This is a genomic window from Streptomyces sp. CBMA123 (genome assembly GCF_014596465.1).
In the GTDB taxonomy this organism is placed as follows: Bacteria; Actinomycetota; Actinomycetes; order Streptomycetales; family Streptomycetaceae; genus Kitasatospora.
Genome location: NZ_MECK01000013.1, coordinates 1 through 57,516 on the forward strand (window position 1 = coordinate 1; position 57,516 = coordinate 57,516).

The 57,516-nt window shown below is 70.6% G+C and carries 49 protein-coding genes and 5 pseudogenes; 24 read left to right on the plus strand and 30 right to left on the minus strand.

Annotation, left to right across the window (positions count from 1 at the left end; translation table 11 throughout):
- Positions 1-265 precede the first annotated feature (265 nt).
- Positions 266-610 carry a hypothetical protein gene (locus BG452_RS03285; protein WP_188302606.1) on the minus strand — a complete coding sequence of 115 codons (345 nt, stop codon included), beginning with the start codon at positions 608-610 and terminating at the stop codon, positions 266-268.
- 289 nt (positions 611-899) lie between these two features.
- On the opposite strand from BG452_RS03285, the pseudogene BG452_RS03290 reads away from it, so the two are divergent.
- Positions 900-1,144: pseudogene (locus BG452_RS03290) on the plus strand (IS982 family transposase); the annotation flags it as partial.
- 22 nt (positions 1,145-1,166) lie between these two features.
- Positions 1,167-1,508 carry an ATP-binding protein gene (locus tag BG452_RS03295; RefSeq protein WP_317620880.1) on the plus strand — a complete coding sequence of 114 codons (342 nt, stop codon included), beginning with the start codon at positions 1,167-1,169 and terminating at the stop codon, positions 1,506-1,508.
- Positions 1,509-1,517: 9 nt separating this feature from the next.
- Here BG452_RS03295 and BG452_RS03300 read toward each other — a convergent pair whose 3' ends face one another.
- Entirely contained in the window at positions 1,518-2,018 is a 501-nt protein-coding gene (locus BG452_RS03300; protein ID WP_223241691.1) for a DUF6228 family protein, read from the minus strand.
- Positions 2,015-2,167: a hypothetical protein gene (locus BG452_RS45245; RefSeq protein WP_223241692.1), complete on the minus strand. Its 153-nt coding sequence runs from the start codon at positions 2,165-2,167 to the stop codon at positions 2,015-2,017. Before BG452_RS45245 ends, BG452_RS03300 begins: the two co-directional genes overlap by 4 nt.
- 319 nt (positions 2,168-2,486) lie before the next feature.
- Here BG452_RS45245 and BG452_RS03310 point away from each other — a divergent pair, with 319 nt between their 5' ends.
- Together BG452_RS03310 and BG452_RS03315 are read left to right on the plus strand one after the other, a co-directional pair.
- The gene (locus BG452_RS03310) at positions 2,487-2,858 is read left to right on the plus strand and encodes a hypothetical protein (RefSeq protein ID WP_188302607.1); all 372 of its coding nucleotides are present in this window, start codon (positions 2,487-2,489) and stop codon (positions 2,856-2,858) included.
- Between the two features lie 166 nt (positions 2,859-3,024).
- Positions 3,025-3,546 (plus strand): hypothetical protein, encoded by a 522-nt coding sequence (locus BG452_RS03315; protein WP_223241693.1) that lies wholly within the window; start codon positions 3,025-3,027, stop codon positions 3,544-3,546.
- A 414-nt stretch (positions 3,547-3,960) separates the two neighbouring features.
- Here the strand turns inward: BG452_RS03315 and BG452_RS03320 are convergent, their stop codons facing one another.
- Complete coding sequence (locus BG452_RS03320) at positions 3,961-4,425, minus strand: hypothetical protein (protein WP_188302608.1); 465 nt, start codon at positions 4,423-4,425, stop codon at positions 3,961-3,963.
- A gap of 393 nt (positions 4,426-4,818) precedes the next feature.
- Between BG452_RS03320 and BG452_RS03325 the strand changes: the two genes are divergently transcribed.
- Entirely contained in the window at positions 4,819-5,115 is a 297-nt protein-coding gene (locus BG452_RS03325) for a hypothetical protein (protein ID WP_188302609.1), read from the plus strand.
- A 10-nt stretch (positions 5,116-5,125) separates the two neighbouring features.
- Here the strand turns inward: BG452_RS03325 and istB are convergent.
- Both istB and BG452_RS03335 read right to left on the minus strand, forming a co-directional pair.
- Positions 5,126-5,912, minus strand: a pseudogene (gene istB, locus BG452_RS03330) (IS21-like element helper ATPase IstB).
- A gap of 297 nt (positions 5,913-6,209) precedes the next feature.
- Positions 6,210-6,404 carry a hypothetical protein gene (locus tag BG452_RS03335; RefSeq protein WP_188302610.1) on the minus strand — a complete coding sequence of 65 codons (195 nt, stop codon included), beginning with the start codon at positions 6,402-6,404 and terminating at the stop codon, positions 6,210-6,212.
- A gap of 610 nt (positions 6,405-7,014) precedes the next feature.
- On the opposite strand from BG452_RS03335, the gene BG452_RS03340 reads away from it, so the two are divergent.
- A complete protein-coding gene (locus BG452_RS03340) occupies positions 7,015-9,837 on the plus strand; it encodes an AfsR/SARP family transcriptional regulator (protein ID WP_188302611.1) in 2,823 nt (940 codons plus the stop codon).
- Between the two features lie 63 nt (positions 9,838-9,900).
- Here the strand turns inward: BG452_RS03340 and BG452_RS03345 are convergent, their stop codons facing one another.
- Together BG452_RS03345 and BG452_RS03350 are read right to left on the minus strand one after the other, a co-directional pair.
- Entirely contained in the window at positions 9,901-11,460 is a 1,560-nt protein-coding gene (locus BG452_RS03345; RefSeq protein WP_223241694.1) for an FG-GAP-like repeat-containing protein, read from the minus strand.
- 89 nt (positions 11,461-11,549) lie between these two features.
- Positions 11,550-12,812, minus strand: coding sequence for an FG-GAP-like repeat-containing protein (locus BG452_RS03350; protein WP_223241695.1), 1,263 nt, complete (start codon positions 12,810-12,812; stop codon positions 11,550-11,552).
- 558 nt (positions 12,813-13,370) lie between these two features.
- Between BG452_RS03350 and BG452_RS03355 the strand changes: the two genes are divergently transcribed.
- A complete protein-coding gene (locus BG452_RS03355) occupies positions 13,371-13,634 on the plus strand; it encodes a hypothetical protein (protein WP_188302613.1) in 264 nt (87 codons plus the stop codon).
- A complete protein-coding gene (locus BG452_RS03360) occupies positions 13,609-14,124 on the plus strand; it encodes a DUF6879 family protein (RefSeq protein ID WP_188302614.1) in 516 nt (171 codons plus the stop codon). The genes BG452_RS03355 and BG452_RS03360 overlap by 26 nt, the downstream gene beginning before the upstream one ends.
- Before the next feature lie 150 nt (positions 14,125-14,274).
- Here BG452_RS03360 and BG452_RS03365 read toward each other — a convergent pair whose 3' ends face one another.
- From BG452_RS03365 to BG452_RS03390, 6 genes are all read right to left on the minus strand, one after another.
- A complete protein-coding gene (locus BG452_RS03365; RefSeq protein ID WP_188302615.1) occupies positions 14,275-15,222 on the minus strand; it encodes a hypothetical protein in 948 nt (315 codons plus the stop codon).
- Positions 15,219-16,361 (minus strand): Mu transposase domain-containing protein, encoded by a 1,143-nt coding sequence (locus BG452_RS03370; RefSeq protein ID WP_188302616.1) that lies wholly within the window; start codon positions 16,359-16,361, stop codon positions 15,219-15,221. Before BG452_RS03370 ends, BG452_RS03365 begins: the two co-directional genes overlap by 4 nt.
- A gap of 376 nt (positions 16,362-16,737) precedes the next feature.
- The gene (locus tag BG452_RS03375; RefSeq protein ID WP_188302617.1) at positions 16,738-17,151 is read right to left on the minus strand and encodes an ATP-binding protein; all 414 of its coding nucleotides are present in this window, start codon (positions 17,149-17,151) and stop codon (positions 16,738-16,740) included.
- A 90-nt stretch (positions 17,152-17,241) separates the two neighbouring features.
- The gene (locus BG452_RS03380; protein ID WP_188302618.1) at positions 17,242-23,751 is read right to left on the minus strand and encodes a type I polyketide synthase; all 6,510 of its coding nucleotides are present in this window, start codon (positions 23,749-23,751) and stop codon (positions 17,242-17,244) included.
- 79 nt (positions 23,752-23,830) lie between these two features.
- Positions 23,831-25,105 carry a beta-ketoacyl synthase N-terminal-like domain-containing protein gene (locus tag BG452_RS03385; protein WP_188302661.1) on the minus strand — a complete coding sequence of 425 codons (1,275 nt, stop codon included), beginning with the start codon at positions 25,103-25,105 and terminating at the stop codon, positions 23,831-23,833.
- Between the two features lie 239 nt (positions 25,106-25,344).
- Positions 25,345-25,554, minus strand: a complete 210-nt coding sequence (locus BG452_RS03390; RefSeq protein ID WP_188302619.1) for a DUF5988 family protein — start codon at positions 25,552-25,554, stop codon at positions 25,345-25,347.
- 633 nt (positions 25,555-26,187) lie between these two features.
- On the opposite strand from BG452_RS03390, the gene BG452_RS03395 reads away from it, so the two are divergent.
- The gene (locus BG452_RS03395; RefSeq protein ID WP_188302620.1) at positions 26,188-26,688 is read left to right on the plus strand and encodes an IPT/TIG domain-containing protein; all 501 of its coding nucleotides are present in this window, start codon (positions 26,188-26,190) and stop codon (positions 26,686-26,688) included.
- A 192-nt stretch (positions 26,689-26,880) separates the two neighbouring features.
- On the opposite strand, the gene BG452_RS03400 is transcribed toward BG452_RS03395, so the two are convergent.
- From BG452_RS03400 to BG452_RS03415, 5 genes and pseudogenes are all read right to left on the minus strand, one after another.
- On the minus strand, positions 26,881-27,294 hold the full coding sequence (locus tag BG452_RS03400; RefSeq protein WP_317620881.1) for a helix-turn-helix domain-containing protein: 414 nt from the start codon (positions 27,292-27,294) through the stop codon (positions 26,881-26,883).
- Between the two features lie 164 nt (positions 27,295-27,458).
- Complete coding sequence (locus tag BG452_RS03405) at positions 27,459-28,754, minus strand: IPT/TIG domain-containing protein (RefSeq protein ID WP_317620885.1); 1,296 nt, start codon at positions 28,752-28,754, stop codon at positions 27,459-27,461.
- A 9-nt stretch (positions 28,755-28,763) separates the two neighbouring features.
- Positions 28,764-29,444, minus strand: a pseudogene (locus BG452_RS45250) (IPT/TIG domain-containing protein); the annotation flags it as partial.
- Between the two features lie 1,097 nt (positions 29,445-30,541).
- The gene (locus BG452_RS03410; protein WP_188302621.1) at positions 30,542-31,417 is read right to left on the minus strand and encodes a DnaB-like helicase C-terminal domain-containing protein; all 876 of its coding nucleotides are present in this window, start codon (positions 31,415-31,417) and stop codon (positions 30,542-30,544) included.
- Between the two features lie 903 nt (positions 31,418-32,320).
- Complete coding sequence (locus BG452_RS03415) at positions 32,321-33,064, minus strand: IPT/TIG domain-containing protein (RefSeq protein ID WP_188302622.1); 744 nt, start codon at positions 33,062-33,064, stop codon at positions 32,321-32,323.
- A 1,137-nt stretch (positions 33,065-34,201) separates the two neighbouring features.
- Here BG452_RS03415 and BG452_RS03420 point away from each other — a divergent pair.
- Both BG452_RS03420 and BG452_RS03425 read left to right on the plus strand, forming a co-directional pair.
- Positions 34,202-35,596: a Mu transposase domain-containing protein gene (locus BG452_RS03420; RefSeq protein ID WP_188302623.1), complete on the plus strand. Its 1,395-nt coding sequence runs from the start codon at positions 34,202-34,204 to the stop codon at positions 35,594-35,596.
- Positions 35,597-36,010: 414 nt separating this feature from the next.
- Entirely contained in the window at positions 36,011-36,433 is a 423-nt protein-coding gene (locus BG452_RS03425; protein ID WP_188302624.1) for a hypothetical protein, read from the plus strand.
- Positions 36,434-36,973: 540 nt separating this feature from the next.
- On the opposite strand, the gene BG452_RS03430 is transcribed toward BG452_RS03425, so the two are convergent.
- The 3 genes from BG452_RS03430 to BG452_RS03440 all read right to left on the minus strand — a co-directional run bounded on the left by BG452_RS03430 (position 36,974) and on the right by BG452_RS03440 (position 39,007).
- Positions 36,974-37,471 (minus strand): hypothetical protein, encoded by a 498-nt coding sequence (locus BG452_RS03430; RefSeq protein WP_188302625.1) that lies wholly within the window; start codon positions 37,469-37,471, stop codon positions 36,974-36,976.
- Positions 37,472-38,077: 606 nt separating this feature from the next.
- On the minus strand, positions 38,078-38,389 hold the full coding sequence (locus tag BG452_RS03435) for a hypothetical protein (protein WP_188302626.1): 312 nt from the start codon (positions 38,387-38,389) through the stop codon (positions 38,078-38,080).
- Between the two features lie 90 nt (positions 38,390-38,479).
- Positions 38,480-39,007 (minus strand): ATP-binding protein, encoded by a 528-nt coding sequence (locus BG452_RS03440; RefSeq protein WP_188302627.1) that lies wholly within the window; start codon positions 39,005-39,007, stop codon positions 38,480-38,482.
- A 767-nt stretch (positions 39,008-39,774) separates the two neighbouring features.
- Between BG452_RS03440 and BG452_RS03445 the strand changes: the two are divergent.
- Positions 39,775-40,062 (plus strand): annotated as a pseudogene (locus BG452_RS03445) (transposase); the annotation flags it as partial.
- 324 nt (positions 40,063-40,386) lie between these two features.
- Here the strand turns inward: BG452_RS03445 and BG452_RS03450 are convergent.
- Entirely contained in the window at positions 40,387-42,381 is a 1,995-nt protein-coding gene (locus BG452_RS03450; protein ID WP_188302628.1) for a MarR family transcriptional regulator, read from the minus strand.
- 1,468 nt (positions 42,382-43,849) lie between these two features.
- On the opposite strand from BG452_RS03450, the gene BG452_RS03455 reads away from it, so the two are divergent.
- Positions 43,850-44,143: a hypothetical protein gene (locus BG452_RS03455; protein ID WP_188302629.1), complete on the plus strand. Its 294-nt coding sequence runs from the start codon at positions 43,850-43,852 to the stop codon at positions 44,141-44,143.
- A gap of 57 nt (positions 44,144-44,200) precedes the next feature.
- Positions 44,201-44,911: a DUF2637 domain-containing protein gene (locus tag BG452_RS03460; RefSeq protein WP_188302630.1), complete on the plus strand. Its 711-nt coding sequence runs from the start codon at positions 44,201-44,203 to the stop codon at positions 44,909-44,911.
- An 807-nt stretch (positions 44,912-45,718) separates the two neighbouring features.
- On the opposite strand, the gene BG452_RS03465 is transcribed toward BG452_RS03460, so the two are convergent.
- Positions 45,719-45,964, minus strand: a complete 246-nt coding sequence (locus tag BG452_RS03465) for a hypothetical protein (RefSeq protein ID WP_188302631.1) — start codon at positions 45,962-45,964, stop codon at positions 45,719-45,721.
- 34 nt (positions 45,965-45,998) lie between these two features.
- Here BG452_RS03465 and BG452_RS03470 point away from each other — a divergent pair, with 34 nt between their 5' ends.
- Together BG452_RS03470 and BG452_RS03475 are read left to right on the plus strand one after the other, a co-directional pair.
- Positions 45,999-46,445 (plus strand): YncE family protein, encoded by a 447-nt coding sequence (locus BG452_RS03470; RefSeq protein WP_188302632.1) that lies wholly within the window; start codon positions 45,999-46,001, stop codon positions 46,443-46,445.
- 26 nt (positions 46,446-46,471) lie between these two features.
- Positions 46,472-46,711 (plus strand): IPT/TIG domain-containing protein, encoded by a 240-nt coding sequence (locus BG452_RS03475; protein WP_188302633.1) that lies wholly within the window; start codon positions 46,472-46,474, stop codon positions 46,709-46,711.
- A 423-nt stretch (positions 46,712-47,134) separates the two neighbouring features.
- Here BG452_RS03475 and BG452_RS03480 read toward each other — a convergent pair whose 3' ends face one another.
- The gene (locus BG452_RS03480; protein WP_317620882.1) at positions 47,135-47,350 is read right to left on the minus strand and encodes a type I-E CRISPR-associated protein Cas6/Cse3/CasE; all 216 of its coding nucleotides are present in this window, start codon (positions 47,348-47,350) and stop codon (positions 47,135-47,137) included.
- A gap of 933 nt (positions 47,351-48,283) precedes the next feature.
- On the opposite strand from BG452_RS03480, the gene BG452_RS03485 reads away from it, so the two are divergent.
- Together BG452_RS03485 and BG452_RS03490 are read left to right on the plus strand one after the other, a co-directional pair.
- A complete protein-coding gene (locus BG452_RS03485) occupies positions 48,284-48,745 on the plus strand; it encodes a MarR family transcriptional regulator (protein WP_317620883.1) in 462 nt (153 codons plus the stop codon).
- A complete protein-coding gene (locus tag BG452_RS03490; protein WP_188302636.1) occupies positions 48,742-49,071 on the plus strand; it encodes a replication initiation protein, RepL2 in 330 nt (109 codons plus the stop codon). The genes BG452_RS03485 and BG452_RS03490 overlap by 4 nt, the downstream gene beginning before the upstream one ends.
- A 306-nt stretch (positions 49,072-49,377) precedes the next feature.
- Here BG452_RS03490 and BG452_RS03495 read toward each other — a convergent pair whose 3' ends face one another.
- Positions 49,378-49,569, minus strand: a complete 192-nt coding sequence (locus tag BG452_RS03495) for a hypothetical protein (protein ID WP_188302664.1) — start codon at positions 49,567-49,569, stop codon at positions 49,378-49,380.
- Positions 49,570-49,606: 37 nt separating this feature from the next.
- On the opposite strand from BG452_RS03495, the gene BG452_RS03500 reads away from it, so the two are divergent.
- Positions 49,607-50,191, plus strand: coding sequence for a group II intron maturase-specific domain-containing protein (locus tag BG452_RS03500; RefSeq protein ID WP_188302637.1), 585 nt, complete (start codon positions 49,607-49,609; stop codon positions 50,189-50,191).
- A gap of 88 nt (positions 50,192-50,279) precedes the next feature.
- Here the strand turns inward: BG452_RS03500 and BG452_RS03505 are convergent.
- Positions 50,280-51,011, minus strand: a pseudogene (locus tag BG452_RS03505) (IS5 family transposase); the annotation flags it as partial.
- 1,062 nt (positions 51,012-52,073) lie between these two features.
- On the opposite strand from BG452_RS03505, the gene BG452_RS03510 reads away from it, so the two are divergent.
- On the plus strand, positions 52,074-52,952 hold the full coding sequence (locus tag BG452_RS03510) for a hypothetical protein (protein WP_188302638.1): 879 nt from the start codon (positions 52,074-52,076) through the stop codon (positions 52,950-52,952).
- A gap of 338 nt (positions 52,953-53,290) precedes the next feature.
- On the plus strand, positions 53,291-54,184 hold the full coding sequence (locus tag BG452_RS03515) for an endo alpha-1,4 polygalactosaminidase (protein WP_188302639.1): 894 nt from the start codon (positions 53,291-53,293) through the stop codon (positions 54,182-54,184).
- A gap of 66 nt (positions 54,185-54,250) precedes the next feature.
- Here BG452_RS03515 and BG452_RS03520 read toward each other — a convergent pair whose 3' ends face one another.
- Complete coding sequence (locus BG452_RS03520) at positions 54,251-54,658, minus strand: hypothetical protein (RefSeq protein WP_188302640.1); 408 nt, start codon at positions 54,656-54,658, stop codon at positions 54,251-54,253.
- A 324-nt stretch (positions 54,659-54,982) separates the two neighbouring features.
- Here BG452_RS03520 and BG452_RS03525 point away from each other — a divergent pair, with 324 nt between their 5' ends.
- Together BG452_RS03525 and BG452_RS03530 are read left to right on the plus strand one after the other, a co-directional pair.
- Positions 54,983-55,177, plus strand: coding sequence for a hypothetical protein (locus tag BG452_RS03525; protein ID WP_411292875.1), 195 nt, complete (start codon positions 54,983-54,985; stop codon positions 55,175-55,177).
- Between the two features lie 80 nt (positions 55,178-55,257).
- Entirely contained in the window at positions 55,258-55,446 is a 189-nt protein-coding gene (locus BG452_RS03530; protein WP_188302641.1) for a hypothetical protein, read from the plus strand.
- A 154-nt stretch (positions 55,447-55,600) separates the two neighbouring features.
- On the opposite strand, the gene BG452_RS03535 is transcribed toward BG452_RS03530, so the two are convergent.
- Positions 55,601-55,858: an amphi-Trp domain-containing protein gene (locus tag BG452_RS03535; RefSeq protein ID WP_188302642.1), complete on the minus strand. Its 258-nt coding sequence runs from the start codon at positions 55,856-55,858 to the stop codon at positions 55,601-55,603.
- A 428-nt stretch (positions 55,859-56,286) separates the two neighbouring features.
- On the opposite strand from BG452_RS03535, the gene BG452_RS03540 reads away from it, so the two are divergent.
- The gene (locus tag BG452_RS03540) at positions 56,287-56,496 is read left to right on the plus strand and encodes an STAS domain-containing protein (RefSeq protein WP_188302663.1); all 210 of its coding nucleotides are present in this window, start codon (positions 56,287-56,289) and stop codon (positions 56,494-56,496) included.
- Positions 56,497-56,723: 227 nt separating this feature from the next.
- Here the strand turns inward: BG452_RS03540 and BG452_RS03545 are convergent, their stop codons facing one another.
- Positions 56,724-57,380: a GPP34 family phosphoprotein gene (locus tag BG452_RS03545; RefSeq protein WP_188302643.1), complete on the minus strand. Its 657-nt coding sequence runs from the start codon at positions 57,378-57,380 to the stop codon at positions 56,724-56,726.
- Between the last annotated feature and the right edge of the window lie 136 nt (positions 57,381-57,516).

A 57,516-nucleotide genomic window follows, 5' to 3' on the forward strand; every position in this document is an offset into this window, starting at 1 on the left:
GACGACAAATGCCAAGTTGCCAGACCGGATCGGCGGTCGCCAAGACCCCCTCTTACGATCCGCAGTCGTAGTCGAAGAGAGCCGGCACCGATTCGACCGGCGGTCCGCCCCGAGCGCGCCGATCCTCACGGACCCTTCTGGCCTGCGCAAACACTCGTCAGCCCACCATCAAATAACCTCAAAGTCACGCAAAACGGACATCACTATCCGCCGTCGTGCACCGCATTCACGTGTGAGGGCACTCACCCATCAGGCGCCCTCCACATCACCGACCGACCCACCGCCACCACGCTGGGTCAACACCAGGTGACCGCCATTGAGACCGCCACCACACCCGGCCGAAGATCGCGGACATACCCTCATGGAGGCGATACGCGACGGCGATGCGGTCGCCGGAGTCGGAGGCCGGATCGGTGCGGGCGGTGTAGTCGTCGACCCCGGGGTCTGTGCCGCCGGGGACCGGGATGCCAAGCCGGGGGAAGACCGCCAGGCGCTCGACGAGCTTCTCGACCGCGTCCAGCTCGCCGGGGCGCAGCGCGGCGAGGGCGTGCTCGGCGGCGTCGGAGAGGAAGACGTGCAGCGGGGCCGGGTGTTCGGGCTGGTCGGTCACCGGTCGCCGCCGGCGGCGCGGAGCCGGGCGGCGAAGGTCTCGGTGGCCGGGGTCCACTGCTGGCCGCCGATGGGCGCGGCGAGGGAGGCCATGGCCTGCTCGTTGGCGCGCAGGTCGAGGCGGTGGCGGTAGGTGGCGATGACCTCGGCGACGGCGGTCAGGTCGCCGATCGGGGAGGTGTCGAGGGCGGCGGCCAGGTTCCGCTCGAACAGGTCGCGGTCGCCGGGCAGGCCGTAGCGGGACAGGGCGGTGCGCAGCTCGTGCAGGGTGGCCGGCCGGGGTGTGGCCGCGACCGGCCCGCAAGGGCGAAGCCGAGCGGGCGGATCACAGCTGTTCAAACCCTTGCGGCAGGTCATCAAGTCGATCAACGAAACCTTCAAGGGACAACTCGACCTCGAACGCCACCGCGGCCGCACACCCGGCGGTCGCACGGTCCGCGTCCTCCAACGGATCCTCGCGCTCACCGCCGCCATCTGGCACAACGATCACACCGGCCAGCCGGTCATGCGGGCACTGACCGCCTACGACCACTAAACCCCTTGGAATCGATCATCTAGTGCTGATCGGCGATTCCGGCACCGGCAAGTCCCGCCTGCTGATCGGCATCGGCACTGCGATCACCGGGACCGGCCTGTCGGTGCGCTACACCACCACCAGCGCGCTGGTGAACGAACTTGCCGAAGCCGACGCGGCCCGCCGCCTGTCCTCCGTGATCGCCCGCTACAGCAAGATCGATCTTTTGTGCCTGGACGAGTTCGGCTACCTCAACCTGGACCGCAAGGGCGTCAAGCCGCTGTTCCAGATCTTCACCGAGCGCGAGGAGCGAAGGGCCACGGCCGTCACGACGAACTCACCCTTCACCAAAGCGCACATGTTCCGGCGAACCTGTGCGAGCTGACGGCGAGATTCAACGGGTTCCAGCTGGATTGCCGCGGTCGAGAAACCGACGGACGTCTACGGCAAGGGCGGTCATCTGTTCCCCACCCTCCAGCCAGGTGGTGACCGAGGCTTCCCAGGAGTCTTCCCGGGTGGTCCATGGCCGGAGAGTCCAGGTGAGGCCGACGTGGCCACCGGACCGGAAGACGGCCCGCAGGGCGAGGTGGTGGGTGCTCCAGGTGCGCTCGCCCTCCCAGCCGCGGAAGTCGGCGGCGAGCTTGTCGAGGAAGTCAGCCAGGTACTCGGGCCCCCAGACCCAGGTGATGACCGAGTCGAGCCGGGCTTGGAGGCCTTCAGCGTGCAGTTCCACCGCGAAGCCGGTCCCGTACTCGTCGGGGAAGTAGCGGTCGGAGAGCCTGACCTGGGTGGTCGGGTCGTCCTGGCTGCGGACGATGACGGCCGACGTATCGGTGAGCTCGGTGTCCTTGGCGTTCATCCGCTGGACAGTAGACGGCTTCGCGTCGGAAGTCATCGCGATTCTGCTCGACTGGGCAGGCGGGAGGCGTCGACGTGATCGGCGAGATAGATCAGGGTGGCTTGCGGGTCCATCCCGAAGGCGGCGGCCACGAGCTTGGGGTCCATGGTGTTCGCCAGGTCGACAAGCCGGGTGCTTCGAATCATCCGGGGCGGGTATCCGCAGTCGTCAAGGACATGGGAGAGATAGGCAGTTGACGCCGGACGCCTCCCGGCCTTTGTCCCTTTGGTGACCATCACGTGAGGGTCGGCCGTCGGCCACGCCGCACGTGAGCGAGACAGCGGTGCAACACCGTCCAGGAGGCCGGGTCCAGAGGGACGGGGTGGGGCCGCTTTCCGAGCCGGACCGTCTGGGCCACCGGGTCGACGTGGGTGGTCTGCAGCATCCGGACCTCCGACAGCCGCGGGCGCCGCGACCCTCGCGGTCACCACCCTCCATGAGGTCGCCGAACGGAAGCTCGCGGCGATGGACACCACCGCGCTCACCCGCCTCGACCCGCACCTGGAGACGATTGTGCTGAATCCTCGGACCGTCGGCGTCCAGGCGCGTGCCCACAGTCCCGTCCGGGACTACGCCAAGGACGGCGTCCGCATCGCCTACGTCTCCGAGCTGCTCAGCACGGTCGTCCTCGTCGCCTACGTCGAGGTCGACCGACACGGATCTTCTCCCCGGGGCCTTACCAGCTGGGCCCCGGACCCCGGGAAGCCCTCTCGACCCACCGTCGCCCACCGGAGACCTGCCGGGCAGGCGGGGTGCGGGATCGCGTTCTGCCGTACCGTGCCCCGACGCCGGAGGATGGATTTTCACCGTTTCGGTGGCGCCACGACCAGCTGCTGAGGGATCGTCGATCCCGCCGCCCGCAGCGCGGGCGCGCGTCAGGCTGACGCCGGAGAACGGGTACCGCTGTGCAGGAGACGTGGACGACGGACGAGTTCGGGGCGTCGCACCAAGGCCGGGTCGGTGTGCTGCTGGCAGACGGCACCGTTCCCCGCCCGTCACCTACATGACGGCGAATGGCGGCGGCGGACCGACGACCTCGTTCTGGACCGCCTACACCGGAGGGCACTTCGGCCTCGCCCCCAAGGCTCACGCGCTGCGCGCGGTGTGCTCCTGCGGATGGAGCGGTCCCGCTCAGCCCGCCGATGTGGACGAACCCGAAGGGGAAGAGCCGGAGTTCGGCAACCAGGCCTACGATGTCGCGGACACCTGCCAGGAGCAGTGGGACGAGCACATCACCGAGGTGGAGCGTGCAACGGTGCCATTGCCGGAGGGGGTCACCGACCTGCTTCGCCGACTGGGGGAGGAGATCGAGAAGCTGGGCAGCACCTCCCCGGTGGCGGCGCTGCGGGCGGCCCGGAAGCTGGAGCTGGTAGCCGGTCAGGTCGGCCACTGGCCGGCCCGCGCGGTCAGGAACGAGATGACCCCGCAAGCTGCAGGCGCCGCTCTCGGTCTCGACGACGACGGCGTCCGGCGCCTGCTGACCCGGTTCGGATCCACAGCCACCTACGCCGAGTTCCGTCTTTAGCCCGACGTCAGCGGGAGCAGTGCACCCGCTGGGCACGGCTTGCTGCGGTGGGTAGCAGATGGTATTTCCGGGGGCAGGCCGATCATGTCCTGCTACTCCTCGGCGATGCCGCCGCCACCGATGGCGCGGCTCACGACACAGAGGCCCGCCCGTGACCACCACCACCCAGGGCGAAGATGGCCGGCTGACGCGCGCAGTAAGAGAGGGCGCCCGGCCAAATCTGGTGGTCGGGCGCCCGCTTGCGTACGCACGGCACCCTGCCCGAGTCCCTAAGACAGCCGGGCTCCAGCGGCCCGCCGGGGCGACCGCGGGCGAGGCGTGGACCGGAACACCAGCGAGCTCGGCGGCGCGCGGCGACTTGCTCGCTGGACAGCGCACGGCGGGCGCCAGCGCTGTCGGGGGTGTAGCCGACGGTCAGCCCGGCGCCGTCCAGGGTGGGCCCGGCCCCGTTCCACACCGCGCCGTCCTCTTCCACACCGCGCCGTCCTCACCGCGTTCGGCGGCTGCGACGAGCCGGTCCCGCGCCTCACGCAGCCGTCCCAGGGAGTAGGGCGCCTGGCGGACGGTCGCGGCGATCCCCGCCGGTGCGTGGGCCAGCAGGTCGGTCACGTGCTCGGGGACATCGCCGTGCCAGTACAGCGTCAGGTGCCCCAGCTCCGGGTCGATGGCGTGCCCGGCGTAGCCGGGCACGTACGCGCGCTGGCCCTCGCTCACCCCGAGGACCGCGTCGGCCAACTGCTCCAGCTCGCCCTGACGCCGCAGCACCCCGGGATCTACGACACCGGCCCGGCGGTGGCCGGTGCCCGCCGTCGACGACGAGTCCGCGTGGGCAGGGGCCGCAGGGAGCAGGGCGAGCACGGCGGCCCAGGCAAGCAGCACCCTCCTGCTGGTACGCGTCCGCCCAGTACCGCACGGCATGCACCGCCGCGGCCAGCGCGCATCCGTCCTGTCACCCGCACGGGCGACGACACGAAGGCGGTCCGGTGCCGGACTGGTTGCCGATGGCGTTAACGGTCTGAAGTGGCCCCACTTTTCCGGGGCGAACTGGCTCCACCCTGCGACTACGGTGAGGATCGTTCCGGCCTCAGCCGGCCCCGTCTTCCGGCGCGAAACGGCCCCAGCTCGGTTCGGCCGGGGTGGGAGAATGCTCTGCGTCACTAGGTGGAGGGCGCGGTCGGTGCTGACGCGCGGGAGGGGGAGGACATGACTCTGAGAGCACTGGGTTTCTGGAGGTCTGAGCGTGCACCGGAGCTGCCGGATCCGGTGCCACTGGTGGACGATGAATGGGACGAAGAAGAGCGATGGCTGGTCGCGATGTACCTCGATCAGGGCCAGCTAGGACGCGAGTTCATGGGTTTTTCCCGGTGCCGCATCTGCCACTGCGTCAACGGCAATGCCGAGCGGATGGACGACGAGTTCCTATGGCCCAGCGGACTCAGCCACTATGTGAGCGACCACTCGGTCAAGCTCCCCGCAGAGTTCATCAGCCATGTTCTGCATCGACTCGATGCGATGGAAGAAGGTGACTTCGACTTCACCTGGTGGAAGGAGCAGGCCTACCAGGCCTGAGCCGGTGGGCCTACTTCGGGTTCCGCTGCTGTTTGGCCTTGGTCTGGGCGAGGCGGTAGGACTCGGTGCCGGTCTCGATGATGGTGCCGTTGAAGAGGAGGCGGTCGACGATGGCCGCGCAGAGCCTGGGGTCGGTGAAGGTCCTGGTCCAGCCTCCGAACGATTCGTTCGAGGCGATGGCCACGCTGTTCTTTTCCTCACGTTCCGTCAGAACCTGGAACAGCATCTCGGCGTCGCGGCGGTCCAGTTCGAGGTATCCCAGCTCGTCGATGCAGAGGAGGTCGACGCGGCCGTATCGGGCGATGGTCTTGGTCAGCTGCTTCTCGTCGGCGGCTCGACGAGTTCGTTGACCAGCTTGGCAGCGAGCGCGTATCGGACCCGGAACCCGGCCATGGCGGCGGCCGCCCCCAGGCCGATCAGCAGGTGGGACTTGCCGGTGCCGGAGTCGCCGATCAGGCAGAGCGGCTCGCCTTTCCTGATCCACTCGCAGGTGGCCAGATTGTGGATCTGAGCCGGGGTGACGTTCGGGTGGCGTTGTAGTCGAAATCCGAGAGCCACTTCGAGCGTGGGAAGCCGGCCGCGCGGATGCGGCGCTCGGACCGGCGCCGGTCGCGGTCCTCACACTCGGCCATCAGCAGCTCGGCAAGAAAGCCGCGGTAGGACAGATGCTCGCGTTCGGCGCGGGAGGCGGTATCGGCGAACTGGGCCCGCATCGTCGGCAGCCGCAGGACGCGACAGGCAGTGTCGATGGCGGCATCTGCAGCACGCTCGGTCAGGGTGTGGTGCGGGCCATTCATCAGGAGTCCCTTCCGGGTCGGTGGTGCAGGAGTTGGTCCGCGACGTGCGCTCGCCGGCCAGGTCACCCAGGCCTCGCCGAAGTCGACCTCCGCGTCCATGCCGGGCTGGTTGTGCCGGATCACGAACCCTGCGGCTGGAGCTGCCCCGGCGGCCTCGGCGATTTCCTGACGTCGCTGGTGGACGTAGTCCCACACTGTCGAGTACGCGATCTCGGCACCGCACTCCTGCCGAAGCCGGGTCAGGATCCGCTGCACGGTGTGACGCTGCTTCGGTGGAGCCTCCAGGTCGTCCAGCAGCTATTGGTCGATCGTCTTCTTGAACACCTCCAGCCTGGGCGAATGCCGCCGGGGCGTGCGCCGCGGAGTCGGCACCGGCGAGGACAGGGCCTCACGCACCAGTCGCCGATGGACCCGGTACGTGCGCGCCAGCGCGCGAACCGACGACCCCTGCCGCCAGGAGTCTCGGCGGATCTGCAGGAACAGCTCTTCCATCGAGGACGCCACCCGGCATCGCCCCCTCACGGCGACCTGCACCGAGCGTCCCAGCCAACCGGCCGGGGTGGGGCCAACTCAAGCCGGAACAACCCCCGAACGCTCCCGTACGCCCCACCGGTGGGGCCAACTCGGACCGGAAGAGTGCGGCCAACTCGAGCCGTTAATGCCATGCCGAAGCGCGCGTCGGTCAGGACGCCTTTCGCCGCGGCCGGCCTTGGCGGCGGTGCTCTCCTTGGCGCCGGCTGGCTTGGGGGAGTGGCCGGTGCGGGCGCCCTGGGTCCGGCCGGCGCTGGTCCTGCCCTGTTTCTCGGCGTGTTCGCCCTTGCGGGCGCTCTCCAGGCTCTGGCGCAGGGCGTCCATGAGGTCGATGACGTTGGTAGCCTCGGGGGCGGGGCCTGTTGCTCGTGTTCACCATCGGGACGAGCCCACCCCTGACCGGCGCCGCACCGCGGACGGCTCGGAGCGCCGGCCGGCGCTCCGAGCTGATCCCGGTCCGAGCCCGGTCCGTGAGAAATCCCCTTGAACACCGGGCCGCCCCTTCCCCTACGGTGGTCTTGATCATCTCGCTCGGATGAATGGCGCGAGATGTCGGATCGGGGGATCAACCATGTACTTCGGCCTACTCGGCCCGCTCGTCGTCCGCCCCGGGAACACCGATCGCGACCAGCGGGCGGTCGGCGGCCCCAAGGTGCGCACCCTGCTCGCCACACTGCTGCTGGAGGCCAACCGGCCGGTCCCGCCGGACCGGCTCAAGGCCGCACTCTGGGGCGACCGGCCGCCGGCCTCGGCGAACGCCTCGCTCCACAACATGCTGGCCAGGTTGCGGACGCAGCTCGATGACGCACCCGGCGACCGCTTGCGCTCCACACCGCTCGGCTACCTGCTGAGGGTCGCCGACGGTGAACTGGACGCCCAGCTCTTCGACCTGGGCGTCCGGCGTGCCCGTGACGCGCTGATGCGCGAGGACTGGGCCTCGGTGCGACGGGAGTCGACGGCGGCGCTCGCGCTGTGGCGCGGCGTACCGCTGCTCGAGTTTCCGGACCTGCCGCAGGCGCAGGTGCCACGCCAGCAGTGGCAGGGCACCCGACTACAGGCGCTGGAGTGGCGGATCGAGGCGGAGCTTCACCTCGGTCAGGTGCGGGGCCTGGTGCCCGAGCTGACCGGGTTGACCGGCGAGCACCCGCTGCACGAGGCCTTCCACGCCCAGCTGATGCTGGTCCTGCACCGGCTCGGGCAGCGCTCCGAGGCTCTGGCGGCCCACCAGCGCCTGCGCCGCACACTGGTGGAGGAGCTCGGCACCGAGCCCGGAGTCGGTGTGCAGAACGTCCTCGAACTGGTGCTCAGGGATGGCCCCGCTGCGCCCGAGCCAGTCACGACGACCCCGTCCGTGCTCGACGTGCAGGCCCAACTTCCCTCCAGAATCGCCGACTTCACCGGCCGCCGAGCCGAGTTGGCGGCTCTGACCGGCCTGCTCGAGGCCCCTCCCGCCGCCGACGTGCCCCGGGTGGCGGTCGTCTCGGGAATGGGCGGCATCGGCAAGACCGCTCTTGCCGTCAACGCCGCCCACGCCGTGAAGCACCACTACCCGGACGGCCAGCTGTACGCGGACCTCCGGGGCTTCGGAGCCGCCCCCGCACGTGATCCGCACGAGCTGCTCGCCGTCCTGCTCACGGCCCTGGACGACCGGTCGGCCGGGCCCGGCCGACCGGGTCGGCCGCTTCCCGAGCACACCGACGACCGGGCCGCGCTGCTGCGCACCGCCCTGGCCGACCGCCGGGTCCTGCTGGTGCTCGACAACGCCCGAGACGCAGCCCAGGTCACTCCGTTGTTGCCGGGAGGCTCCCGGAGCGCCGTGATCGTCACCACCCGCAACACCCTCACGGACCTGCCGGCGAGCGTCCGGTTCTCCCTGGCGCCGCTCGACGTCGAGGAACAGCGTTCCCTCCTCTCCCGGCTCTGCGGGCCGGAGCGGATCCAGCGGGATCCCGACGGTGCGCTCCGTCTGCTGGCCGCCTGCGCGGGCCTGCCCCTCGCCCTGCGGATCACCGGCGCCCGGCTGTCGTCCAGGCCGGCCTGGTCCCTGGGTACCCTGGCCGAGCGCGTGGAGGACAGCCGGGGCCGGCTGCGCGCCCTGTCCGTGGGGAGCCTGGCCGTCGACGCCACCTTTGCCACCAGCTACCTCGCGATCCGCGACAGCGACGACCCTGCGGAGCGCGAGGCTGCGCGGGCGTTTCGGCTGCTGGGCCTGTGGGCGGGCCATACGTTGGGGGTGGACGCCGCGGCCGCCCTGCTGGACCGTCCGCGGGAGCACGCGGCCGACTTGCTCGAACGGCTGGCGGACGTCCACCTGGTGCAGACGCCGGAGCCGTGGCGGTACCGGTTTCACGACCTGTTGGGGGAGTTCGCGGCGGAGCGGGTCCGTGCGGAGGAACCGGCCGAGGCGCGCGACGCGGCCGCCCTGCGGCTGGGCATCTGGTACGCGGTCGCCCTGGAGTCGGCCGGCACGGCCGTCGATCCGTCCAGAGCGCCACGTCTCGCCGAACCCCCTGCCGTACCGGCGCCCGCCTTCACCGACCCCCAGCACGCGCTGGACTGGTGCCTTAAGGAGTTGCCCGTCATCAAGGAGGTGATCCGCAGGGCCGCGGACTCCTCTCGCCCCGATCTCACCTGGCGACTCGCGGTCTGGCTGATGGCGTACGCGCACACCTTCTGGTGGACCGGCGAGTGGGACGCGTGCCTGACCCTGGCGCTGAAGTCCGCCCAGGAGCACGGCGACCTGCTCGGCCAGGCCTGGACACTGCGCCGGCTCGGCGCGTCCCACGGTATGGCCTACCGCAACGACGAGGCGATCGAGGCCCTCGAAGCCGCACTGGCCCTCTTCGAGAACCACGGTGACGACGTCTGCAAGGCGGTCATCCTGGGGAACCTGTCCATGGCCTACAACCAGCAGGGCAGGTACGGGGCTGCCCTGGCGTACGCGGAGGTGGCCTGGGGACTCCAGCAGCAGGGCGGAGGGGAGGAGGGCGGGATCGGAGTGCTCGCCGCCCTGGCCCAGGCGTACCTGCAGATCGAGGACTTCGACGCCGCGCTCACGCACTTCCGGGCGCTCCTCGAACGCTGCCGGAGCCGGGGCAACCTGACCTACACCGCCGTGGCCCTGGCCAACCTCGGTGACTGCCTGCGCGGACTCGACCGGCAGGAGGAGGCCTTCGCGGCACTCGACGAGTCCCTGACGATCCGCCGGCGGCTGGGGGACATGAGCGGCATCGCCGACACCCTGGTCATCAGCGGCCGCGCCCACGCCCACTTCGGCCGGCAGTCCGAGGCCCGCGCCTGCTATGAACAGGCGGCCGAGATCGGCCACGCCCACGGCATCCCCGCCCTGCTCCGGCAGGGCCTCGACGGCCTGGAGCGGCTCGGGAACCTCTAGCGGTGAACGCGCCGGTGCCGCCCGGGGGTCGAGGCCCTCGGGCGGCGCCGGCGGGGGTGGCCGTCAGCTGGTGGGTATGCCGGTGGCTACCTGACCGAGGCCGTTCCAGCTCCCGTGGCCGTCGCCGCCGTTCCAGGTGTAGACGGTGGCTGCGTTGGACGGCGGGTCGGTGCGGATGTAGTCCGCGTTGCCGCCGCCGTCGAAGTCGGCGAACTGGACGCGGTCCTGGTCGGTGGTGAGGCCGGTGGCGACCTGGCCCAGGGCCACCCAGCCTCCGCCGGTGTCGCCGCCGCGGTTCAGCCAGACCCGTACGGCGCCGCTGGGGTCGATGACGGCGTAGTCGGCCCGGCCGTCGCCGTCGAAGTCCGCGAGCCGCACCCGGCCGGCGTCGGTCGTCAGCCCGGTGGCGACCTGGCCCCGGTCCTGCCAGCCGCCGCGCCCGTCGCCGCCCTTGTTGAGGAACACGCGCACCGAGCCGTCCGGGTTGACCACCGCGTAGTCGGCCCGGCCGTCGCCGTCGAAGTCCGCGAGCTTCACGCGGTCGGCGTCGGTCGTGAGGCCGGTGGCGACCTGGCCGAGCTCCTGCCAGCCGCCGTGGCCGTCGCCGCCGCGGTTCAGCCAGACCCGTACGGCTCCGTCGGGGTCGATGACCTCGTAGTCGGCCCGGCCGTCGCCGTCGAAGTCGGCGAAGCGCACGCGGCTCGGGTCGGTGGTGGCGCCGGTGGCGACCTGGCCGTAGTCCTGCCAGCCGCCGTGGCCGTCGCCGCCCTTGTTCAGCCAGACGTGCACCGAGCCGTCCGGGTTGAGGGTGATGTAGTCGGCCTTGCCGTCGCCGTCGAAGTCCGCGTACCGGACCCGGCCCAGCCCGCCCGATTCGCTGCCGGTGTTCGACGTTACGGAGGCCCGGGCGGCGCCAGCGGAGTACGCCTGGTCCAGCCCGGTGTAGAAGGCCTGCGCCATCCGGTTGTAGCCGCGGTCGTTGGGGTGGAGGCGGTCGGTCATCTCGGCGGGCGTCAGGGCCGGCGGCTCCACGTACCGGAAGCTGTTCCCTGCCTGGGCCTCGATCGCCTGCAACTGCCGGGCCCGGTCGTTGTAGCCGGACGGCGGGGCCTGGAGGCCCTGGGTGGTGGGGATCACGCCCTCCATGACCACCGCGATCCCGGGCCGGTCCGCGTAGATCCGGTCCACCAGTGCCTTGAGGCGGTCGGGCGCGTGGGTCGGGTCGGTGCTGCGGTCGAGGTCGTTGACGCCGATGTGCAGCAGGACCACGTCCGGGTGGGCCTCGGCGAGCCACTGGTCGATCCCGGCCCGGATGTCGTCGACCATGTAGCCGGAGTGGCCCTCGTGGGCGAGGTCGGACAGCTGGCCGCCGGCCTGGGAGCCCACGAACCGTACGGTGTAGCGGGACTGGCCGGCGACGAGCTTCCACAAGGGAGCCCGGTAGGAGGAGGCGGTGGCGCTGCCGGCGCCCGCGGTGATCGAGTCGCCGAGCGGCATGACGCGCAGCGACGGTACGGCGCCGGAGGTGGCGGCGGCCGGGGTCGCGGCGTGTGCGGCCGGGAGGGCGGTGGTGCCGGCCGCGCCCAGCAGGGCGGTCAGGCCGAGGGCCAAGGTGCGTTTCAAGGTTCCCCCCATGATGTGAAGCGGGTTTAGGGCAGGAGGTGGGGGCTTCGGCTGACGGACCGAAGCCCCCACGTGACAGGTGGCGAGAATCAGGCGCCGGTGGCGACCTGGCCGAGGTTGGTCCAGCCGCCGTGGCCGTCGCCACCATCGTTGCGGTAGACGTTGACCGAACCGTTCGGGTTGGTGGTGACGTAGTCACTACGGCCGTCGCCGGTGAAGTCGGCGAGGGTCACGGCGTTCTGGTCGCTGGTGGTGCCGGTGGCGATCTGCCCGTAGTTGGTCCAGCCGCCGTGGCCGTCGCCGCCGCGGTTGAGGTAGGTGACGACCGAGCCGTTGCCGCCGATGGCGGAGTAGTCGGCCCTGCCGTCGCCGTCGATGTCAGCGAGGCGAACGCGGCTGGGGTCGGTGGTGAGGCCGCTGGCGATCTGCCCGTAGTTGACCCAGCCGGCGCCGGTGTCGCCGCCGCGGTTGAGGTAGGTGACGACCGAGCCGTTCGGGTTGATGACGTTGTAGTCCGCCCGGCCGTCGCCGTCGATGTCGGCGAACCGCACCCGACTGGCGTCGGTCGTCAGGCCGGTGGCGACGATGCCGAGGTCCTGCCAGCCGCCGTGGCCATCGCCGCCGCGGTTGAGGTAGACGTGCACCGAGCCGTCCGGGTTGATGCAGATGTAGTCGGCCCTGCCGTCGCCGTCGAAGTCGGCGAAGCGCACGCGGCTGGTGTCCGAGGTGAGGCCGGTGGCGACCTGGCCGAAGGACGTCCAGCCGCCGCCGGTGTCGCCGCCGTTGTTCAGCCAGACGTTGACCGCGCCGGTGGAGCCGATGGTGATGTAGTCGGCCCTGCCGTCACCGTCGAAGTCCGCCCACTTCACCCGGCCGGTGCCCGCCTCCGTACCGTTGTGGTGGTTCGGCTGGGTCCTGATCATGCGCCACTGGGCGTTGCTGCCCTGGAAGCCCGGCATGCAGGTGAGGGTCTGGCCGTTGAGGAGCTTGAGGAAGCAGCCGTTGGGGCTGCTGATGGTCGTCCAGTCGCCCGTGGTGGAGCCGAACATCCAGGCAGTGTTGTAGTCGTGGGTCCCGCAGGCCACGGACAGGGCGTTGGCGTGGGTGTCCGTGGCAAGGCAGGAACCGCCGGCGGAGAGGTCCTTGAGCTGGTTCTGGGCCTGGACCCCGAACCACTGGTCGGGGCTGCTGCCACAAGGGGCGATCTCCAACTGCGCGACCTCCCAAGTGGGCGAGCCCTGAAGACACAGGCCGGTCGCCTGGTTCTGGATCTCGAACGCGTAGTAGGGCTGTGCGGTCGCCTGCCCCACGGAGAACGACAGACCGGTCGGCAGCATGACGACGACAGTCAAGGCGGCTCTGATGCGGCGGAGTCGGAGGAATCCGGGTTTCACGTGTCCTGCCTCTGGCGTTGGGTGTGCGTGCCCCGCCCCGGGCCTCGCTGCCGGGGCGGTCACGCGGGAACGGCACGAGGCTGGCGGCGACCTCCAACCGCGGCCCAACAATCGACCAACCGCCCGAGGCAGCACCCGGATCAGCGAACCCGGGCCGTACGCCCGACCCGTCGGCGCCCGGGTCCCACGCGTTCGCGCGGACCTCGCCGTCGGTGGGACAGGTGGTGACCCGGAGCGGCAAGAACACCAGCGGCACGGAGAAGGTTCCGTACAGCGCGTTCCGACCAGGCGCCTCGTGGTACCCGCAAAACCTGAGCCAGTGGGTGTGCCCCCGATGCGCCACTGTACTGCGGTCGGCCTGACCGCTTCTTCTTTGGCCCGAGGTAAGAAATCCGCACCTCGGGCTCACTCATTCCTGCGCACCGCCTGACTGCGCCTGCGCGCTCTTGACGTGCCGTCACCGGCGGCTGGAACGTCGTGCAAAACCGCGCAACCGACGTGGTACGGGAGGCCGTCATGACGCTACGGTTCGCCGGGGTGGACCCCAACACCGGCAAGGACGAGAGCCCGATGGTGTGGGTGGACGACGCCAAGAGGGAGCTGGTCTTCCAGGGCATCAAGCCCGATGAGGCGCTGCTGACGGAGATCGGTACGACCGAGTGGGTGGCCGGCCACGCCGTCGGCACTCCCGACCACGAGAATGTGACCCGCATCCCGCTGCGCATGGCGGCGATCATCAGGAAGGCATTGGACGATGCCGAACGTGACGGCCTTCTCTGAGCTGCTGGCCGGCGCCGAGCACTCTGCGGTGCACCTGGAGATGCGCGACTCCTATGGAATCGCCGGCGAGGCCGCGGAGTTCGAGCAGTTCCAGCGAACCGGCGTGCACCCGGACCTCGATCCCGAGGGCGAGGGATGGTCCGGCTGGGTGTCGATGATCCGGGCCGCCGTCGCCCGCGGTGTCGTGGTGCGCCGGGCCCGGATCGTCTCCGAGCCGGTCACCGCGTACATCCGCTACGAGCACGCCGGGACCGTGGTCAACCTCGCGGCCGGCGAACAGGTCCGCTGGCTGCCGCGCCGCCGGGCCTCCGACCTCGCGCTGCCGGGCAACGACTTCTGGCTGTTCGACGGCAGGATCGTCCGGTTCAACCACTTCACCGGCGACGGAGTCTCGGCCGGACCGGAGATGTGCGAGGGCCCAGCCGTCGCGAAGCTCTGCGCGGGCCTCGAGCTGCGCTACCCGGCGCTGCGTACGGAGCCGCGGGGCTGAAACCGGGAACGGCACCCGCTCCACCCGCACGGCACACCCCCGCCCCTTGGAGCAGCGACAGCCGATGCGCGGAACGCGACCGCCGCTGCCGAGCGGATCGGGTCTCCCGCTCCGTCCCCTTCGGCTTCTCCTGCCCGACCGCCGACGGCGTCACCGCTGCCCCCAGTCCCACGGGGCCAGCTGGGCGCCGCGCAGGCACGCCACTTGGTGGACCGCCAGGTCGCGGGTCCGGGAGTCGAGGCGGGCGCGGCGCACGGTGTCCATCACGGCGGTGAGCACGACGACGTCGCGCACGACCTGGTAGCCCGACCACGCGCCGATGCGGTCGCAGGGCATCGCGGCGTCGGTCCGGCCGTGCGCGGTGTAGGTGCGGTGATAGGCCTGCAAGTCGTCGCGGCGGCCGCGCAGCAGCTCGTTGCTCCAGCGCGCGGCGACCAGGTCCCACTCCCGGTGGCCGCGCCACAGCGGTCCGCGCAGCGCCAGCCGCGGGTGCGTCCCGCCGCCGTGGCAGCGAGCGAGTCGTCGGGCGCCGAGGATGACGGTGGGCGGGGTCGGCCAGTCGATGCCTGCCCACTCCGCGCGCAGCCAGGTGGTGCACTCGAACAGGAACCGGCGGGCGGACTCGCTCAGCGGGGTGTCGTCCAGGCCGTCCAGCAGGCCGGCGAACGGGTCGTGGTCCTCCAGCCACAGCGCGGACCCGGGATGGATCCGGTGCACCGCGGCGGTCACCCGGGCGCTCAGTGACTCGTCCCGGCGTCGTTCCCCGGGGTCGTGCCAGAAGGTGACGGCCCGGCCGGCAGCCGTGCGCACGCCGCCGTAGTACGGGGTGACGACGGCCACCCGGTGCTGTTCCAGCAGCTCCGCGCCCCGCACCAGCGCCCATGCCTCGTCCTGACCCGTGTGCACCAGGGCGATCGCGCGCGAGGCGGGCAGCGACCAGACGTCGTGGGGGTGGTCGCTGACCAGCTCGGCGTGGCGGGCGTCGTCGCCGGTGGCCGCGCAGGCCTGGGCCAGGGCCACGTAGGACGCTGTGACGTCCTGTCTGCGGGTGCGGCCGGTGGTCTTGAGTAGCGCGCTGGTGCTCGGTCCGATGCTCACGGAGCAGTCCTTGGGTGCGGAGTCGACGGACACGGTGTCCTGCGGGCTCGCGCCCCGGCGCCGGTGGTCCGGCCGGGCCGGTCCAGGGCGATCGGGCCGTCGTGCGCGGCGACCGTCCGGCCCGCCCCCCTCGGCGCCCTCCGGAAGCAGGCGATGACCGCCCCGCGGGTGGTGGTGACCGACAGGTGGGGTTGGTCCAGCCGTCGGCGGATCCTCACCTCGTTGCCGACGAGACCCGCGGGGAGCAGGTAGGAGTTGCCCTCGAACGGCACGACTCCGCCGGGGTCGACCCTGCGCTGGACGCAGATACGCGCCGGGAACGGCTTCGAGGGCAGGGGCAGCAGGGCTCGGCTGCGGCAGCCCGACCGCCGGTTCCGGCTGCCCAAGCGCTCGGTCAGGCGGTCGAGGCTGTCCTGGGCCGCCTGCACGCCGGGTTCGCCGGCCGCGGTGTCCCACCAGTGGAGGACGACGGAGCGGTGGGCGCGGACGACGGGGTTGGGCGCTCCCGTCCGCGGGCGGATCGCGATGGAGGCACCGTAGTGGATCGCGATCTCGTGGAAGACGGCGGTTACCTTGCCGCCCGTCGAGCAGACCGGCGCGGTCCGGTCGAATAACCAGCGCTCGCCGGTGCCGCCGAGGCGGCGCAGCACCTGGTCCAGGGCTTCCACGTAGTGCGGGAGATCGCTGGTGCCGGCCAGGGCGGCCCGCCAGTGGCCGGATCGCGTGAGCGAGCCCATGAGCAGGTACATCTCTTGCCCGCAGTCCCATTCGACTGGTGGGGCCGGGAGCCGTACCCAGTCGAACTGCACGTCCTCCAGGGGGCCTCGGCCGGGGCTGGCCCTCCCGCGGTGGCGCGGTCCGCGACGCGGCCACATCAGATGCCTGCGCAGGGCGCGGGTGAAGGTCGAGTAGGCGCGGTTGTAGCCCAGCTCGACGATCTCGCGGTGGAGCATTCTCGCCTGCAGGTGCGGATCGTCGTCGAGGCGCTGCCGGCAGTACGGGACGAACTGCAGGAACTCGTCCCGGGTCTCCGCCCGGACCCCTACGGTCCGCTCCCCGTTGAGGTAGGCCGTGACCGTCTTGCGGTCACGGCCCATACACCGGGCGATCGCCGAGATGGACCAGCCCTGGTGGCGCATGGCGCAAATCTCTCGGTATTCCTCTGCACTCAGCATCCAGACCCCCGGGTATCGGAATTTCGTCGCAAAGCGCCTTGAATTATCGGCGGCCGCCAGGCATGGTCGAAAATACAGCATGCGACCGAACCACTCAAGGAGCGGAAACGTTTCTTTCCGGATATGTCATGGGCAATTTCAGGGAGCGAGTTTACCGCCACCCCGACCGGGAATTCCACCCCGGCTTCGCAATACAATCACGTACACTTATCGGGGAATTCTGCCGAGCGGCGCGGGAATTGCATTGAAGGACGCTCGAATCGCGCGCGCCGTGAGGACCGGTGCCGAACCGTTCGTGCGGCGGGCACGGCCGGCGGGGTCCGGGACGGCGCGCGCGGCCTCACAGCGGCAGTCGGCAGGAAACCGTCTTGGTTCCGTCGAGATGGAAACGGTACCCCCACGAGCCGGCGATGCTCTCCACCAGGAGCAGCCCGCGCCCGCCTTCTTGGGAGGCGGTTGCCCGGTGCGCCCGGGGAGCAATCCCGGAGCGGTCCCGGATCCCGATCGACAGCCACCGCTGCTCGAGCGCGATGGTCACCCTGATCCGGTGCTCGCTATCGGTGTACCGGATTGCGTTCGTCAGGAGCTCTGAGGTCAGGAGTTCGGCGTCCTCGGTGAGGTGTGCTATATCCCAGAGTCTGAGGATGGCGTTCACGGCACGGCGCACGGGTCCCACGCAGTGGGTCTCCGGCAGGACGAACATGGTGACGCGCCGTCCCTGCGTGTCGTGCGGGCCCGAGCGTGGCGAGGTCATGGTCGTTCCCCGATTCCCTTCCCCGGGCAAGGCCGGGATCCCGTGCTTGGCGGTCCGGCAGTGGCCTGGCGCCGGCGGCCCGGAGTGAGCTCATGGGTTCTTCCTCGGCGGTTCGGTGCCGGCGGCGGCGTCCGGCGGCCGGGCCGACCGCGGCGAGCGGGGAGCGATGATGTCGGCGGCCCGGGGCGTGGTCCGGCCGGGGGGATCCGGTGGAGCGTCGGCGGTCAGGCTGATGCCGATGTGCTGCGCGAGGCCGTCTGCGAGAGCTGCCAGCGTGGGGTGGCCCGCGACGAAGTCGCCGGCGAGCCTGACGCCGAGGGAGGCCTCCAGGCGGGTGCGCAGTTCGATGCGGAGCAGGGAGTCGAACCCGAGCGCGTTCAGCGGGGTCTGCGGGTCCAGGGTGCTGGCCCCCAGCCGGAGCACGGTGCGGATGTGTCCGGCCAGGTGGTCCTCGAGGACCGTGCGGCGGGCGAGGCCGGGTTCTGCGGCCCGCAGCTCGCCCCGGATGTCGCGTGCCGCATCCTGCCCGGACGCCTGTACGGGGGTGCCGGGCGCCTCGGGCGTGAAGAGGGCGAACAGCGAGGACGCCCGCCCGGCCGGGGGGATCCAGGTGTCCGGCGGGCCCGGGATCACGCCGGTGCGTACACGGCCGTGGGTCAGGAGCGCTGCCAGGGCCTCGAGTCCTTCTGCGGTGGGAATGGTCTGGTAGCCGCGGGCCGCGAAGCCGGTGGCGACTCCGGTTTCGCCCCAGGGCCCCCAGTTCACGGCCAATGTGGGCAGGTCCAGGGCGGTGCGCCAGGTGGCGAACGCGTCGAGCCACGCGTTGGCGGCCGAGTAGGCGCCCTGGCCCGGGTTGCCGAGCAGGGAGGCCATGGAGGAGTACAGGACGAACCAGTCGAGCGGCAGTCCGGTGGTGGCCTCGTGGAGGCGCCAGGCGCCGGTGACCTTGGGATGCCAGACGCGTTCGAGCTGGTCGTCGGTGATGTTGGACACCGCGGCGTCGTCGAGGACCATCGCGGCGTGGACCACGCCGCGCAGTGTCCCGCCGCCCGCGGTGGCCTCGGCCACCAGCTGCTCGGCGACACCGGGCTGCGCGATGTCTCCGAGCACGACGCTGACGCGGGTCCCCTGTTCGCACAGTCCGGCGAGGATCCGTTCGGTCTCGGCCGAGGGGGACGTGCGTCCGTTGAGGACGAGGTGGGCGGCGCCACGGCCCGCCAGCCAGAGGGCCGTGGCGAGGCCGACGCCGCGCAGGCCGCCCGTGACGACGTAGGCGCCGTCCGCCCGTACCGGCGAGGGCGGGTCGCGCAGTACGGCGGTGGCGTGGCCTTCGCCGGGCACCGTCAGGACCAGTTTGCCGATGTGCCCGGCGCCGGCCATGAGGCGGAAGGCGTCGGAGGCCTGCGCGAGCGGATAGGTCCGGCACGGCAGCGGGGCGAGGGCGCCCTGGCGGAGTTCGGCGAGGACCTCGCCCAGCAGCTCGGCGAAGGTGTCCGGGCGGGTGTCCTGGAGCTCGACGAGGTCGACTGTGCTCAGGGTGATGTTGTGCCGTAGCGGTGCGAGACCCAGCGGGGTGTCGGCGAGGATGTCGCGCACACCCAGCTCGATGAACCTGCCGAAGGGGCGCAGCGTTTCCAGTCCGGCCCTGATGGCGGGCCCGGAGAGGGAGTTGAGGACCACGTCGACGCCCTCTCCGGCGGTGGCGTCGCGGGTCTGCTCGGCAAAGTCCAGCGAGCGGGAGTCCATGACGTGCCGGATGCCCATCGCGCGCAGGTACTGGCGCCTGTCCTCGCTGCCGGCGGTGGCGAGCACCTCGGCGCCCAGGCGCCGCGCGACCGCGATCGCGGCCAGTCCGGTCCCGCCGGTGGCGCTGTGGATCAGGACGCGCTCGCCGCCGGCGAGCCTGGCGAGGCGACGCAGTGCGTACCAGGCGGTGAGGTAGGCGACGGGCAGCCCGGCGGCCGTCTCCGCGGGCAGGCCCGCCGGGACGGGGGCGACGGCGGCGGCGGGCAGGGTGGCGAAGGTCGTGAAGAGTCCGCCTCGCACGTCGGCGGCGAGGACGCTGTCGCCGACGCACACGTTCCTGACGCCTGGTCCGACTGCGGTGACCACGCCGGTGGCTTCGAAGCCGATGCGGTAGCCCGCCTCGTCGTCGGTCGCCAGCATGCCCATCGCGGTGAGCACGTCGCGGAAGTTCACGCCCGCGGCGTGGAGGCGCAGTTCGACCTCACCGGGGCCGGGGGCACGCCGTGGTGAGGTGGTCAGGCGCAGGGCGTCGAGGTCGCCGAGCCGCCCCGCGTGGAGCTGGAAGCGGTCGGCGCCGTAGCGCACGGTGCGGGTGACGGCGGTGGCGCGTTCGGTCTCCGACAGGGGGGTGTAGGACAGCCGGGCGATGTGCCGGGTGTCACCGCGCAGGGCGATCTCGTCCTCGGGGGGGTCCGCGAGGAGTTCGGCCGCGAGCTGGTGCAGGCCGGTGTCGGCACGGTCGGCGTCGATGAGGGTCGCCCGCAGCTCCGGGTGTTCGTGCGTCAGGACGCGCACGAGTCCTCGCAGGGCGCTCTGGGCGGGGTCTGCGGGCTGCCCCGGCTCCGGAGCGTGGGCGGACCGGGTGACGGCGAACAGGCGTGCGGGTGTGCCGCGCGCGATCGCGCTCTGTGCGGCGGCGAGCAGGCGGCGGGTGCGGCGCAGTGCGATCGCGGCGGCGTCGTCCTCGGGCGCGGACGGCGCGGACAGGAGGACCACGGCGCACGGTGCGGGTGAGGAGTCCCAGTGCCCGGCGATGCTCTGCTTGAGCGGCTGGAGGGCGGCACTGTCGACGGGGACGTCGAGGACGTCGGTGCGGGCTCCGGCGAGCTCGAGGGCGTCCGCCAGTGCCCGGGCGGATCCGTCCGCCTCGCCGATGACGAGCCAGGGGCCCGGGGCGGGCGGTTCAAGGCCCTCCCGGCGCGGCACCGGCTGCCAGCAGGTCTCGAGGAACCACCGGTCGACGGTTTCATCGGCCCCCGCGCCCCTGCGTACGAAGCGCAGCGCGTCGATCTCGACGAGGGGGTTTCCCGCCTCGTCCAGCAGCCGCACGTCCCCGACGATGGCGTCCGCAGCGGTGTGGGTGAGCCGGGCGTGCGCGTAGCAGGCATCCTCGGGGGCTGCGAGGATCCGCACGGCGCGCATCCCGACTGGCAGTACCAGGCCGTGGCCCGGTTCGTCGATCAGGCCGGCGACGACGAGCTGGGCGCACAGGTCCAGGAGCACCGGGTGGATCCGCAGGCCGTGGCGGGCGGTGCGTGCCGGGTCCGGCAGCGTCACGCGGGCCCAGAAGCTGTCGCCCTGGGCGCAGGCGCGCAGCTCGGTGATGCCGCTGAAGGCGGGTCCGTGCTCCAGGCCCCGTGTGCGCAGGCTCGCGTAGAGGGCGTGCGGATCCAGGACGACGGGGTGGTCGGCGGCCAGTGCGGCTGCGGGGAGCACCGGTGTCCGGGGGGAGGCGTCGATGCGGCGCAGGACCGCGGTGGCCTGCCGTACCCAGGTCCCGTCCTTGTCGCGGCCGAAGACTTCGCAGTCGGCGCGGTCGGCGCCGGTCAGGGTGACGGTCGTGCCGACGGGCGTGCGGGCGTCAAGGTGCAGCAGCTCGCGGAAGCGGATGTCGGTCGCTTCGACATCGTGCGCGGCGCCGCGGAACACCTCGCCGGCCGCGGTCAGGGCCAGGGCGCAGTAGGCGGCGCCGGGCAGGACCGGCCGGCCGTGGACGCGGTGGTCGGCCATCCAGGGCAGGACGTCGGTGCCGGTGTCGGCGTGCCAGGTGTGGCGGGGCTGGTCGCCGGGCACCTCCGTGTGCGCTCCCGGCAGGGCGGCGGGAGCGCTCTCGATGTGCGGGGAGGCCGCTGCGGGCGGGGTGGTGTCGGTCCAGTGGGGTCGGCGGTCGAAGGTCAGCGCGGGTACGTCGGCCAGGCGGCCGCCTGCGTAGAGACGGGACCAGTCGACGCCGACTCCCGCGCAGTGCAGGGCGGCGAGCTGGGTGCGGAAGGTGGTGCGGTCGTCTTCCCCCTTGCGCAGTGTCGGCAGGATCACGGGCTCGTGGAGCAGGCCGATCAGGCTCTGGGCGAGGGGGCGGGTGACGACGGCGTGCGGCGAGATCTCGAGGTACACCTGGTGGCGGTCGGCGGCGGCCGCGGCCACGGCGGCGCCGAAGCGTACGGGTCGGCGCAGGTTGGCGCACCAGTAGGCGGCGTCGAAGACCGGGGTGTCGAGGGGGTCGTCCAGGACGGTGGTGTAGAAGGGGACGGTCGGCCGGCTGGGGGTGAGCTCGGCGAGCTCGGCGGCGAGGTCCGCGAGCAGCGGGTCGACCTGGGGGCAGTGCGAGGCGACGTCGACGTCGATCAGACGTGCCACGAGTCCGCGGGCCTGCCAGGCGGTGGTCAGGTGCCGGACGGCGTCTGCGGTGCCGGCGACGACGGTCGAGTCGGGGGCGGCGACGACGGCCACCGACACCGTGCCGTCGCCGATGGCGGCGAGGTCGTTCTCGACGGTCGCGCTGTCGAGGCCGACGCTCGCCATGGCGCCGGCTCCGGCGATGCGGGTGAGGAGGGCGGACCGCCGGCAGATGACGCGGACGCCGTCGGCCAGGGTGAGCGCTCCGGCGGTGACGGCGGCCGCGACCTCGCCCATGGAATGGCCGATGACGGCGGCCGGTTCGACCCCGTGGTCGCGCCAGGCGGCGGCCAGGGCGACCTGCAGGGCGAACAGCGCGGGTTGCACGCGGCCGCAGCCGCTGACGTGTTCGCGGTCGCGGACGGCCCGCAGGACGGAAAACCCGGTCTCGGCGTCGATCAGCGCATCCGCTTCGGCCAGGGTCTCGGCGAAGGCCGGCTCGTGGTGGAGCAGGCCGTGCCCCATGCCCTGCCACTGCGAGCCCTGGCCGGAGAACACCCAGACGGGACGGCGGGTGACGCCCGCGCCCACGTGGCCGCGTACGACGCCGGGGTGGGCCCGGCCGGCTTCGAAGGACTGCAGGGCGTGCGCCAGGTCGCGGTGGGAGTCGGCCACCACGCCGAGCCGGCCGCGCCCGGGGGAGCGGCGCAGGGCGAGGGTGTGGGCGATGTCGCGCAGGGGGGTGGCGGTTCCCTCGGCCTCCAGCCAGTGGGCCAGGCGCGCGGCGGCGGCGGGCAGTGCGTCCGGGGAGCCGGCGGCGAGGAGGAAGACGTGGGGTGGGGCGTCCTGCGGCCGTGACGGCGGGGCGCCGGCGGTGCCGGCGGCCGCGTGTGCGGCGGTGCCGGGGGTGGGAGTGCCGGGGAGGACGACGGTGTGGCGGCGGGCCGGGGCCTGTTCGAGGACCACGTGTGCGTTGGTCCCGGAGAAGCCGAAGGAGGACACCGCGGCCAGTCGCGAGGCCGTCCGGGTGGGCCAGGCGGACAGGCCGGTGGGGACGAACAGGCGGGTGCCCTCGGCGCTGATGGCCGGGTTCCACCGGGTGAAGTGCAGGTTGGGCGGGACGACCCCGCGCCGGAGGCAGAGCACCGCCTTGATCAGGCCGATGACGCCGGCCGCCGGTTCCAGGTGGCCCACGTTCGTCTTCACCGAACCCAGCGCGCAGCGCCCCTGTCCGGTGCCGTAGACCGCGGCCAGGCTGGAGAACTCGACGGGGTCGCCGACGGGCGTGCCGGTGCCGTGCGTCTCCACCAGGCCCACGTCGCGCGGGTCGGTTCCGGCTCGGGCGAGGGCCTGGCGGTAGAGGGCCTGCTGGGCCTCGGCGGAGGGTGAGGCCAGGACGTCGGAGCGGCCGTCCTGGTTGACGGCCGAGCCGCGGACCAGGGCCAGGACGCGGTCGTCGTCCCGTAGCGCGTCCTCGAGGCGCTTGAGGACGACGACGCCGCAGCCTTCGCCGCGGACGAAGCCGTCCGCGGCCGCGTCGAAGGTCCGGCACCGGCCGGTGGGCGAGAGCATCCCCATGCGGGCGAAGGACATCGTCGTCCTGGCCCCGAGTATGAGGGTGACGCCGCCGGCCAGCGCGAGATCGCACTCGCCGTCGCGCAGGGCCTGGCAGGCCAGGTGGACCGCCACGAGCGAGGACGAGCACGCGGTGTCCAGTGCCACGCAGGGGCCCTGCAGACCCAGCAGGTAGGAGATGCGCCCCGGGGCGACACAGTGCCCGTTGGTCAGGACCGCGCCCTCGAGTTCCCGGGGGTGGCCGGCGAGGGACTCCATGTAGTCGGTGTAGCTCAGGCCCGAGAACAGTCCCGTGGAGGTCCCTGCCAGCCGCTCCGGGGGGAGTCCGGCGTGTTCGAGTGCCTCCCACGTCACTTCCAGGAGCAGCCGGTGCTGGGGGTCCAGGACGTCGGCCTCCTTGCCCGAGACCCCGAAGAAGTCGGCGTCGAAGCCGGCGACGTCGCCGAGGTATCCGCCCCACGGCGGCATCGGCCCGGCGGCGTGGGCCGGGGCCGCGGCCACGTGCCCCGCGCGGCCGGTCGGCGGGTGGCCGACCGCGTCCCGGCCGGCTTCGAGCAGCCGCCACAACGCGGCGGGCGAGTCGATGCCGTGGGGAAGCCGGCATCCCATGCCGACGACGGCGATGTGCGCGTCAGCGGCTCTCAGGTTCTCTGTGTGGCCCATCACATGCTCTCCTACGCGCTTGCGCGGACGGGGGTGGGGAGCGCTCGCCGTCCGGCGGTGCGGTCGGCGGATGCCGGGGTCAGTCGACGTCTGAGCTGCCCAGCAGGATCGCGCTCTTGACGCCACCGATCTGGTAGTTGCAGGTGAGCGCGTAGTCGAACTCCAGGTGCCGGGTGCGCAGCCCGGGGACGGGGTCGAAGCAGATGTTGTCGGCCGGCTCCTCGCAGTTCGCGGTGGGGCACACCTCCCCCCGCCCCAGCATCAGGAGGGTCAGGGCGACGCCCAGGGCTCCTGCCGGAGCGCCGTTGTGGCCGAAGCAGGCTTCCTGGGAGGTCATCAGGAGGTCTCCGACGGCGTCGCCGTAGAGCTGTCGGGCGGCGTTCGCCTCGAACGCGGTCACGACGACGTCGCCGTCGCTTCCGCCGTGGATGTAGGGGATCTGGCCGATGGCCCACCGGTCGCCGAGGCACTTGCGGATGGCGGCGACCAGCGAGGCGCCGTTCTCGTCGCTGGCGAGCGGGTTGGACAGGCCGTCGCGGGTCATGCCGTGCGACAGGACCTGGCCGTAGGTGAACGCCCCGCGCTGCTGGGCGTGGTCGCGGCTCTCCAGCACCAGGGTCACCGACCCCTCCCCGTGGTTCACGCAGTCGGCCCGCCGATCGTAGGGCCTCATGACCCGGTCGAAGGCCGGGAGGAGATCGGGCATGCCGTCGACGCGGATCGTGTCGTAGGCGCGCTGGGCGCCGTGCAGCAGACGCTGGACGTTCTGGATCACGTCCAGGCTGAACACGTCCACGCCGGTGACGACGGCGAGGTCGGTCTCGCCGTCCGCGATCATGCGGCGGGCGTTGCCGATCTGGACGGCGGAGGACGCGCAACCGCACGACACGGTGAAGCAGGGGCCGCTCGTACGCATCAGCGCGCCTTGGACCAGCGCCACGTCGGAAGGGGTGAGTCCCTGCTGGGCCCTGACGAACAGCTCCATCGCCTGGTGCGGCGAGATGGTGCCCGCGTCGGCGTGCAGGACCTCGAGGTAGCTGGCGACGTTGGCGTCGATGCCCCCGCGCCCGACCAGGACGGCGGCGTTGGTGAGGTCGCCGTCCCCGATGCTCAGTTGGGCGTCCGAGCAGGCTTCCACGAGGGACACCAGCCCGTAGCGGTGCGCGTTGGTGTAGTGCTGGGAGAAGATGCCCGGCAGTCCGGGCAGGCGCTCCGCGAACGCCGCGTCCGGCAGATCGACGGAGCCGTAGTAGACACCGTGGTGCTTGAGGCACGAGCGGCCGTTGGAGGCCACGTCCCAGACCTCGCCCGCGGTGAACAGCGGCTGCTCCTCGCCCGGCAGGCAGAACCCCATGCCGGTGACCACGGTGTCCCGCCCGCCGCTGCCGCCTCGCGGGCGCCGGCTGGAGGGCCCGCTCACGACGCGTCCTCACGGGTGCGGGGCTGACGCTCTGTCCGTACTCGTACGGGACGGTCGCTGGTCATTGCTCACCTCGGAGAGTGGGGGGGTGGGGCGGGGCGGCGCCGCGTCGGTGCGCGGCTCCCGGGGCCCGGCGCCGGTGTCGGATGCCGGGCAGGCGGTGGCGGGCGCACCTACTCGGCGATGGCGGTCCGGTACGACCACTGGTAGACGGGCATCAGTACGCCGCCGACGTCCTTGAAGTCCTGCGTGATCTCGAAGTGCTCATAGCCGTTCCCGCGGGGGATCCTCAACCGGATCTCGGCGCCCCCGGATTTCACTTCCCGAATCTCAGGAATGTCGCCAGGGCCGCCCTTGAGGAAGACAAGCAGACCGTTGGGCATACACTCATCCTCCCATTCGAGAACGCAGAAGAATTCTTCGAGACGATCAGCCGACCGGTTGACGGCGCACATCCGGAATACCCCCATGGAAAGCCGTTCAACCTAGGAACACCAACAGCGCATGAAGTGAGCCGGGGGCGCACTCGCGCCGCAGTCACCAGATCACGGGGACGCCCCGGAAGCCGTGATGCCGCCCGAACAAAGCCCCGATCCCGAATCACCGGCAAGAATAAGTATGAAAACTGCGCCACGCTCCCCGAGGCGTGCCGCGCCATGAGCATAACAGCAGGCCAGGGGGCTGTGCTTGCCGACTTTCGAATACGATCTCCCCAGTTTGTTGGCGCTCCCACCGTGATTACCTCCCGAATTCTCAAGAACTCCTCTACGGGACGTCCAGGAAGACCCTTGCCGGCGCTCACCTAAAATACCCAGTGGCAAGCCTTCGGTCGCTTTCGACTCCGCTCGGTGAGGCGTCAAAAAAGTTGTGCGCCCCCGATCCGACCTCATGCTCCCACCCTTATCGAGTTCCCTATTGCCACCCGATGGAGCCCGAACCTACCGTGAGGAAAACGCCTCCCCGACTTGGCCGCAACGGTCTTGTCAGGCGTTCGGAAGACGGAAAAGAGGAATCCTATGTCCCCGATTCTCCTCGCACTCGTCCCCTCGCAGGGTCCGGCGACCGGGGGTAGCCCCGTGCTCCTCGTCGGCACCGGACTGACCGGGGCCACGGCGGTCCTGTTCGGCGCCACCCCCGCGCTCAGCTACACCGTCCAGTTCGACGGCGCCATCTCGGCCGTCGCCCCGCCCGGGACCGGGACCGTCCCGGTCACGGTGGTCACGCCCTCCGGCACCAGCAACAACCTCAGCTACACCTACCAGCCGCCGACCCCGCCGACCATCCTCGCGCTCGTGCCGCCCATCGGCCTGGCCACGGGCGGTCTGCCCGTCCTCATCGTGGGCCACGGCCTGTCCGGTGCGACGTCGGTCCTGTTCGGCGCCACCCCGGCCTCGAACTTCACCGCGCTGGGCGACGGAGCCATCCTGGCCGTCTCGCCGGCCGGAAGCGGAACCGTCCCCGTCACGGTGACCACGCCCGCCGGCACAAGCAACGGCGCCTCCTACACCTACCTGTAGGACGGCGGCCGAACCGCCGGTCCGCGCGCGAACATGATCCGGCGGGATGAGAACAGTGAGCTCCGACAGCAGGCGCTGTCGGAGCTCACTGTTCGTCGGACGCTCGGCCATGGGCGGGGTTCCGATGCCCGCGCCGCTCCCGAGAGGGGCGGCGGCCCTAGGGTGATGCGCCACAAATCGCGAGGGTAATTTCTACTCTGCTGGCGGATTGATCTTGGTGAGGAAGTCTGCGAGGGACGCGCTCGACCTGGTTGATCCAGGAGGAGTCGGTCGGGGTGAAGTGGACGTGGAAGCGCAGGTGCCTGGCCATTTGAAGGCGTCCTGCAGATGGGGCCTGAGATCGGACTTCTTCCAGATCCGCCCGATGGTCGACTTCGACAGGCCGGTCCGCTTGGCCTTCGAGGTCCGCGACCAGTGCGAATCCTTGCCCGGCGTCGACTCCAACGTCGCCACCACGACATTTTCGACCTGGTCGAGCAGGATCGACGACGGTCGGCCGGGCCTCGGCTCGTCCTGCAGCCCATCCAGCCGCTTGGCAACGAAGCGGGCCCGCCAGCGCTCCAAGCCGCCCCACTGCGATATCCGACATACCGTCAGCGCACGCAAGGATGATCCGGGCCCGCTCGGCAGCTCTCCGGTCCCACGGCCCCGCCTGACACACCAACTCGGCACGCTCGTCCTCAGACAGCGTGATCACCACGGCAGAAGGCCCAGGATGCGACACCCAAATAGGATCGCAACTTACCCTCGCGATTTTGTGGCGCATCACACTAGATCACCGGTGCGGCGATGTAGGTGTAGGTGAGGCCGTTGCTGGTGCCGCCGGGGGTGGTCACGGTCACCTGCACCGTGCCCGAGCCCGCGGGCGCCGTGGCGACCAGGTTGCTGTCCGACACGGCGGTGAAGGCGGCCGGCGCGGACCCGAAGGCGACCGCGGTGGCAGCGCCCAGCCCGCTGCCCGTCAGCGTGACCGTGTTCCCGCCCGAGGTCGGCCCCGCTGCGGGAACCACGCTCACCAGCTGGGGAACGGGAACGTAGGTGAACGCCACACCGTTGCTGGTGCCGCCGGGCGTCGTCACGGTCACCTGTACCGTGCCCGACCCCGCCGGAACCGTCGCGGTGATCTGCGTCGCCGACACCACCGTGAACGACGAGGCGTTGACGGCACCGAACCGCACCGCCGTCACCCCCAGCAGATTGCTTCCGGTGACGGTGACGGTGGTTCCGCCGAGGACGGGGCCTTCGCCGGGGACCACAGCGGTGAGCTGGGGGTTGCTCAGGTAGAAGTAGGGCACGGGGAGGCTGGTTCCGCCGGCCGTGGTCACGGTGACGCCGGACGGCCCCGGCCCCCCGGCCGGCACGGTCGCGGTGATCTGCGTCGCCGACACCACCGTGAACGACGAGGCGTTGACGGCACCGAACCGCACCGCCGTCACCCCCGTGAACCCGCTCCCCATCAGCATGACCGTGTTGCCACCAGACGCCGGCCCCTGGGCCGGGACGATCGTGGCCACCACCGGTGCGGCGGTGTAGGTGTAGGTGAGGCCGTTGCTGGTGCCGGCGGGGGTGGTCACGGTCACCTGCACCGTGCCCGAGCCCGCGGGCGCCGTGGCGACCAGGCTGCTGTCCGACACGGCGGTGAAGGCGGCCGGCGCGGACCCGAAGGCGACCGCGGTGGCAGCGCCCAGCCCGCTGCCCGTCAGCGTGACCGTGTTCCCGCCCGAGGTCGGCCCCGCTGCGGGAACCACGCTCACCAGCTGGGGAACGGGAACGTAGGTGAACGCCACACCGTTGCTGGTACCGGCGGGGGTGGTCACGGTCACCTGTACCGTGCCCGACCCCGCCGGAACCGTCGCGGTGATCTGGGTGTCTGACACCACTGTGAACGACGAGGCGTTGACGGCACCGAACCGTACCGCCGTCACCCCCGTGAACCCGCTCCCCGTCAGCGTCACCACCGACCCCGCCGCCCCCGACGCCGGACTGACCGAACCGATCACCGGAGCAGCGACCGCGTACGTGAACGCCACCCCGTTGCTGGTACCGGCGGGGGTGGTCACGGTCACCTGTACCGTGCCCGACCCCGCCGGAACCGTCGCGGTGATCTGCGTCGCCGACACCACTGTGAACGACGAGGCGTTGACGGCACCGAACCGTACCGCCGTCACCCCCGTGAACCCGCTCCCCGTCAGCGTCACCACCGACCCCGCCGCCCCCGACGCCGGACTGACCGAACCGATCACCGGAGCAGCGACCGCGTACGTGAACGCCACCCCGTTGCTGGTACCGGCGGGGGTGGTCACGGTCACCTGTACCGTGCCCGACCCCGCCGGAACCGTCGCGGTGATCTGCGTCGCCGACACCACTGTGAACGACGAGGCGTTGACGGCACCGAACCGTACCGCCGTCACCCCCGTGAACCCGCTCCCCGTCAGCGTCACCACCGACCCCGCCGCCCCCGACGCCGGACTGACCGAACCGATCACCGGAGCAGCGACCGCGTACGTGAACGCCACCCCGTTGCTGGTCGCCCCCCACCACCACGCCACCACGGTTACCTGTACCGTGCCCGACCCCGCCGGAACCGTCGCGGTGATCTGGGTGTCTGACAGCACCGTGAACGACGAGGCGTTGACGGCACCGAACCGCACCGCCGTCACCCCCTCGAACCCGCTGCCCGTCAGCGTCACCACCGACCCCGCCGCCCCCGACGCCGGACTGACCGAACCGATCACCGGTATGTTGTGATCAACCATGACATACCTCCATAGGGTTGTGCAGTCTCCGAGTTGACGGATGTCGTGCGTGCGCAAGCGGCTTCAGAGAGTCGGTTGTTCGCCTGGGGATGCGCGACGACGGGCGCCGAGGCGGGGAGCCCCGGTCGACGGAGGAACATCGACCGGGGCTCGTCAGGGGTGCGTCGCTGGGCGGGTCAGGCGGAACAGACCGGCTCGTCCCAGCGAAGGAGATCGCCGCCATCCGCCCGGTCGCCGTTGTCGGAAGCCTCCCCGGGACGGCCAAGACGCCGTCCTCGGCCGATCCGCCCCCGGCGCCGCCGGTGCTTGCCGCGGACGGACTCGGTCGAGCGCATCACGGAGGAGTTCCGTTCGAAGGTGTGGCCGTTCTCGGCCGCGGTCGCGCGCTCCGTCCTCGACGGTCCACCCGCAGGTTGACGGCTCACCAGCACCGTCGGCACGTACCACCCCAGCAGATGACCCCAGCACCACAGCGCTGAAGTCGTCCGTCGGCGGTCCGGGGGAGGGGGGCCAGCAGACCACCTGTCCGCCGCACGGGCCAGCACACCTCGGAGCCTTTGGATCGCTTGCATGACGCCTCCTGGCGTATGTAAGCCGCCGCATCCGCCGGCACCGCTGAGACGGTGCCGGCAGATGGATCCACGTCCTCCACGGGGGTGCCCATCGCCAGCCGTACGTCCCCCCGCCGCCTGAAGCAACAGCGGGCGCCGACTGCGCGCTTCCCCCGGGAGGGATGGGCGGCCCGCCGGTTGGATACGGAAAAGTAATCCAGAGCCGTGAAATCGGTGACAAGCCTTCCGACCTTCTTTCACTCGCTTGGCGCAGCGCCCGGCCGTCTCCCGAAATCCGGGAAACGGCCGATTCCGTAGCGCGCGACCCGACGCCGATCGGCGAAAACGGACCCCCTTTGGGGAATTTTCACGCTGATTCCCCACCCGGCGGGATCGCGACTTCCCGACCCGGGGTTGCGCCGCGGGATCGAGCCGGGCGGGACCTGCGCGAGGACGTCGAAGATTCACAGCGGGCCGGGGCGACCGGCCTCACAGCCGTGTCATCCCCGGCACGCCCGGCACCGTCCAAGTCGCTGACCTGAGAAGTCACGCCAGTGACCCCGGGTCGGCCGTCCGCCGGAGGATCCGGCCACAAAGCCGGGACCCCGGGGACGTCATGTGACGTTGCGGGTGATGTCGACGAAACGCGAGTAGAGGCCCTGGAACGCGACCGTCGCCGTGAATGTGCCGTCCATGCGGTTCTTGGCCACGATCAGGTTCGCCTCGCCGGCGCGCGGAGAATCCTTCGCGTAGGCGGCCTCCCGGTGGAGCAGGATGGATTGCGTTGGCATTGGCCTCGATGCCACCGGATTCCCGCAGGTCGGCCATGGCGGGTTTCTTGTCCGCGCGCTGCTCGACGCACCGGTTGAGTTGAGCGGCCACGACCACCGGAATGTTGAAGGACTTCGCGAGTATCTTGAGGCCGCGGGCAAGTTCGTCCACTTCGGTCGTGCAACTGGTGGCCTGGCCGGTCTCGGGGGTCATCAACTGCAGGTAGTCGACCAGGAGGCGGCCGGGAGCCGTCCCTGGGACTGCAGGCGGCGCAAGCAGGGAACGCAGCCGGGGGACGGTGACCTCCTCGCTCGTGTCGACGGCCAGCGGAGGGACGCCGGCCAGGGCGATGGCCCGCAGCCGCCGTGCCTCCTGCTCCTCGTTCAGCGTGCGGTCGCGGATGCCGTGCAGGGGGACAGGGGCTTCGGCAGCGACCAGGCGCTGGATCACCTGCGTATGCGTCATCTCCAAGCTGTTCAGGTAGACCGGGATGGCATCCGGGCAGAGCAGCATGCTGCCCAGCACGGACTGCTCGGCCGAGAGGTCCTGTGGGGGCCGGCGTTCCGCCTCCCGTTCCTCTTCCCCCCGGTGGCGCCGGCGGCCCGGGTCCGTCGGTGGCAGGCGCGGGGAGGCTTGCGGAGGGATCGTCATGGCGGTCTCCTGTCATGGCGAGGGGCGGGCCGGCAGGGTCACGGGCGCCGCCTTCCTGCTCTCCGGCGCGCGGGACCGGCCGGTCAGGTGCTGCTGGGAACCAGTTGCGCGGCGGACGTGCAGGCACAGCGATCCGCGGTCTCCATGCCCGTTGACGCGGCTGAAGACCCAGCCTTCGTCGCAGTCTCCGCAGAACGACCGGAGGGTCGGCGGCCAGGTGCTTCGGAAGCCCGGCTCGGCCGGAGCACCGGCGTACTGGGCTTTGGTGGCCTCACCCAGGCCCACCCAGGACAGCTGCTAGGTTCCCATCCATGTCGCGACCGCGACCAGCCAGTTCACCGGCCGGCCCTGCCGCACCAACGTGGTCGCTGCCGCGGTGAAGTCGCGCAGCGCTGTCGCCCGGCGGTGCGGGCCGAAGCCCGCGGCCTTGCGTGCGTTGATCCAGGGCGCGACGACCGCTGTACCCGGGCGTCCTCGCGGCGGTTTCGCCGTTGTCCCCGAACCGTCCGGGAGCGGTTCCCGGATCGGCCGTGCCGGTCTTCTTCCGCCTCCCCACCGCCGGCTGCGCTGCGGACGGACCAGAAGAGGAGTGGACTGAGTTAGAGGACAGAGTTGGGGTGCTTGAAGCACCCGGGTCGAAGGCGTCGTTCACTGGCGAATGCTCGAGGACCCAGTCCACGGCCAGAAAACCCATCGCGGCACTCGGCCTCCGCCCGATCGCGGCGCCCACGGCCGCCGGCCCGTGTGCGATCGGGCGGCCGGCTCCGTTCCCCGGGGGCCGGCGGGGAACCGGGCGGCGGGTACGACGGGACGAGGCTGCCCGGGCGCGGCCGATGACGGTCCCGCCCGGGCAGCCGGCCTCGTCGGCCGTGCGGTCCGTTGGCCAGTGGCCTGACTTCCGGATCAGATCCCCGGGCCGGCGAGGTACGTGAACGCGCCCACGGCGGTCGCGCTGCCGCCCGCGCTGGTGACCGTGACGTCGACGGCCCCGGCGGTGCCGGGCGGCGTGACGGCGGTGACGACGGTGTCGCTGACGACGACGAACGGGGCCGGCGTGCCGCCGAAGGTGACCGACTGGGTGCTGCTCAGGGAGGTGCCGGTGATGGTCACCGGGGTGCCGCCGGAGGTCGGGCCCACGCCGGGAACGACAGTGGCCACGGTGGGCGCGTCCACGTAGGTGTAGGTGAAACCGTTGTTGGTTCCGCCCGCAGTGGTCACGCTCACCCCGACCGATCCGGCGGCCGTGCCCGCGGGCACGGTGACGGTGATGAGGCCGTCGCTGACGACGGTCGGTGTCGCGGTGTTGGCCCCGAAGTTCACGGCGGTGGCGGTCGACAACCCCGTGCCGGTGATGGTGACGGCGTTGCCGCCGGCCAGCGGCCCGGAGGTGTCGCTGAGCGCGGCCTTGAACGGCGCGCCGACGTAGTAGAAGGTGAGCGGGTTGCTGGTGCCGCCCGGGGTGGTCACGGTCACCTGGACCGTCCCGCTGCCCGACGGCGCGATGACGGTGACCGAGGTGGCGGTGTTGGCGGTGATGGTGGCCCGCTTGGAGCCGAAGTGCACGGCCGTGGCCCCGGCGAGGTTGACGCCGGTGATGGTGACGATGGTTCCGCCGCCGGTCGATCCCTGGTTGGGGGAGATGGGCATGACTGCCTCCTTGAACGAGGTGGGTGAAGGCCGCGACGGCGGGTCCAGGAGGATCGCAGGTTACGCACGGTGCGGGTCGGACCAGGCCCCGGCGGGGACGCAACGGACGGCCGAGGCGGTGAACCGGGCGCCGGTTGCGGGCCGGTCCACGGGTGTGGCCGGGCCGCTTTCCGGGCGTGAGGACGAGACCGTCCTGGATGGATGTCGCCGGTCGCGGTGGCGGGCGGATCGTTCACGCCCCTGCCAGGGGAGCCCATGGCGCCACGGTAGTGACCGGCCGCACGGCAGGCCGACGCCCCACTCCCCCGGAGAGGATGGGCGACCCACCGGATTGGAGCTTCCAGTAACCCATTGAGGTGACAAGCAGGCAAGGCACTTGACGTGACATCACCCGATTGGCGGCACGTTGCGGCTGGGAGTACGGCCCGCCCGGCGTGAACGCCCGGCCGCGCCGGACGCGCGGACCTTCCCGGCCGCACCGGCGGGGCCGTCCGTGGGTCGGTCCCATGGCGGCCGGGTGCGCTTCCGGTGTGCGGCGCGCAGGTCCAGGACGTGTCAACTGCCGTTGACGCCCGGCCCGGCCGACGTCCGGGCACGGTAGCGGACGGGGGGCGTGCGGGTGCGCGCGCACATCCGCATATGCCACTGACCTTTTCTCCGAGCGGCGGTGCCGGCCGTGCGACCGTCCGGGATCGCTGCCGTGCGCGCCACGGCACGCCGGGCAGTGGCGCGACGGGCGGCCGGATGCGTGCCCGGCCCGGAATTCAGGGGAGGACCGCGAGCGCCGGCGCGCCCGCAGAGGTCTATTCCAGTCGACCCTCCTCGTGTGCTTGCGAAGATTGTCAAGCATTCGACAGTCGAGATCCAGCCACTCTTTGGCTGACCTTCGCGTGCGGCTTGACATGACATGCGCGAGGCCTTTGCCAATTGAGTGCAGCGCGATTCGCTCACTCAAATTACACAGCAATCGGCGACGTCTTGAAAAATCCTTTCTGCTCCCACCTCGGGATTTCGTGTATATTTCCTGGCTTCCAATGGGCCCCACGAGGGGGCCGTAATCCGTATCGAATCCCTACAGGAGCAAAATTGCTGACCGGAGAGGAATACATCAACATCTGTGCCCTGCGATCCCGAGGATTGTCCATCGCCGCAATCGCCCGTCTCCTCGGCCGCGACCGCAAGACGGTGAGCTCCTATCTGAGCGGGAAGCGCACGGTCGGGGTCCGCAGCTCCGGCTGGGGCGAGTTCGAGCGGTTCATCCCCTACTGCCGCCAGCGACTGCAGGACGATGCCCACTTCGAGGCGTCGGCACTGTTCGCCGAACTCGTCGAGCTCGGCTACAGTGGCGGCTACTCGACCTTCACCCGCGCCCTGCGGACCCATCAGCTGCGTCCCAGGTGCCCGCTGTGCCAGCGTCCGCCCCGCACCCGCCCCGCTCGGCAGGACGACGCGGAGGAAGTGCACTTCCGCTGGTTCGTCTTCTGCGACCCCCCTGCGGACTGGGGTAGCACCCACGCCTGCGTCCTGGTGGGACGCCTGACCCGCTCCCAGGGCTGGAGCGCGGCGCTCGCGGAGCAGATCGATTTCGGCCACCTGGTCGGCTCCGTCGACCGGATCCTGCGCCAGTTCGGCGGGACCGGCTGGCGCTGGCGCTTCGACCGGACGCAGCCGATCCACTGCCCGGGAGGCGGAAAGTTGACCACGGCGCTGGGCAGGGTCGCGAAGCACTACGGTGTCGTCTCGGATCTGGGTCTGGCGCGGCAGGACGCCGACGACGAGGCGATCGGGCAAGCGCTCGCCCTGTGGTGGCGGACCCGCGGTGCGGACACCGGCCCGCTGGAGGCGCAGGAGAGCCTCGACAGGTTGGCCAGGCTCATGCACACCCGCCAGGTCTCGGCACGGGGCGGCCACGACGGAAGCACCGTGCCGCCCACGCCGGTCCTGCTCGACCTCCCCCGCGACCCGTACCCCGCCAGGATCAGCGTGACCCGCACGGTCTCGGCCAACAGCATGGTGTCGTACCGGGGAAATCTCTACGCGGTTCCGCGGCATCTGCACGGCCACACCGTGGAAGTGCGCCGAAGGCTCGGTGACCCCCTCCTGGCGATCGCGGCCCCTCGTGGACGGGTGATCGCCCAGCATTCACTGGCGCCCGACGGTGCCAGCCTGTCGGTCATCGGCCATCGGCACGGGATCGGTCTCGAGCGCCCGCTCCCGGTGCCGAGGCCGGCCTGCACCAGCAGGATGTACAGTCCGCCGTCCGCCGAAGCGCTCGCGGCGGCCGAAGCGCTCCGACAGGACGCCCGCCAGGAGGACGGATTAGAGCCCGGTCGACAGGCCGGCGGTTCGTCGGCGCGCCGGTCCTGGCGGTGGACGGGCGTTCTCGACCGGATCCGGAAGGAGCCCACCGAGGACGAGGAGCACGTCCGTTCCGAAGCCGTGATCCACCTCGCCGCGCATCGGCAGCACGACCCGACGCCGTACCGGCGAAGCCACACCGGCTCGGTGAGGCACCCGGACCGGACGAGATAGCGCGTACGACGGCCCTAAGCCTGCCGGACCCTGCACCGGACGTGATCACGTCCGGTGCAGGGTCCGGCAGGCCGCGCCCGAGGATGCGTGCGGTCGCGGCCCCCGTCCTGCGCGCGGCCGACCGGCGCCGGGTAATTTCACAGACCGGCGGCAAGTAAAACGCCGGGAATTGCTAACCGAATTCCCCATCCCGCCCTTCCGGGTCCCGGACGCCGACCTTCCTGATAGTGACCCGGATGGAGTAGCGCAACTTTTGTATGAAGACTACGGAATTCGCCTTGGATTGCCGGAACATCAATTCTTCGCACCACCCTGCCCGTCCACACGCCCTGCCATCCGCGCTCGGCGGTGCATTACGTTCCGTCCATGCCGGCGCCCGTCGGCATGAAACGCTTCTTTTCGGAGGGGATTCGGATGGCCCGTTCTCGTCTCGCCGCTGGCATCGTCGCCGTCGTCATCGCAACCGGCGCTGCACTCGCCATCGCCCCAGCGGCCCAGGCCGCGGAAGCCCCCGTGCCCCAGGTGTCGGCCTGTGCCGCCGATCTCGCGGCCGCGCTCGCCAGCAACGCGGCGGCCATCGACGCCGACGTCGCCGGTGACACCGCCGGCGCCAGCGCCTACAACCTCCACACCCTCGTCATCCTGGCCGGAGCGAGGCACGACTGCTCCTGCCAGCACGCCCAAGTCCGCGCGGACATCATCGCTGCGGCGACCGACAGCGTCCACGCGGCGGTGTCCAACTCGGTCGGCGACTCCGCTGCTGCACTGGACAGCGAGGACGCCGTGACGGCCGAGTTGACGGAGGCCCTGGAGATCGTCGAGTACTCCGAGGTGTGAGGTCTCGCGGCGTACGGGTACCCGTTGTCGACCTGCTCGGGTGCAGGGCCCCGGCGGTCGGGCCGCGTCGTGGAGCCGTCCGCTTCACAGGCGCGGCACGACGGCGCCGACGCCGGTCGACAAGGCCTCGGCCTTCGAGGCGGCCGCCGAATTCGGCCCGCCCTTCGGAGACCGCCGTTGCCCGCATGGTCCGCGAAGGCCCGCCGGCGACCGGCGAGGTGGGTGCCGTCCCCACCTCGCCGCACGGCCTCACGACACCGTGCGGACGCGAGGAGTCCCCGGTGAAACCCGGGCTTCGCAGGTGGGGTTCCAGGTCTCCAGCCGGCGTGGGCGGCTTTCGTCGATGCCGAGTAACGCGAGCAGATCGGCCTGGATGCCGCAGATGATGAGGATTGTGGGTGGGTCGGTGGCGGTGCCGTCCGCAGTCGAAGGCTGGAGAGGTGGTAGAAGATCATTCGGCCGGTGGGGCGTACAGCCCGGTTGTCGGGGTAGAGGCCGCGCATCTTCTGGTTGTCCCCGTGGACTTGGCGGACTTGGCGTTCAATCAGGCAGAAAACCGGCAGGGCCACGCAGATCACGGTGATCAGGGCAGTGTGCAGGAACCTGGGGGGCCACAGCGAGGTGGCCCTTGAACTCGCCGAGCGCGAGTGGGTTTGCGCTCCCGCGCGGTGCGCTGCGCGGTGGCGTTGGCGGTGGAGTGCGCCAGGATCCGGCGCAAGACCACCGGCGGCGTAGACATCGTTGGGCTGCAGGGCACGGCGCGACGAACCGGACGCCGGCGGCCAGCAGGGCGGTCACGTTCGGGTAGGAGATCAGTTCGGAGTCGCCGACCATCAGCAGGTCGCGTTGCGCAGACAACTTCCGCAGAGCGGTCATCGCGCCGACCACCTGGGCGACCTCGGCCGCCCCGCCGCTGTAGGCGCGGTGGAACACCGGGATGCCACCCTCGCCGGTGACCGCCGGCCCGGCCTGGATCTGCTTGAGATCCGGGCGCCCGTCCTTCGGGTGCCCGTGCCTGGCCTGCGGATACCCCTCCACCTGCGCCTCGTAATCCCCGTACCCTCGTAATCCCCGTACAGGGAGAGCGAGGTCATGTCCCAGCGCAACTGGGCGCAGTCGATGCCGAACTCGGCGATCGCCTGACCCCCGACCGTGCCGATGATCTGCTCGACGTGCGGCGCGATGGCGTCCAGCGCCCGGCCGAGGTCCAGGCCGCGAAGAAACTCGGCAGAGGCAGGCAGAGCGCCCAGACGCCTCTCCACCACGGGGGCAATGGAGACCTCCATCCGAGGAGGCGCCGCACCCGTGACCGCTCAGAACTGGAACGCGATATCGACACGCCCCATCAACCCCACCCCGGGTACCGGCCAGACCACCACGTCATTACAAAGAAGCATGCGCAGAGGACGGGGTGAAACGGGACCGGCCCGCCCACCGAGTGCGCGGTCGTGGAGCCGCGCGACTGCGGGCGTGACCCGGTGCACGGCCCGCCGATGCATCGGCGTCCTGCTCGTCTCCCGGGGCTTCGCACCCTTGAACCGCGCTGCCGCCCGGGCCCCGCGCCCTTGCCCCGGCCGGTCGACCGGCCACGGACGCCGGCATCCTCCCGCAGACACCCCGGGCACCTGCCTCCGGAGGTGCCTGTCACTGCTGGGGCTGGCGGAACAGGTCCTGCTGCGTGACGCCGTCCGCGAACATGGCGTTCTCACTCAAGCTCGCGAGCAGGTCGAGGACAGCGGCGAGCGGCTGGTATTCCGTGCGGACGGCCGGGCGCTCACCGCACTCCTTCAAGTGCTCCCAGAGCGCGTGGAAGTAGTCCTCCAGCTCCAGACGCGCGTTGAACTGCGCGCTGAGCCCTTCGGAATCGAGGCGACGCAGGCCGTCGCGGTCGAGCCGGGCCACCGAGTTGATGACGCTGTTGACGATCTCACGGCTCTCGATGCCTGAGCTGGACATGGGTTCTCCTCACGATGTGCGCGGTGGAAGACCGGGGCTGACGCTCGATGCGCCGCCCGGCCCGGCTGGATCGCGACCGTCCCGCAACGGTCAGCACGCTGCGGCGCTCTGACCGGACAGCGGGACGGCGGCCCACACCGAGCAGCTGCCGTCCGTACTGAGCCGCACCCCCCAGTCCTGCGAGTAGTCCGCGACGAGCGCCAGACCCCTGCCGTGGTTCTCGTCCGGCGTGGCTCGGCGCAGCTGCGGCAGCGCGGAGGTCTTTCCCTGGTCACGGACCTCCAACAGGAGCTGGTCCGCGGTCCGGCGCAACCAGGCGGTGATGTGCGCGCTGTTGGAGTGTTCGAGGGCATTGGTGACCAGTTCGGAGATCACCAGCAGGACGGCGTCCCGGGTATGGCCGGCCCGAACGCCCTCGGCGTCCAGCCACAGCCCTGCCAGCCGCCGGGAGATCGGTACCGCGCGGACCAGGGACGGCAACCTGAAGGACAGCGGACGGCCTCTGACCAAGTGTCGCAGGACATCTTCGGCGAGAGCTCCTGCCAGCCGTCCATCGATCTCTGCGGTGGTCAGTGGAATCTCCTCCTCGGTGAACGGCGGGACCGCTTCTCGGCTCACGAGCCGAATGCGGCTGCCGGTGCGGTTGCTCGTGGCTTTCGCGTCCCGGTCCACGCCCGGGGCCCGGGGCTCATTCCCTTCGGCGCGCAGCCGGCCGAGTGGAAGTAAATCAGAAATAGATTATTCGCGGGGAGCTATCCGCCGCAAGAAAAGGGGGCGCATTTATGCAATGCAGCGCCTAGTGTGAAGGTAGGAATAGCTCACGCCGTCGATGATCCGGCGAAATGAAACGGCTTGTTTCGTCCCCTCGGGCCCGGATTTGACGGCGAATGGCGGCGGGCCATTGGTCCCGGCAATCAGTGGAGCCTTTTGGGGCAAACTTCCTCCGGGTGCACAAGGGTGGCCGGCGACTCGCTCACGGAAATTCCGCACCGACCTGGCCGAAATCAGCCGTTCCGCATGTGCGCGTCGCGGCCGGGGAAAGCGTCCTGGTGGGGATTGCGCTGCAGGACCGGCCAACCTCGGCCGGAGGACCGGCGCGCCGACGCACGGGCGACGTCGCGAGGCGAAGCCCGCCCCGGCCGTGCGCCGGTCAACCCGACGTCGCACCGACGTTGGAGGCACCGTCGACGAGGGGCGGCCTCCAGTGGCACCGTCACCGCGAGGAGCTGCGCCGCAGGCGCATCCCCGAGAACGATCTCGCCTGAGGAAGTGTTGGGTGATTGATCAACTTCATGGCGTGATCCGCTGGTGGTGATCTTTGCGTCGGGCTGACCGCGAAGATCACCGTCATGTGTGTCGCCTGAAAGCCTTTCTATGACTCGTCGTTGACGGATTCTCAGTGGGCGGTGATCGAGCCGCTGCTGCCGATGCGGGATCCGCGCCGGGCGGGTCGCCGGCTGAAGTTCCCTCGTCGGCTGATAGTCGACACGGTCTTGTCTGTGCTGGTCAGTGGCTGCGCCTGGCGGCTGGTGCCGCACGACCTGGCCCCCTGGGACGCGGCTTGCCGGTGGTTTCGCGTGTGGGCGGCGAACGGCATCTGGGACCGGGTCCACGACGCGCTGCGCGACCGGGCCCGGGTCGCGGACGGCCGGGGCCCGCAGCCCTCGGCGGCGGAGTGCTTCTGCCGGCTCTTGCGGAGACGACCCGACGCGGGCCGGTGCGATGAGACTCGCACCGGCCCGCGGATCCAATTTCCTCGAACGGGGTACGGCAGCGCGCCACTTCAGCGACTAGGCGCAAGCCGGAAGCGCTGGCAGACACCGCAGCTGCTTACCCCCGGAGAGGATGGGTGACCCACCCGGTTCGGATGCACCCAGTTACTCATCAGGCCGAAATAGCCGCAATCCCCCGACCGGTCGATTCACCCGTACGGTCGAGCGCGCCGGAAGTACAAAACGCTTGTGCGACCGGACCGGAAGCCCTTCCGTAGGAACTTTTCATATCCCGATCCGTCCGCTCGGAAATTTGGACACCATATCCGGAGGCGACTGCCCGTTGATCGCGGAATACCACGTGCGGGAACCGGCCGGGATCAAACGGCGGCGATCACGGCACAATGACCGCAGGCTCGATCGGAATGGCAGGAGCCGGACCCGGGGTGAGGATCCCGTCGGGCTGTCCCCGCCCCCGCGTCGGCCTCTGGCGCCGACGGGCAACCGGCGGACCATCGGAGAGGTGGACCCGGCGGGGGGTTCCGCGGTGGCGTCTCGCAGGCACGGCCGCGCTGCGGCGGCCGTGCCGGTCTTCCCCGCATCGGGTCGGCCGTCCCCCCGCGGAGCGGGATCGGACGCCGCTACGGCTTCCGGGGGCGCGTCACGGGGCCCGGTCCCATGTCCGGGCACCTGGCCGACGTTTCTCCGACCGGCGGCCTCGTGAGTGGAGGCCCCGGTGGCGCCCCGCCGGTGGCGAGCGGCGTCGGCGGGGCGGGCCGTCGGCAGAGCCTCGCCACCCTGGGCACAGGTCCGCTCCCGCTCGAGCCGGCGAGCAACGAGCCGCCGGCGAAGGATTGTTCCTTCCGACTCGTCACCCCCTGCCGCCGACCGGTCGGCGGGTCCGCTCGCACCGGGCGCGACCCGCATCGTGAGCGGGTCTGTCGAGGGTGGCGCGTGGCCGGACGGCTCCCACTGTTCCCGAAGCCGGCGGCAGGCGGCAGCGGCGGCGGCGGGACCGCAGGAACGGCAGGTTTCGGGATCGTCGGCGTCGCGGGCGACCAGGGGCCCGCGGCAGAGCGCGCACTCAGGGCTTCGGACCGGCCTGCTCCCGGTGACCGTCTCGCTCGCCCGGTCGACGACCTTGATCAGCCAGGGCAGCGGGGAGACCACCGAGGACCACGGCACGGCGCCGACCGGCTCCCTGCGGCGCGCGAACTCCCACGCCGACTCAAGGGCTTCGAGGACCACCGCACCGTGGATATCGGGGGATGTGCCGTAGTCGGCGAATGTTGCGACGATGTGCTGAGCGAGAAGGTCGAGCTGCCGCTCGGTCAGCCGGTCCGCCAGTTGCCTCGGCAGGCGGCTCAGGGCCGACGACGCGGCTTGCCGGCCCCATCGCTTCTGCTCGTCGGTCACCGACCGGATCGTCTTCCGGTCGGTCTGCCGTCCGTCGCGCCTTGCCGGGCCTGCTGCGTCCCCATCGGTTCCCGCCGCGTGGTCTCGCGCGCGGGTGCGCACGGTTGCCGGTTCGCGGGACGGACAACCGCCCACGACCGCAGGCGTGTTCAGCAGGTCATGTTGGGAGGATCGTGTTTCTGCCACCGAATAGGGGGTGGCCAGTGTCACCGGAGCGGGGGGATCGGCTGTCACCGAACCGGCGGCCTCCCGGCAAGGGTCGAGCGAGTCGCCGTGACGGGAATCCGGTCCGGTGGCGAGGACCCCAACACCGTCGCCCGCGGACCCGCCCGCGGATCGCGGCGCGGGGACGTGCCCGCTCGGGAGGGACTCCGGCTGCCCGTTCGGTACGCGCAAGGGCACGGGATGGACGACGTATCTGTACGCCCTCCTCCCGCCGGCTCGTCGGCTCACCCACCCCTGGGCCAGGAGTTCGGCCACCGCTTCACGGGCCGTTGCCTCCTTCATCCCGCACTCGCGCGCGATCCGCACGACGGGAGTCGGTTCGGGGAAGTGCTGCCGCAGGGTGAGCAGGGCATAGACCTTGAACCGGGTGCCGGCCAGAGACGCCCGGGCGTACGAGCCGACGCACACGGTCAGCTCGTCGTCGGCAGGCGGACGGACGCGTCGGTTCATGGTTCCGGTGGCAGGATTCCGAGTCGCTCGAACCAGGTCCTTGGCCTTCGCTCTGGCGATCAGACGGTTGACACCGCCCCGTGACAGCCCGAGCTGCCGCCCGAGGGTCTCGTCGGCAGCGAAGCAGAATCCCGACTTCCAGCCGTAGTCCTGCACCAGCGTCACGACCCGGATCAGGTCGCCGGTCAAGTCCCTGTCACTGAGCCACACCGCCGGGAACCGGGTGGCGGGCAGGCCGTCCCGCCCAGGGCCCTGGGCCCGCCCGCGAGCAGGCCCGGGGCCCTGGGCCCGCTCCGTGCACGCAGCGCCCGAGTACGGCGGGCTCACGGAGCACCGCCGAAAGCCCGACGCCCGCCCGCTTCGCTGCCCGGCCCGCCCGGCCGCCCGTCGACGCCCGGATCGGTCGACGGGCGACACGCCAGCCGTCCCGAAGGCGCCGAGACGACCCTTTCCCCGGCCGGCTCCATTCGAGCGGTGGTCACTCGCGCTCGAGATCCCGTTTGGGGAGGTCCTTTGAGGTTTCGCTCATTCAGATGCCTGCGTCCTCCCCAGGGAAGGACGGAACGGCGGATCACGACATGGGCGGGGAGCGGCTGGCAGATTCTGATTCGGTGATGCAAAATGGCAGTGCCTACTTACGGACGTGTGAGAAGGCAACAGCCCGTCAGGACACAGGTTCTCGCCTGATCCCGAGTGTGCGGACGGGCCGAGGCAGCGGTGAGTTTCCGTCGTCGAATCGGGCATGTGGTCGGCGACGACGGATACAGGGCGTTCAGACACCGAGGCATGTGATTGGTGCACAGACGGTGAAGGTCCGGTGGTGCGGACCAAGCCGTCTCCGTGCTGCTAGGTCACGTCAAAAGCTCCCCGCAGGGGGGCACGGTGATTGAAGAGGGTCGAATGAACGAGCAGAAGCGATCACAAGTGGTCGCTTCTGCCTGACGTGGTTTCGAGTCCTGGCGCCCTAGGGGTGATCTGGAACAGCGATGTCGCACCGGCTGCACCCGATCAGCCGTCCGGACTCACCGGACTCACCGAAGTCCGGACGGCTGATCCACGACTGAACCAAGTCTCGACCAAGAGTACTCCTCCCATCACAGAGTGTGAATACCTCTCGTGTACGACTCATCGCAGGGGCCCACTGGACCCGGCCACAGGCAGTAGTTCGTTCGAGTCGGCAAGAACGAACAGCTCGAACGCTTGGCAGTGGGGTTCGATCATCCGCCCGGAGCGTTACGCGTGACGGCGACGGCAGGACGCCGACGGCCATGATGCGGCATCCAGCGGTCCTGTCACCAGTCACCCGAAACGGGAAACGTGCAACCGGCCATTTCACGCACGCAATCCGAGCGTCTGTTAATCGGATGACCGAATCGGAAAGGGGCGCAGCGGCGGCCGTCCGGCCGACCGAAGGCCGGCTACCGAGCGGCTCCGCGCGCGGGTGCACCCCGCTGGGGAGAATTGCAAAGCATCCGGCACCGTTCGAGGCCCTCCCGCCATGAAAGAGGGGAAGCCGAGCGAGCGGACGGGGTCGCGCTCGCTTCGACCGTCCCCATCCGAGGCCAGCCGCAAGAACGCCGCACGCTCGGCAAGGAGCTCGGCGGCCTGGGTAAAAGCTCCGAGCGCCGGCAGCCTGAGCATATTTCAGGACACCCGGATGCCGTACATTTCCCGGCGATTAGCCCATCGTTGTCGGGGCATGAGTCCAACAACAGTCAAGCCGCGTCCTCCATTGCCGCTGGAGCGGGACCGGATCTGCAGTGTCGGTGACAACTGGCTATTCGTTCCGGACCGGACCAATCCCGCGGGCGACCTGGAAATCGGTTATCTCGTGAAGAACGGCGAACGCGTGGTGCTGACGCATTGCTCACGCCAGCTGGCCGAACTCTTCCGCATCCTGCGCCGACTCGAGTTCGAGTTCTCGACGCGGCTGCAACGATCAGAGGAATAAACGGGCTGATTGAGAGCGCCGGCCGCGATCCACGATGACGCATACAGGAGGACTGCTTTGTACGAGTCGACGGACATCGATTTCAGCCCCTACTACACGCCTGGATTCAACCCCGACGACGGGGTCATACACAACCGCTCACTCTGGCCGTCCGCCGGGCAGCTGTCCGCCGACCTGTCCTATCCGGTCGTCAACGGCTGGGCCGATCCGGGGATGCTTCCGCATTCTTCGAACGCGGAAGCGGTCGAGGAGGAGGCCGGCCTGCCGGCCATGGGGTTCCACCCCCAGTTGATCGCCGCCCGCCGGGAGCATCGCGCCCGCCCGGCACGCCGCCGACCCGACATCCTCGGATCCGTCATCGGATTCCTGACGCTGACGATCGTCACTGCGGTCTGCATCCTCGGTTGGATGATCTCCTACCACCCGCTGCGGGACGTGGCCCTTTCGCAGCTGCCGAGGGGTCTGTCCCAGTACTGGCCGGTCGTCGTCTACGGACCGTGGATGGTCGCCTCCCTCTCCGTTCTGCGTGCCGCGCTGGGAGGGCGCAGGATGGCGAACTCCTGGACGGTCATCATGGTATTCGCGGGCATCGCCAGCCTCCTGTGCATCATCAACACACCCTGCACGATGCCCGAGGCCGTCGTCGCGGGGCTTCCGCCGGTGACGGCTGTGGTGTCCTTGCAGCAGCTGGTGCGCCAGCTGCTCGTCGCCCGACAGGAGCCCCAGGAGGACCGTCGGCAGAAACCCTCGCACCGGGCATCTCGGTAGCACATGAACAACACGGCGCCTGCATTCTCCGCCCGTCCGTGCGGGAATCCGAAGATTCTCTTTCAGGGTCATCGCCGCGCGCATGGCGATGATCGGCAGGAAGCGGCCGCGACCGATCCGGGAATCCCCGGCGTCCCCGCCCCGACCGGCAGCCCGACCGCGAGTGATTGACGCGCGCTGGCACTCCCCTTCTCTGCCAGGAGGGGCGCCGCACTGTTCCAGGTCGGCACGCCACTGGATGCGGGCGGCGTCCGGCCGTTGCTCCAGATCGAGCACTGTCCCGGCTGCACCGTTCCCGATTTCGGTCCGGCAGCGACCACGGTTCACATGCCAGGCCCACCAAGCACGCTCTCACACCAACCTGCCGCCGATCCGCTGCCCACGCGGGACCCCACGATCGCTGCGCCCTCCTTCCTCCCCGCCCACGTTGCTGCTCGCTGGGCAACGGATCGGGCATGCCGAACCGAGCGCCCCTGGCGAGGCGGGTCACATCAGATTGGCCCAATAGGGTGAATCGTCCACCTTTCGGGTGACCTCACGTTTGGCGCGGGTAACTACGGAATGCGTGCGACGGGCTGCAGACCGTAGCCGCACCCGGGCGCTGAACTCATACGGCCGGTAACCATGCTCCGACGGAATTGAAAGGAACGAGACTCATGCTCCTCACTCTGCTCGGTAACATCGTGGCCTTCCTCGGCTGGCTGCTCTAGCGGTTGTCGACCCACCCGGCGGCGAGCCGGCCCCGTCCACGCGTTCGGTGACGGGGCCGGACTCACCAAGAGTCCGCCGCGACTCCGAGATGTCCGGTCACTGACGCCATCCCATGCCGCACGCCGGCCGGGCCTCGCCAACCGCGGCAAGCCGGCCCTGGTCGCGCAACGGCACCGTGACGGCCTCTCCGGGCGAGCGCGACCCCTCGGCCGCACAGGCCCTCGACAGCCCGGGACCGGCCTTCACCTCCACCGGCAGCGGGAACAGTTCCACAACCGGAAGAAGCCGGCGTCGCGTGCGGGCTGTTCGGGCGATCCCGTACGACCGACTCTTGTCACTCATTTGATGGTTTGTGTCACTTTGAGCAGTAGAACCGGTGGTCGCCCCCGTCGGCCTCTCCCCGCGGGGGGGGGTAGCACTGACCCCGGACGGAGGACGCGCCTCTGTCGCGAACCGGGCGTCGAACACCATCAGCGTGATCGACACCGCCACCACCACCGCCACTGGCAGCATCCCGGTCGGCAACGGCCCCGTCTGCGTCGCGGTCACCCCTGCCGGGAACCGGCTGTACGTGACGGACAACATCGACAACGCCGTCAGCGTGATCGCCCTGACGCTCGTGTCCGACCACGGCACCACCGCTGGTGGCACCATCGTGACCCCCCGAGGTCACGACCTGGCCGCAGCCACCTCGGTGCGCTTCGACGCCCGAACGGCCACCATCGAGTCCGCCACCGATACCACCGTCACCATCCCCGCCGTCCCGTCCCCCGGCCCAATCCCCGCCACCGTCATCACCCCGGCGGCAGCGCCGGCGGCCTGACCTTCGTCCACCTGGACATCCCCACCGTGAGTGGCGCCAGCCCCGCCTCCGGACCCACCGGGGTGGCCGCCGTCACCCTTACCGGAAACCACCTGGCCACCACCCAGGAGCCCACCTTCGACGGCACGCCCGCACGGTTCACCGTCGCCTCCGACCAGATGATCACCGCCACCGCCCCACCCCGCTGCCGACATCACCATCACCGTCACCACCCTCGGCGGCAGCACCAGCGACACCTGTACCTACCTCGACGCCCCGCCATCTGACCCTGCCGCCGACCCGGCCCGTCCCCGGGACGCGTCGCACGCCTGCGAGCCCCATGGCGGGGGTGACCAAGAGGACATCGACGCCCTGCTCGACGGCGTAACCCCGGTATGGCACGCCGCGGCAGATGCCGGCCGCGGCGTGCTCGGCGCGCACTTCATCCCCTGACGCGTTGGCACGGAGCGGAATCCGACGGGTCCCGCTGTGCACTGCGGGACCCGTGGTTACCGTTCGCGCTGGTCAGCCCGTCGAATGGCGACAACAGGCCCGCCCGGCAGACGTGATGCGCCCGGCTACCCCCGCTGCTGCGGGGAGAATCCGCCCCGTAGACCTTCCCCAACCCCATCCCGGGCTGATCCCCGCTCAGGCGGGGAGCACCACGGCAGAGGGCCGCGAGGCGACCGCGCAGCCCGGCAGCCGCCCTCCTACGCATCCGCCGTCGGCCGTACCAGCAGCAGTCCCGCGCTGTAGGAGCGGGCGCGGCCGACGCCGGTGGCGATGGTGCCGGTAAAGGCATGCGGGTCGGTGACGGTGAGGGTGCCCTTGATCTCGGCGGTCATCAGCTGGTCCTGGACCGAGGAGGCCGGGACCCGGCCTTCGTGATGCGGGCGCCGCCCGCTGCGTAAAGGCCCATCTCTCACTTCCTGCTGGGAGTCGGTTGTGCCAGCGTGATGCTCGCTCCCGGCGGTGCCTGCCGTCTCCTCCTCTCGAGCACCTGCCTGTCCGCGCGTCTTGAGCGGTGGTCACTGAGGGAGCGCAAGTCCCCCTCCCGGGGGCCAGCCCCCGGACCCCCGCTGGGGACTTCGGGTCCCCAGACCCCTTACGCTGCCGCAGTCCACTCCGTCCTCAGCCGGATGACACCGCCGCCAAGGCGGTGTCATCCGGCTTCCGGGCGGTGCTCCCTTGCCCCTGGCCCAAGTGGTTGCTCCAGTCAGTGGTGAATCAACTGGCTGGGCGCTCCCGCCTACCAAAAACGGTCCCGAGTGGCTGCTCAGTGGTTGCTGTAGAGACGAGCCACTGAATGCGCGCCGCCCGAGGGGGAGGCTGACCAGCACATCGCTCAGGTGACCCGGGAGCTGGGAGGCCGTTCGCGGCCGAGCAGCGGTATGCAACGGCGGGTTGCCCCGGGCTCCTGGTGCGGTGAGCACGCAGTGGCCTGGAGCCGGATGGCCAAGCACCCTGAGAGGTGCTCACGTCGCTGGCGTCGTTCAGTTGCAGAAGAGGCAGAAGAGCGCAGTAGGGCGTTGACCTGCGGAAATACCTTTCGAAGCCACGATCGCCAGATCTGCTACCCCGATCGAGGGGCTGCCAAGGCTGTCCATAGGACCGCGGTGAAGTGACCACAACCTCGTGGTGACCAGATCAAGAGATCTGGAAACCACGATCGTACGATCGTGATTCAGTGCCGAAAAATACATCTGCGGATGCCCTTGGAGGGCGGCGCGATACGAGGTCGTGAGCGCCCCCTGAAGTTGACTCAGTGACGTTTCGGTCATGTACTTTTAGGCCATCTGATCCGCTGTGGCCGACCGCGGCAGGGTCCAGGACCTATGCCCGAGGAAGGAGGGGACCACGTGGCTGCCGCCGCACGGCGTCGACGCGCGCCAGCAGACGAGAACGGGGAACTTCTCCCCTTTGCTCCGTTCGCGTTCTACTCCGGACACGCGAACGTCGACAAGGAACGCGTCCGCGCCATCTGCCGCAGCAACAAGTTCACCCCGGGCGAGAAGTTCATGGTCCTCTGGTGGATCGGAACGTCGCCAGAGGGCATGGAGCCCGTGGTGATGACGGGGGCGGACATCGGCAAGGAAGTCGGCATGACGGCGGATGCCATCGGCCGGATCAGCCGCAAGCTCCTCAAACACCGGATCTTGGTCGCGGTGGGTACGTTCGGGAACTCGAAGTTGTACCGGATTACGCCCTACATCGCGTTCCACGGTCCGGGCTACGATCAGCGTGAAGCGGTGAAGCGCTTCAACCCCCCAGACATTCCTGGGTTGGCCCCGAGAATTCGAGAGTGGTGGGAGGACCGATGAGCACTCAGACGGTTGCGCTGCATGGGAGCAGGAGCATGTCGTTCGGGGAGCTGCTGAGGCGAACCCACAACCTGACCGCGAATCAGCGCCTGATGGTCGTGCTCTACAGCGATCCGGAGCTCGTCGGCCGGAACGGGGTGATCGAGCAGTCCGCAAAGGACCTGGCGGGCATTCTGGGATGGGCGCCGACCATGTTCTCTCGCATCCGGCAGCAGCTCGTTGATGCCGGATGGCTGGAGCAGTCCGGCGGGCGAGCCCAGGTGAAGTTCTTCCGACTGACGCCGACAGCCCACGGGCAGACGCGAGCGCTTCGGCTCGTGGACTGAACGCTGCAGGACGTGCGAGGGGTTGTTGATCCACTGCGGATCAACAACCCCTCACACTTATGAACGTTTCGGCATGGAACCACGACCGACCGATCGTGGCTCCGTGCCGTGGAGTGCAGCAGCCCCGGAACAGCGGGGCACTTATGAACTTATCGGCAGGGAGCCACGACCCACCGATCGTGGTCGTGATAGCCACCTCGGTGCCCAGGCGGGCCTCGGCAATATGTATGTTTCGGCATGGAACCACGACCGACCGATCGTGGCTTCGTGCCGTGGAGTGCAGCAGCCCTGGGCCTGGCCTGACGACTACGCCCAGGTGCCAACAACGAAGGACTCGAGGCGGGGGGCCTGGAGGGCGACGCGCTCGTCGGCGCGGATGGTGATGACGCCGTTTTCGAAGTTGAGGCCGTTCTCGTTGGAGACGGTGACGGAGTCGGCCTCGTCACCGGGGTGAGCCCACGGCCTGACCGATCCGCCGTCCAGGCCCGGCCCGCCCACGTCGGCGGGCCGGGCCTCCCTCTTCCCGGAGGCCCCGATGACGCGCGCCGCACTCGGCCCGCACTCGCACCCGCTCACCCCGGCCGACCTGCCGCCCGGCACAGCCTGGTGGAGCTCCTGCCCGGACTGCCGCTCCCCGATCCAGGGCGGCCCGCTCGGACTGCGCGCCCACCGCCGCACCGCCCACCGCCCTGACCGCAGTTTTATACACGAGGCGTTCACGTTCCTCGGGTACACGTTCCGTGCCAGGAAGAACCGGAGCCGGCGAGGGAACGTGTTCCTCTCGTTCGAGCCCGGGATCAGCAGGGAGGCCCTGACCAGGATCGGGCGGGAGGTGCGGTCTTGGCACCTGCACACCCGGACCGGATCCTCCTTCGTCCAGCTCGCCCGGCGGATCAACCCGGTGGTGGCGGGCTGGATCAACTACTACGGCCGGTTCCGGTGGTGCGAGTTGGAACCCTTCGTGATGCGCATCAACGCCTACCTGGTGCGCTGGATCCGCAACAAGTACAAGCGGTTCGCGGGCAAGCGCAAGGCCCTGGCGAAGATGCAGGAGATCGCTCGGCGATACCCCCGCATGTTCGCGCAGTGGCGCATCAGCGTGTGCGCCGTGGTGGTCTGACGATCAGAGCGGCACGAGCCGTGTAACGGGAGACTGTTACGCACGGTTCTGTGAGGGCCGGGGGGTGAGATTCCCCCCGGCTGCTCGGCGGCACGGTTGCCGCGGGACGAGTAGGCCTTGTCTCCGGCGACCGCGCCAGGTCGGGTGCGAGGACGGCCGACCGGCACCCGGACCCGGACCTTCTCCAGCACGGGGATGAACTGCGGGCTGTCCGCGGCCTGGCCGTCAGTCAGGCTGAACACCAGCGGGCGGCACTTGCGCTCACCGGCAACGTGGATCTTGCTGGTCTGCCCACCCCTGGAGCGCCCGAGCAGAGCTTCCTTCAGCCGGAACTTGCGCCGGCGCCGGATGCGTCGCCGTTCTTCCCGTTTCGGGTCACCTGAGGTATCCCGCCCGTCTTGTTCCTCCGAGCCTCCCCCTTTTGCCGGGCCTTCTCAGCCTCCTCGGCAGCCTTCTCCAGGGCGGCCATGGTGTCGGAATCGAGGTGCATTCCGGCGGCATCGTGGTGAGCCCGCACAGTCGTGCAGTCCACGCTGACCAGGGACAAGTCCACCTCGCCGCGCTTCGCGGCTTCCGCGATCACGCCCTCCATCAGGGCTTCGAAGACACCGGCGTCCCTCCACTGCCGGAACCGATTGGAGACGGTCGACCAAGCACCGAACTCCTTCGGCATCTCCCGCCACTGCCCGCCCGTCCGGAATCGCCAGATCACGCCCTCGAACTGCTGCCGCAGCCGCTCCGGGTACGGGCCGTACTCGCCGATCGGCAAGTACGGCTCAATCAACACCCACTCCGCATCCGTCAGTTGCTCTCGCGTCACACACCACGGTCCACTGCTTCGACTGCCTCGAGGACGACTCGGTCCTGGTCGGCGGCCAGGCCCCTCCGGCGATGCGCCCTGTCGGGCGGTGCGGCCGCGGTACGCGGGGAAGTGGTCGTCGTGGCCGGGTGGACAGCACGTGCGGGGTCGTTCGCGGGTAGCGCGCTCGGCCGTTCGGGTGAGAAGCAGGCCTTTCGATGGCTACCTTCTGTAGCTCTGTGGGTTACTCGTAGTGATTGCACCCGGTGGGCCGCCCATCCCTTGCCGGGGGAATGCGTTGGACCTCAGGAGACACGTGCTCCCGGTCCGACAGCCGTCGGGCGCCCCCGGTCAGGAGCCAACGTCATGTCGACTGTCGTGAACGCGACGGCCGTGGGACGTCGGCGGTCCCCGCTTGATCGGAGGGGACATCATGACCTCAGCGACTGACCGCCTGCCGGCAGGACCGGCGGCGAAGGACGCGATCCTGCCGGGCGGGGCGGGCCCACCGGAATCGCGGTCACCCCGAACGCTCTCTCCTCCTGGGTGAGCGACAACGGCGCGAACACGGGGGCGTCATGACGCCCCCGGCAGGCCGTCAGCCCGGACCAAGGACCCACCGGAGGCGGTGCCGGGGTCTTTGCCATCGCACTGTCGTCTCCGACACAGCAGTCGCCTTCACCGCGCCCGCCCGGACTTCCGGGCCCCGCAGACCCGACCACCACCACAGGCACCATCCACGCCCCCAGCGACTACACCTACCTCACCGCACCCACCGTGTGGACGGGCACCCACGGGTGGCCGCCGGACGGATCCGGCGGTCAGAACCGGCCCGGCGAGAACCTCGACGAACGAGGCCGTGGCACCACACCGATACCCGTGACAGCCACACCGCCCGGCCGGCGCACGGACGTTCAACCCCCGCGCCCCCGACGGACGCAAGCCGGATGTCCGAACAGGTGCGACCAGACCACACCAGAGGGCTCGAGCCACCACGAGCCCAAGTCGCAGCACACCTCGACCCGTTCCCGGACACGCCGCACGCGGCCCCGTGAACGATCCACTCAACACCAGGGAGAAGCAATGAACCACAGCAAGCTGGCGATCCGCACGCTGGGCGCTCTCGGGGCGGCCGCCCTCACGGTCACAGGCCTGGCGGCCACCCCGGCAGCCGCGCAGACGTTCGTCCCGTGCACCACCGCCGCGCTGGCGACCGCCATCACCAACGCGAACACCTCCGGTGACACGCTCGCCCTGGCCCCGGGCTGCATCTACACCCTGACCACCCCGCTGCCGGACATCCAGAACACGATCGTCATCAAGGGTGACGGCGCCACCATCACCCGTGGCCCGGCCGCGCCGGCCTTCCGCATCCTCACGGTCGACTCGACGGGAAACCTGGACCTTCGCGACGCGATCATCGCCAACGGTGACGCGACGGGAGACTTCGGGGGCGGCATCCGCAACGACGGAACCCTCACTGTCAGGCGCAGCCTCATCCGCGACAACCACGCCGACTTCTCCGGCGGGATCGGCGGCAACACCGGATCCACCACGAACGTTGAGCACAGCCTCATCACTGCCAACAGCGCGCTCTACAACGGTGGCGGTCTGGGCAACGACGGCACCATGACCATCGACAAGAGCACCGTCGTCAACAACAACGCGCTCGAGCTGGGCGGCGGAGTGGCCAACGACGGTACGTTGAACATCTCGCAGAGCAACGTCTACGACAACTCGGCATCCGGGCCCGCGGGTGCGGGCGGCGGTATCGCCAACTTCGGCGCTGCCGGCACCACCACGCTCACCCGGAGCAAGGTCACCAGCAACGTCGCGACCAACGCCCCCGGAGGCGTCTTCAACAACGGCGGCAGCGTCACGCTCGACTTCACCGCCGTGCTCGCCAACAACCCGACCAACTGCTTCGGCAGCCCCACCGCGGTCCCCGGCTGCGTGGCCTGACCCGCCGGGCCCGCTGTCCGCAGCCTCCACACCCGACGGCGGCCAAGTCCTTGGCCGCCGTCATCGACCACCGCCCGGTCTCTGACGCTGCCGACGACCGAGTGCCGACCCCGCCGACGCGATCACCCCGCTGCGTCTGCTTCTCGCACGGAACCCGGGTGCCCGGTAGCACCGCAGCCACGCTACGACGCGGCCTCACCGCCCCGTCGACGCCCTGCCCGACGAGACAGGCGACCAGTCTCGGGAGGAAAGCGCCGGCCAGGGTGGCCCTTCGTGTCTGCGGCACCGCAAGAGGGGAGCTGCCCTGAGGACACGCCCCGTCATCCTGGAGTCCGATGATGCCCGTTGACCATGCTCGATCCCGCAGGTCGCGGATCGTGATCGCCGTAGCGCTGACGATCTCGGCGGCGGCCGTTCTCGCAGTCTCTTCGTGCACTTCCTCCGGCGGAACCGCGGAACCGGTGGTGACGATCTCGCCTTCCACACCCGAGGGGACATCGGCACCGGCAGCGACCTCGCCCGCCGTGACGGTGCCTCCGGTGCACGCCGGGTTCGACTACCAGATCGGCGGGCCGTACCAGCCACCGGCCGGTGTGTCCGTCGTCAGCCGCGACCACGGGGCGTCCCCGGCACCGGGGATCTACAACATCTGCTATGTCAACGGCTTCCAGGCCCAGCCGGACGCAGAGCAGGAATGGGACCGGGACCTCCCGCTCCGGGACCGGGCCGGCAACGTCGTCCACGACACCACCTGGAACGAGGCGCTGCTGGACATCAGCACGGACACCAAGCGGCAGCGGATCGCTCTGAAGGTGGACGGCTGGATCGACGAGTGTGCCACCAAGGGCTTCAACGCCGTCGAGCCGGACAACTACGACAGCTACACACGCTCGGCCGAACTGCTGAGCGCGGCCGACGCCGAGGCGTACCAGTCCCTACTCGTCGCGCACGCCCACGGACGAGGCCTTGCCATCGCCCAGAAGAACGCGGCGGAGCTGGCCCCGGACCGGCAGCAACTGGGCCTCGACTTCGCGGTGGTGGAACAGTGCGGCACGTACGGCGAGTGCGACCGGTACATCGACGCGTTCGGCGACAGCGTAATCGACATCGAGTACGACGAGCAGGGCCTCCAGGTGGCGTGCACGACCTGGGGGACCCACATCAGCATCGTGCGACGCGACCTCGACGTCGTTCCACCAGGCGACGCCGGCTACCTGCGCCAGACCTGCTGAACCGGCCACCTGTTTCTGGAGTGGCACTGGGCAAGTTCGAGGACAGCCTGCCCGAGCACGGGCACCTCAAGGACCGCCTACAACGACGACGGCCTGACGATCATCGTGAGCCCGCCGCCCGGGAACCCGACGCGGGACGCGAGCATGCCCTTCCCGATCGACGAACCGGGCCAGGGCGACCAGGCCCTGCTGGAACCGGTCCGTGCGGGACACCTTGGGCTTCGCCTCGACGGCCTGCTTCGCGGCCACCAGCTCCTGGTCCTCCTCGATGCCGATCGCCGTCAGCAGGTCCCGGTGGTCTGCCTCCAGGCCGGGCCAGCCAGCCCACTGCGCCTGTACCCGGCGTCCGAGCTGCTCACCCTCGAACACCGTGTCCAGCGGCAGCTGCGCCCAGTCGACCCGTCCTTCGGGCTCCAGCCACCACCGCCGGGCGGTGGTGTAGGTGCGCTGCCAGGTGATGGCCAGGTGGGGCACCAGAAGGGGTCGATCTCCTCCAGCGGGGCCCGGCGAGCTGGTGAACGGCGACAACGAGGGCGCGGCCGCCGACCTCGCCGACGCCCTGCAGGAGTTCGCCGACCTCGCCGCCGCGCCCAGCGCCGGCGCCAACGTCTGGCTGACCATCGGCACCCCGACCAAATCGAACAACGCACCGTCCGACTCCCCGCCAGCGTCGCCGACTGGATCACCGAACTGCTTCGCGACGAGACCCAGACGCTGGCAGCCCGGGCCGCCGACCTCGGGCAGGACGACGACCAGGGCGCCGATGTCGAACCGGCGCGGTGGTGACCGGCACCCCCGATCGCCCGCGCGGACAGAGAACTGGTCGGTGGCCCGCCCGACGGGTTGTTGCTGGACGTCACCGGCTGGGACACCGAGCAGCTCGCCGACGGCGCCGCGCTGATCACCGAGATCGGCCGGTACGGCGCCGACGGCCGCGCCCACTACGAACCGAGGCCGAACACCACAGGGCGGTCAGTCCCGAAGGTCCTCTGAGTGGGGGCCCTGGACCATGTTGGTCATGCCTCCTTAATGCCCTGGACGAGTCGCTGATGTTCCTTCAGCCGCCCCGGAGCATGACCCCGGCACGCAGGGGTAAGCGCCTGGCGATCGTGTGCCGGTGCGCCACCCACGAGGCCCTGGACACCCATGGCGGGAAGCGGCAGGTGGACGGCCCCCGTCGGATCCAGGTCACCCCAGGCCGGCTGGACGGTGGTCCGGTCCTGTGCGGGGTCTGCGGACAGGACTTCATCCCGGAGGACTGACCCGCCCTCGGCGAGGGAGCCCAGCCGTGTGACGTACTGATCTACCGCGACCTGACGGCGGGTTCGAGAGCGCACCGGACCACTGCGGCCGTCAGCCGTCAGCCGTCAGCCGTCAGCGGTCAGCGGTCAGCGGTCAGCCGCCATTCGCCAGCCGTCAGTCGTCGGCGTCCGGAGCCCGGTCCGGCTGTCCCGTGTGCCACGACAGCTCGATCTCCAGTTCCATCTTGCCGTCCCCCAGCTCGACCTCGATCTCGGTGTGCAGCTCGTCCGGGATCCACAGCGTCAGCTTTCCGGGCCCGAGCTCCAGCTCGGCCCGGCCACCGCGCCTGAGCGCGGCCGCCAGCGCCTCGAGCTGATCGGCGGCCTCGGTGCGTGACAGCGTGCGCTTCTGTTCGAACTCAAGGTCCTTCACGGATGTCTCCCGGGTCGGTGACAACAGCACGTAGGGCCCATTCTCACGCCGCTGGCCGCCGGGCCAGGCCACACAGGCCCAGGGTGCCCGCTTCCGGAGCCCTGCTGCGCCACCGCACCGACCGCCCGCCCCCGGCTGAGAGGGCCTTTTTTGCCCGTCGCCCTGGTGTCGGTCGAAAGCTGGGCCAGGCCCCGCTCGGCGCGATGGCGCGCACACCGAACGGGAATCGACGACTCCCAACCTGCCCCTCCGCCGTCGCCGCCACCCGGCCGCGCCCACCGCGCTCGTGCCCGCCGCTCCGGTCCGCGCCGGATGGCCGCCGGCCCCAGCCCGACCTGGTGGCGGCGCGTGCTGCCGGACCTGGTCAAGCGAGCACCTGACCCCGGGCGGGGTGGTCGTCCGCACCACCTGGCACGAGCAGGCCCCGACTGGTCGTCGACCTCACAGGCCTCACCTTCTGCGACTCCATCGGCCTCAACGCGCTCCTCAGAACCCGGATCGCCGCCCGCGCCGCCGGCATCGCGTTCGTGCTCGCTGTACCCACCCCGCAGATCCGCCGACTGCTGGAGATCACCGGCGCCGATGATGTGCTCACCGTCCGCGACAGCGCCCGCGCCGCCCTGGCCGGCACCTGGTGAGGTCGGCGGCCGATGGACAGGCCCGGGCGTTACGCGGTGACCCGGCCCGCCCGGCGGTCACCGGCCGCCCCACCGGTGAGCCCGCCGTCGCGGGCGCGCTCGGGGAGCTCGCCGTCCCTGAACGCGGACGGCACCGAAGGCGCGTCCGGCGGGGGCACCGCAGTGAACGCCGAAGCCGCAGCGCATGCGAAGCGGCGCGCCGGAGTGCCCCGGGTGCCGGGGGCGGTTCAGCCGCCGCCCCCCATGCCTCCCTGCGCGGCGATCATGGTCAGGTTCAGTCCGTTCACCGCGCGGGCCAGGCCCGGGGCCGGGGCGGCGAGCCGGTGGGTGAGCGCGTGGATCCGCTCGGCGTGCCGCCTGCGGTCCTGCCGGGTCAGTACCAGCCGCAGGTGTCCGTGGGCGGCCAGCGCGGCGAGGGCGGCGTCGGCGAACGGCGCTGCGGCGACGGGTGCGTTGCCGCGGACCAGCTCGGCCACCCGCGCCTGGAGGTCGAGGGCCTCACGCGGGTCCTGCACCGTCACCGGGCGCCGCGGGGCGACCGGGCCGTAGGGGTCGCGGTCCACCACGGTCACCGCGCCCAGTGCCGCCAGGCGTTCCTCGGCGGCCTCCAGGGTGTCGTCGCGCCCGCGCCGGATCCACGCCTTCCAGGTGCGCGGGGCCGTGCCCACGTCGGCGATCAGGGCGTCCAGGACAGGGTCCCCGGTGGCGGCGCCGGACACGACCTTCACCCGGCCCGCCGTGTCCTCGCCGAGGGCGCCGCGGTGGGCGAGTTCGGCCAGGGCGGCGGCGCGCAGAAGGAAGCCGGCCCGGGGGCGGTCCTGCAGCCGCTGGGCCGCAGTGTCGAAGGCCAGCAGGTAGACGTCCAGATGCAGTCCTCGGCTCATGGCTCCGACCATACGGCGTACGGGCGGGTCCGCCGTCGGCCCGTGGGAGGGCCCGTCCTCCGTCCGCGGGAGTACGCGCCCTGGTCGCGCGGGGGCAGGCGGGGAGCGCCGCCGGGCCGGGGGTGCAGCGCCGGTG

Excerpts from the sequence above, each read along its gene's own strand:
- BG452_RS03300 (WP_223241691.1), bottom strand. The coding sequence starts at position 2,018 with ATGACTTCCGACGCGAAGCCGTCTACTGTCCAGCGGATGAACGCCAAG.
- BG452_RS45245 (WP_223241692.1), bottom strand. The coding sequence starts at position 2,167 with ATGATTCGAAGCACCCGGCTTGTCGACCTGGCGAACACCATGGACCCC.
- BG452_RS03310 (WP_188302607.1), top strand. The coding sequence starts at position 2,487 with ATGGACACCACCGCGCTCACCCGCCTCGACCCGCACCTGGAGACGATT.
- BG452_RS03315 (WP_223241693.1), top strand. The coding sequence starts at position 3,025 with ATGACGGCGAATGGCGGCGGCGGACCGACGACCTCGTTCTGGACCGCC.
- BG452_RS03335 (WP_188302610.1), bottom strand. The coding sequence starts at position 6,404 with ATGGAAGAGCTGTTCCTGCAGATCCGCCGAGACTCCTGGCGGCAGGGG.
- BG452_RS03340 (WP_188302611.1), top strand. The coding sequence starts at position 7,015 with ATGTACTTCGGCCTACTCGGCCCGCTCGTCGTCCGCCCCGGGAACACC.
- BG452_RS03355 (WP_188302613.1), top strand. The coding sequence starts at position 13,371 with ATGACGCTACGGTTCGCCGGGGTGGACCCCAACACCGGCAAGGACGAG.
- BG452_RS03360 (WP_188302614.1), top strand. The coding sequence starts at position 13,609 with ATGCCGAACGTGACGGCCTTCTCTGAGCTGCTGGCCGGCGCCGAGCAC.
- BG452_RS03370 (WP_188302616.1), bottom strand. The coding sequence starts at position 16,361 with ATGCGCCACCAGGGCTGGTCCATCTCGGCGATCGCCCGGTGTATGGGC.
- BG452_RS03375 (WP_188302617.1), bottom strand. The coding sequence starts at position 17,151 with ATGACCTCGCCACGCTCGGGCCCGCACGACACGCAGGGACGGCGCGTC.
- BG452_RS03380 (WP_188302618.1), bottom strand. The coding sequence starts at position 23,751 with ATGGGCCACACAGAGAACCTGAGAGCCGCTGACGCGCACATCGCCGTC.
- BG452_RS03385 (WP_188302661.1), bottom strand. The coding sequence starts at position 25,105 with ATGGGGTTCTGCCTGCCGGGCGAGGAGCAGCCGCTGTTCACCGCGGGC.
- BG452_RS03390 (WP_188302619.1), bottom strand. The coding sequence starts at position 25,554 with ATGCCCAACGGTCTGCTTGTCTTCCTCAAGGGCGGCCCTGGCGACATT.
- BG452_RS03395 (WP_188302620.1), top strand. The coding sequence starts at position 26,188 with ATGTCCCCGATTCTCCTCGCACTCGTCCCCTCGCAGGGTCCGGCGACC.
- BG452_RS03410 (WP_188302621.1), bottom strand. The coding sequence starts at position 31,417 with ATGACGATCCCTCCGCAAGCCTCCCCGCGCCTGCCACCGACGGACCCG.
- BG452_RS03415 (WP_188302622.1), bottom strand. The coding sequence starts at position 33,064 with ATGCCCATCTCCCCCAACCAGGGATCGACCGGCGGCGGAACCATCGTC.
- BG452_RS03425 (WP_188302624.1), top strand. The coding sequence starts at position 36,011 with ATGGCCCGTTCTCGTCTCGCCGCTGGCATCGTCGCCGTCGTCATCGCA.
- BG452_RS03435 (WP_188302626.1), bottom strand. The coding sequence starts at position 38,389 with ATGTCCAGCTCAGGCATCGAGAGCCGTGAGATCGTCAACAGCGTCATC.
- BG452_RS03455 (WP_188302629.1), top strand. The coding sequence starts at position 43,850 with ATGCCGTACATTTCCCGGCGATTAGCCCATCGTTGTCGGGGCATGAGT.
- BG452_RS03465 (WP_188302631.1), bottom strand. The coding sequence starts at position 45,964 with ATGAGTGACAAGAGTCGGTCGTACGGGATCGCCCGAACAGCCCGCACG.
- BG452_RS03490 (WP_188302636.1), top strand. The coding sequence starts at position 48,742 with ATGAGCACTCAGACGGTTGCGCTGCATGGGAGCAGGAGCATGTCGTTC.
- BG452_RS03500 (WP_188302637.1), top strand. The coding sequence starts at position 49,607 with ATGACGCGCGCCGCACTCGGCCCGCACTCGCACCCGCTCACCCCGGCC.
- BG452_RS03510 (WP_188302638.1), top strand. The coding sequence starts at position 52,074 with ATGAACCACAGCAAGCTGGCGATCCGCACGCTGGGCGCTCTCGGGGCG.
- BG452_RS03515 (WP_188302639.1), top strand. The coding sequence starts at position 53,291 with ATGCCCGTTGACCATGCTCGATCCCGCAGGTCGCGGATCGTGATCGCC.
- BG452_RS03530 (WP_188302641.1), top strand. The coding sequence starts at position 55,258 with ATGACCCCGGCACGCAGGGGTAAGCGCCTGGCGATCGTGTGCCGGTGC.
- BG452_RS03545 (WP_188302643.1), bottom strand. The coding sequence starts at position 57,380 with ATGAGCCGAGGACTGCATCTGGACGTCTACCTGCTGGCCTTCGACACT.